At 61.0% G+C, this 57,671-nt stretch carries 48 protein-coding genes and 3 tRNA genes (1 of these 51 only partly in view); 30 read left to right on the forward strand and 21 right to left on the reverse strand.

Going from position 1 to position 57,671, the window contains the following annotated elements:
* The 3 genes in view from dnaN to QP828_RS04125 are tightly spaced (at most 13 nt apart) and all read left to right on the forward strand, a layout consistent with a single transcriptional unit that may run on beyond the window.
* Positions 1 to 730, forward strand: partial view of a DNA polymerase III subunit beta gene (gene dnaN, locus QP828_RS04115; RefSeq protein ID WP_274732559.1) — the 3' portion only. It extends 401 nt beyond the left edge of the window; only the last 730 of its 1,131 coding nucleotides appear in the window; its start codon lies off the left edge, out of view; the stop codon is at positions 728 to 730.
* Positions 731 to 743: 13 nt separating this feature from the next.
* Positions 744 to 1,952 (forward strand): DNA replication/repair protein RecF, encoded by a 1,209-nt coding sequence (gene recF / locus QP828_RS04120; protein ID WP_274732557.1) that lies wholly within the window; start codon positions 744 to 746, stop codon positions 1,950 to 1,952.
* The gene (locus QP828_RS04125; RefSeq protein ID WP_274732555.1) at positions 1,942 to 2,532 is read left to right on the forward strand and encodes a DciA family protein; all 591 of its coding nucleotides are present in this window, start codon (positions 1,942 to 1,944) and stop codon (positions 2,530 to 2,532) included. Before recF ends, QP828_RS04125 begins: the two co-directional genes overlap by 11 nt.
* Positions 2,533 to 2,541: 9 nt before the next feature.
* Here QP828_RS04125 and QP828_RS04130 read toward each other — a convergent pair whose 3' ends face one another.
* Positions 2,542 to 2,913, reverse strand: a complete 372-nt coding sequence (locus tag QP828_RS04130) for a metallopeptidase family protein (RefSeq protein WP_274732654.1) — start codon at positions 2,911 to 2,913, stop codon at positions 2,542 to 2,544.
* A 148-nt stretch (positions 2,914 to 3,061) separates the two neighbouring features.
* Between QP828_RS04130 and gyrB the strand changes: the two genes are divergently transcribed.
* The 14 genes from gyrB to QP828_RS04200 all read left to right on the forward strand — a co-directional run bounded on the left by gyrB (position 3,062) and on the right by QP828_RS04200 (position 17,991).
* A complete protein-coding gene (gene gyrB / locus QP828_RS04135) occupies positions 3,062 to 5,143 on the forward strand; it encodes a DNA topoisomerase (ATP-hydrolyzing) subunit B (protein ID WP_274732553.1) in 2,082 nt (693 codons plus the stop codon).
* 14 nt (positions 5,144 to 5,157) lie between these two features.
* Complete coding sequence (gyrA, locus tag QP828_RS04140) at positions 5,158 to 7,776, forward strand: DNA gyrase subunit A (RefSeq protein WP_274732551.1); 2,619 nt, start codon at positions 5,158 to 5,160, stop codon at positions 7,774 to 7,776.
* Between the two features lies 1 nt (position 7,777).
* Positions 7,778 to 8,437 carry a DUF3566 domain-containing protein gene (locus QP828_RS04145; protein ID WP_274732549.1) on the forward strand — a complete coding sequence of 220 codons (660 nt, stop codon included), beginning with the start codon at positions 7,778 to 7,780 and terminating at the stop codon, positions 8,435 to 8,437.
* Complete coding sequence (locus QP828_RS04150; protein ID WP_126135084.1) at positions 8,430 to 9,119, forward strand: YczE/YyaS/YitT family protein; 690 nt, start codon at positions 8,430 to 8,432, stop codon at positions 9,117 to 9,119. The genes QP828_RS04145 and QP828_RS04150 overlap by 8 nt, the downstream gene beginning before the upstream one ends.
* Before the next feature lie 203 nt (positions 9,120 to 9,322).
* Positions 9,323 to 9,396 (forward strand) — tRNA-Ile (locus QP828_RS04155).
* 17 nt (positions 9,397 to 9,413) lie between these two features.
* Positions 9,414 to 9,539: a hypothetical protein gene (locus QP828_RS04160; protein WP_274732546.1), complete on the forward strand. Its 126-nt coding sequence runs from the start codon at positions 9,414 to 9,416 to the stop codon at positions 9,537 to 9,539.
* Positions 9,539 to 9,614 (forward strand) — tRNA-Ala (locus tag QP828_RS04165). Before QP828_RS04160 ends, QP828_RS04165 begins: the two co-directional genes overlap by 1 nt.
* 434 nt (positions 9,615 to 10,048) lie before the next feature.
* Positions 10,049 to 11,308, forward strand: coding sequence for an ATP-binding protein (locus tag QP828_RS04170; RefSeq protein ID WP_274732544.1), 1,260 nt, complete (start codon positions 10,049 to 10,051; stop codon positions 11,306 to 11,308).
* Positions 11,309 to 11,456: 148 nt separating this feature from the next.
* On the forward strand, positions 11,457 to 12,224 hold the full coding sequence (locus tag QP828_RS04175; protein WP_274732542.1) for a GntR family transcriptional regulator: 768 nt from the start codon (positions 11,457 to 11,459) through the stop codon (positions 12,222 to 12,224).
* 82 nt (positions 12,225 to 12,306) lie between these two features.
* Positions 12,307 to 13,275: a ribokinase gene (locus QP828_RS04180; RefSeq protein WP_274732540.1), complete on the forward strand. Its 969-nt coding sequence runs from the start codon at positions 12,307 to 12,309 to the stop codon at positions 13,273 to 13,275.
* A gap of 23 nt (positions 13,276 to 13,298) precedes the next feature.
* Positions 13,299 to 14,003, forward strand: coding sequence for a deoxyribose-phosphate aldolase (deoC, locus tag QP828_RS04185; protein WP_274732538.1), 705 nt, complete (start codon positions 13,299 to 13,301; stop codon positions 14,001 to 14,003).
* 8 nt (positions 14,004 to 14,011) lie between these two features.
* Complete coding sequence (locus QP828_RS04190) at positions 14,012 to 14,986, forward strand: nucleoside hydrolase (RefSeq protein WP_274732536.1); 975 nt, start codon at positions 14,012 to 14,014, stop codon at positions 14,984 to 14,986.
* A gap of 39 nt (positions 14,987 to 15,025) precedes the next feature.
* Positions 15,026 to 16,480 (forward strand): MFS transporter, encoded by a 1,455-nt coding sequence (locus QP828_RS04195; RefSeq protein ID WP_274732534.1) that lies wholly within the window; start codon positions 15,026 to 15,028, stop codon positions 16,478 to 16,480.
* Positions 16,481 to 16,650: 170 nt separating this feature from the next.
* Complete coding sequence (locus QP828_RS04200) at positions 16,651 to 17,991, forward strand: MFS transporter (protein ID WP_274732532.1); 1,341 nt, start codon at positions 16,651 to 16,653, stop codon at positions 17,989 to 17,991.
* Positions 17,992 to 18,026: 35 nt separating this feature from the next.
* On the opposite strand, the gene QP828_RS04205 is transcribed toward QP828_RS04200, so the two are convergent.
* The 6 genes from QP828_RS04205 to QP828_RS04230 form a co-directional block, all read right to left on the reverse strand.
* Positions 18,027 to 18,845 (reverse strand): class II aldolase/adducin family protein, encoded by an 819-nt coding sequence (locus QP828_RS04205; RefSeq protein ID WP_274732530.1) that lies wholly within the window; start codon positions 18,843 to 18,845, stop codon positions 18,027 to 18,029.
* Between the two features lie 16 nt (positions 18,846 to 18,861).
* Complete coding sequence (locus tag QP828_RS04210; protein WP_274732528.1) at positions 18,862 to 20,358, reverse strand: rhamnulokinase; 1,497 nt, start codon at positions 20,356 to 20,358, stop codon at positions 18,862 to 18,864.
* 123 nt (positions 20,359 to 20,481) lie between these two features.
* Complete coding sequence (gene rhaI, locus QP828_RS04215; protein WP_274732526.1) at positions 20,482 to 21,660, reverse strand: L-rhamnose isomerase; 1,179 nt, start codon at positions 21,658 to 21,660, stop codon at positions 20,482 to 20,484.
* Positions 21,661 to 21,694: 34 nt separating this feature from the next.
* Complete coding sequence (locus QP828_RS04220; RefSeq protein WP_274732524.1) at positions 21,695 to 22,987, reverse strand: MFS transporter; 1,293 nt, start codon at positions 22,985 to 22,987, stop codon at positions 21,695 to 21,697.
* A gap of 23 nt (positions 22,988 to 23,010) precedes the next feature.
* A complete protein-coding gene (locus QP828_RS04225) occupies positions 23,011 to 23,376 on the reverse strand; it encodes an L-rhamnose mutarotase (RefSeq protein ID WP_016442073.1) in 366 nt (121 codons plus the stop codon).
* A 175-nt stretch (positions 23,377 to 23,551) separates the two neighbouring features.
* Positions 23,552 to 24,562, reverse strand: coding sequence for a LacI family DNA-binding transcriptional regulator (locus QP828_RS04230; RefSeq protein ID WP_274732520.1), 1,011 nt, complete (start codon positions 24,560 to 24,562; stop codon positions 23,552 to 23,554).
* A 209-nt stretch (positions 24,563 to 24,771) separates the two neighbouring features.
* On the opposite strand from QP828_RS04230, the gene QP828_RS04235 reads away from it, so the two are divergent.
* Positions 24,772 to 25,986, forward strand: a complete 1,215-nt coding sequence (locus QP828_RS04235) for a hypothetical protein (protein ID WP_274732518.1) — start codon at positions 24,772 to 24,774, stop codon at positions 25,984 to 25,986.
* Positions 25,987 to 26,046: 60 nt separating this feature from the next.
* Here the strand turns inward: QP828_RS04235 and QP828_RS04240 are convergent, their stop codons facing one another.
* The gene (locus tag QP828_RS04240) at positions 26,047 to 26,721 is read right to left on the reverse strand and encodes an NADPH-dependent F420 reductase (RefSeq protein ID WP_274732516.1); all 675 of its coding nucleotides are present in this window, start codon (positions 26,719 to 26,721) and stop codon (positions 26,047 to 26,049) included.
* A gap of 319 nt (positions 26,722 to 27,040) precedes the next feature.
* Here QP828_RS04240 and QP828_RS04245 point away from each other — a divergent pair, with 319 nt between their 5' ends.
* Positions 27,041 to 27,658, forward strand: coding sequence for a VIT1/CCC1 transporter family protein (locus QP828_RS04245; RefSeq protein WP_274732514.1), 618 nt, complete (start codon positions 27,041 to 27,043; stop codon positions 27,656 to 27,658).
* Positions 27,659 to 27,760: 102 nt separating this feature from the next.
* Positions 27,761 to 28,807 (forward strand): LLM class flavin-dependent oxidoreductase, encoded by a 1,047-nt coding sequence (locus QP828_RS04250; RefSeq protein ID WP_126135069.1) that lies wholly within the window; start codon positions 27,761 to 27,763, stop codon positions 28,805 to 28,807.
* Between the two features lie 101 nt (positions 28,808 to 28,908).
* Here the strand turns inward: QP828_RS04250 and QP828_RS04255 are convergent, their stop codons facing one another.
* Positions 28,909 to 29,847, reverse strand: coding sequence for a hypothetical protein (locus QP828_RS04255; protein ID WP_274732511.1), 939 nt, complete (start codon positions 29,845 to 29,847; stop codon positions 28,909 to 28,911).
* Between the two features lie 144 nt (positions 29,848 to 29,991).
* Between QP828_RS04255 and QP828_RS04260 the strand changes: the two genes are divergently transcribed.
* From QP828_RS04260 to QP828_RS04275, 4 genes are all read left to right on the forward strand, one after another.
* On the forward strand, positions 29,992 to 30,513 hold the full coding sequence (locus QP828_RS04260) for a peptidylprolyl isomerase (RefSeq protein WP_087070133.1): 522 nt from the start codon (positions 29,992 to 29,994) through the stop codon (positions 30,511 to 30,513).
* Positions 30,514 to 30,955: 442 nt separating this feature from the next.
* On the forward strand, positions 30,956 to 32,452 hold the full coding sequence (locus QP828_RS04265; RefSeq protein ID WP_274732507.1) for an ATP-binding protein: 1,497 nt from the start codon (positions 30,956 to 30,958) through the stop codon (positions 32,450 to 32,452).
* Between the two features lie 84 nt (positions 32,453 to 32,536).
* Complete coding sequence (locus QP828_RS04270; RefSeq protein WP_274732505.1) at positions 32,537 to 33,205, forward strand: rhomboid family intramembrane serine protease; 669 nt, start codon at positions 32,537 to 32,539, stop codon at positions 33,203 to 33,205.
* A 255-nt stretch (positions 33,206 to 33,460) separates the two neighbouring features.
* A complete protein-coding gene (locus QP828_RS04275; protein WP_274732503.1) occupies positions 33,461 to 35,620 on the forward strand; it encodes a CAP domain-containing protein in 2,160 nt (719 codons plus the stop codon).
* Between the two features lie 120 nt (positions 35,621 to 35,740).
* Here QP828_RS04275 and QP828_RS04280 read toward each other — a convergent pair whose 3' ends face one another.
* Positions 35,741 to 36,880, reverse strand: coding sequence for a 6-phosphofructokinase (locus QP828_RS04280; RefSeq protein ID WP_026428940.1), 1,140 nt, complete (start codon positions 36,878 to 36,880; stop codon positions 35,741 to 35,743).
* A gap of 3 nt (positions 36,881 to 36,883) precedes the next feature.
* On the reverse strand, positions 36,884 to 37,261 hold the full coding sequence (locus QP828_RS04285) for a cell division protein CrgA (protein WP_126135064.1): 378 nt from the start codon (positions 37,259 to 37,261) through the stop codon (positions 36,884 to 36,886).
* Positions 37,262 to 37,518: 257 nt separating this feature from the next.
* Between QP828_RS04285 and QP828_RS04290 the strand changes: the two genes are divergently transcribed.
* The gene (locus tag QP828_RS04290) at positions 37,519 to 38,424 is read left to right on the forward strand and encodes a class E sortase (protein WP_274732499.1); all 906 of its coding nucleotides are present in this window, start codon (positions 37,519 to 37,521) and stop codon (positions 38,422 to 38,424) included.
* A 69-nt stretch (positions 38,425 to 38,493) separates the two neighbouring features.
* Positions 38,494 to 38,652, forward strand: coding sequence for a hypothetical protein (locus QP828_RS04295; protein WP_164545900.1), 159 nt, complete (start codon positions 38,494 to 38,496; stop codon positions 38,650 to 38,652).
* 432 nt (positions 38,653 to 39,084) lie between these two features.
* On the opposite strand, the gene pknB is transcribed toward QP828_RS04295, so the two are convergent.
* The 6 genes from pknB to QP828_RS04325 are packed head-to-tail and all read right to left on the reverse strand — an operon-like array spanning position 39,085 to position 46,990.
* Positions 39,085 to 41,238: a Stk1 family PASTA domain-containing Ser/Thr kinase gene (gene pknB, locus QP828_RS04300; protein ID WP_274732496.1), complete on the reverse strand. Its 2,154-nt coding sequence runs from the start codon at positions 41,236 to 41,238 to the stop codon at positions 39,085 to 39,087.
* A 29-nt stretch (positions 41,239 to 41,267) separates the two neighbouring features.
* Positions 41,268 to 42,725, reverse strand: coding sequence for a penicillin-binding transpeptidase domain-containing protein (locus QP828_RS04305; protein ID WP_274732494.1), 1,458 nt, complete (start codon positions 42,723 to 42,725; stop codon positions 41,268 to 41,270).
* Positions 42,722 to 44,233 (reverse strand): FtsW/RodA/SpoVE family cell cycle protein, encoded by a 1,512-nt coding sequence (locus QP828_RS04310; protein WP_274732492.1) that lies wholly within the window; start codon positions 44,231 to 44,233, stop codon positions 42,722 to 42,724. The genes QP828_RS04305 and QP828_RS04310 overlap by 4 nt, the downstream gene beginning before the upstream one ends.
* On the reverse strand, positions 44,230 to 45,801 hold the full coding sequence (locus QP828_RS04315; protein WP_274732490.1) for a PP2C family protein-serine/threonine phosphatase: 1,572 nt from the start codon (positions 45,799 to 45,801) through the stop codon (positions 44,230 to 44,232). The genes QP828_RS04310 and QP828_RS04315 overlap by 4 nt, the downstream gene beginning before the upstream one ends.
* Entirely contained in the window at positions 45,798 to 46,295 is a 498-nt protein-coding gene (locus tag QP828_RS04320; protein WP_126135058.1) for an FHA domain-containing protein FhaB/FipA, read from the reverse strand. Before QP828_RS04320 ends, QP828_RS04315 begins: the two co-directional genes overlap by 4 nt.
* Positions 46,292 to 46,990 carry an FHA domain-containing protein gene (locus QP828_RS04325; RefSeq protein ID WP_126135057.1) on the reverse strand — a complete coding sequence of 233 codons (699 nt, stop codon included), beginning with the start codon at positions 46,988 to 46,990 and terminating at the stop codon, positions 46,292 to 46,294. Before QP828_RS04325 ends, QP828_RS04320 begins: the two co-directional genes overlap by 4 nt.
* 342 nt (positions 46,991 to 47,332) lie before the next feature.
* Here QP828_RS04325 and QP828_RS04330 point away from each other — a divergent pair.
* From QP828_RS04330 to QP828_RS04340, 3 genes are all read left to right on the forward strand, one after another.
* Positions 47,333 to 47,419: transfer RNA gene (locus tag QP828_RS04330), tRNA-Leu, on the forward strand.
* 1,069 nt (positions 47,420 to 48,488) lie between these two features.
* Positions 48,489 to 50,396, forward strand: a complete 1,908-nt coding sequence (locus QP828_RS04335; RefSeq protein ID WP_274732487.1) for an ABC transporter transmembrane domain-containing protein — start codon at positions 48,489 to 48,491, stop codon at positions 50,394 to 50,396.
* Complete coding sequence (locus QP828_RS04340; RefSeq protein ID WP_274732486.1) at positions 50,393 to 52,144, forward strand: ABC transporter ATP-binding protein; 1,752 nt, start codon at positions 50,393 to 50,395, stop codon at positions 52,142 to 52,144. Before QP828_RS04335 ends, QP828_RS04340 begins: the two co-directional genes overlap by 4 nt.
* 70 nt (positions 52,145 to 52,214) lie before the next feature.
* On the opposite strand, the gene QP828_RS04345 is transcribed toward QP828_RS04340, so the two are convergent.
* The 4 genes from QP828_RS04345 to QP828_RS04360 all read right to left on the reverse strand — a co-directional run bounded on the left by QP828_RS04345 (position 52,215) and on the right by QP828_RS04360 (position 56,037).
* Positions 52,215 to 52,961: an ABC transporter permease gene (locus QP828_RS04345; protein WP_274732485.1), complete on the reverse strand. Its 747-nt coding sequence runs from the start codon at positions 52,959 to 52,961 to the stop codon at positions 52,215 to 52,217.
* Positions 52,958 to 53,728, reverse strand: a complete 771-nt coding sequence (locus QP828_RS04350; protein ID WP_274732484.1) for an ABC transporter ATP-binding protein — start codon at positions 53,726 to 53,728, stop codon at positions 52,958 to 52,960. The genes QP828_RS04345 and QP828_RS04350 overlap by 4 nt, the downstream gene beginning before the upstream one ends.
* Before the next feature lie 294 nt (positions 53,729 to 54,022).
* On the reverse strand, positions 54,023 to 55,156 hold the full coding sequence (locus QP828_RS04355) for a DsbA family protein (protein ID WP_274732483.1): 1,134 nt from the start codon (positions 55,154 to 55,156) through the stop codon (positions 54,023 to 54,025).
* Positions 55,156 to 56,037 (reverse strand): macro domain-containing protein, encoded by an 882-nt coding sequence (locus tag QP828_RS04360; protein ID WP_274732482.1) that lies wholly within the window; start codon positions 56,035 to 56,037, stop codon positions 55,156 to 55,158. Before QP828_RS04360 ends, QP828_RS04355 begins: the two co-directional genes overlap by 1 nt.
* Before the next feature lie 180 nt (positions 56,038 to 56,217).
* On the opposite strand from QP828_RS04360, the gene QP828_RS04365 reads away from it, so the two are divergent.
* On the forward strand, positions 56,218 to 57,045 hold the full coding sequence (locus QP828_RS04365) for a ribonuclease H family protein (RefSeq protein ID WP_274732481.1): 828 nt from the start codon (positions 56,218 to 56,220) through the stop codon (positions 57,043 to 57,045).
* Positions 57,046 to 57,671: the final 626 nt, after the last annotated feature.

Here is a 57,671-nt window from a genome sequence, read left to right on the forward strand (position 1 = left end):
ACATGCAGTTGCCCAGGCCGTTACCGCCGCCTCCACCGATGACACCCTCCCGCTCCTCGTCTCGGTCTGCATCGAAATCAACGGCGAAAATATTGCCCTCATGGCAACTGACCGCTACCGCCTGGCCATCGCCAACCTCACCTGGGAACCGGAAGATCCGCAGATTTCCGCGCGAATTCTGGTGCGGGCCAGCCGGCTTTCCGATATCGCCAAGTCTCTCGGTTCCGTCGGTAATGTGCGCATGACCCTCGATACCACCGGCCGCACCGGCCTCATTGGTTTCCGCGCTGCGGACCGCCAGAACGTGGCTCGCCTCATTGACGGGGATTATCCGCAGGTCCGGGCACTCTTCCCGGATACCGTCAACGGGTACGCGGTGATTGACCGCCTGATGCTGCTCGATGCCATTAAGCGCGCGCGGCTCGTCGTCGAAAAGAATAGTGCGGTGCGCCTGAGCTTTACCGAAGGTAGCGTGGTACTGGATGCCGGTCAAAATGATTCGGCGCAAACCAGCGAAGCCCTGCCGGCCACCCTCACCGGGGAAGATATTGCGATGGCTTTCAACCCGGCCTACCTGCAAGATGGCCTGACCGCGGTAGATACGCCTTTCGTGCGCCTCTCCTTCACCAGCCCCACGAAACCGGCCGTTATTACCGGCCAACCCGAAGAAAACGGCTCCGATACGGATGAGTTCCGCCTCCTCCTCATGCCGATTCGCACCTACTCCTAAGGCGCGGGTGTGAGTGTACATCTCTGACTTAGCGCTGGCGGATTTTCGTAACTACCGGCGTGAAGTGGCTCGTTTTCGCCCCGGGGTGACTATCCTCGTGGGCGAGAACGGTCAGGGGAAAACCAATCTGGTGGAGGCCATCGCCTACCTCGCCACCCTCACCTCCCATCGAGTTTCCTCCGATAATGCACTGATTCGCCAGGGCGCGACCGCCGGCGTGGTGCAGGCACGGGTGATGCGCGGCGAATCACCGACCACCGTGGACGTAGAAATCTATGCCGGGCGCGCTAACCGAGCCCGCCTCAATCGCGGTAATGTGCGCCCGATAGAGATTCTCGGGACTATCCGCGCGGTGCTTTTCGCACCCGAAGATCTTTCCCTGGTGCGCGGGGAACCGGCGGTGCGGCGTGCTTTCCTGGATGACCTCATGGTGCAGCTTCGCCCGCGTCTCGCTGCGGTGAAAAGTGAGTACGAACGGGTGATCCGCCAGCGTGCCGCCCTCCTGAAAACTGCCGGGGCCGCCCGCCGGCGCGGAAAAAGCGTGGATCACGCCGCTATTGATGTGTGGGATGAGCAGCTGGCCGGGCTGGCCGCCCAGATCGTAGCCGCCCGCGCCGAACTGGTGGCGCGGCTCCGCCCGTACGTCACGGAAATGTACAATATCGTGTCCGGTAACCGCGGGCACGCCCGCCTTGATTACGCGGCGAATGCGTGGCGCGGTACCTTCACCCTCCCCGATGCTGCGGCGCTATTAAACGACGACGACGCCAGCTGCCACGCCGTCACCGCCCAGGAAGATGCACTGCGTGATGTAGAAACCGCTCAGGCCTTGCTGCGTTCCCAACTCGATGAACGCCGGGATCAAGAAATTGAGCGCGGCGTGAATCTGGTGGGCCCGCACCGCGATGACCTGCGTTTGTCTTTAGGAACCCTGCCGGCTAAAGGCTATGCCAGCCACGGGGAAAGCTGGAGTTACGCACTGGCGCTCCGGCTGGCCTGCTGGAAATTACTGAGCGAAGATGGCGAACCCATCCTTCTCCTCGACGATGTTTTTGCCGAACTCGATGCCCGGCGCCGGGAGCGCCTGGCTGAGCTGGTGGCCCAGGCCGACCAGGTGATTGTGACCGCGGCGGTGGGCGATGACCTGCCCGAAACCCTGCGCGGGGACCGCCTCCATATCGCGGCGGGCAGCATTACCGAGGAGGTCCGCGATGGCGCGTGAGGCTGGCGATATCTTCGCACTTCATGCTCTGGACGCCGCTCGGGAAGCAGCTTTCCGGCGCGGAGATGTGCGCACCCGCCGGCCCGCCGCGGCTTCCCGGTACCTCGCGGCAAACGGCACGGGCGCACCCGGCGAAGCCGGCGCGGCTGACCGCATCGGTGATCCGGTGGCCACTCCCGGCCCGGGCTGGGGTGATGTGGGATCTGGGGCTCGGCCCTCCTGGCGCGATCCGCACCCGGTTGGTGAACTCCTGGCCCGAACCATCCGCGACCGCGGCTGGCAAAGCCACCTCGATATTGCCTCTGTTTCCGCGCGCTGGGACGATATCGTGGGACCGAATGTGGCGCGGCACTGCCGTATTGAAGATTTTTCCGACGACGGCGTGCTCACCCTGCGCGCCTCCTCCACCTCGTGGAAAACCCAGATGCGCGCGCTCCTTGCCACCCTGTCCGGGCGGATTGCCGCCGAAATAGGGGAGGGGATTGTCAAGGATATTGTTATTTTGGGCCCGCATCGGCCCAGCTGGAAGCACGGGCTCCTCTCAGTTCCCGGCCGCGGCCCCCGAGATACCTACGGGTAGTTGTGCTAGCTATTCCCAGCCCAGGGCGTGCAGGGCGTCGTCGTCCAAACCGTAAAAATGCCCGACCTCGTGGATAATGGTGACCCCGATTTCCTCCACTAATTCTTCGCGCGTTTCGCACCAGCGCATCAGCGGGCCGCGGAAAATAAAGATGCGGTCGGGCAGCAAGCCGGCGTCGTCACCGCGGTCGGTTAGCGCTATACCGTCGTAAAAACCGAGCACCGCGGGGTGGCCGTTCTCATCGTAATCTTCCGGGCGGAGCATATCGGGCTCAGGCTCTTCTTCCACTAAAAACACCACATTGGGAAGGGACGCGAGAAAAGCCTCGGGCAGCAGATCGATGGCATCGGCCACCGCCTCCTCGAATTCTTGCTCGGACATCTCCAGCACAGCGGTCCTCCGTCTCAGTTTCTTAGCTGCTTATAGGCTAGAATAGACGAGGGACTCTCCAGCGTAGGTACCTACTAGAACGGCGGTCAACGCGGGAGAGGCCCATTTTTGAGAGTTAGCCTGAAGGAGTGTTCCGCGCGTGTCGGAAACAATGAGTCATCCCGAGCCGGAACAGCGCCCGGTTCAGCAGAGCCCTGCGCATCACGTCGGTGAAGTATCCCCCGATCAGTCTTATGATGCATCGAATATTACCGTCCTCGAAGGCCTCGAGGCGGTACGTAAGCGCCCCGGTATGTATATCGGCTCCACCGGGGAACGTGGTTTGCACCATCTGGTCTACGAAGTTGTGGACAATTCGGTTGACGAAGCGCTGGCCGGCTACGCGGATACCATCACGGTAACCCTGCGTGAGGATGGCGGGGTGCGCGTGGAAGATAATGGGCGCGGCATCCCCGTGGATATGCACCCCACCGAGGGGCGCCCCGCGGTGGAAGTGGTTATGACCGTGCTGCACGCCGGCGGTAAATTCGGCCAGGGCGGCTACGCGGTATCCGGTGGCCTGCACGGTGTGGGTGTATCCGTGGTGAACGCGCTATCCACCCGGATGGAAACCATCGTCAAGCGTGATGGTTATGTATGGCGGATCGCTTATGAAAACGGGGTCCCCACCCGGGAACTTGAACGCGGGGAAGAAACCACCGAAACGGGAACCACCCAAACGTTCTGGGCCAATCCGGATATTTTCGAGACCACGGATTATGATTTCGAAACACTGCGCAAGCGTTTCCACCAGATGGCCTTCCTCAATAAGAACCTGCGCATCAACCTCATTGATGAACGTACCTCGGCTACTTCGGAAGGCGATGAAGTTACCGGGGCGGAAAGCGAAACCGCGGCGGAAGTCCCGGCGAAGCGCGAAGTATCGTATTGCTATTCCGGCGGCTTGCTTGACTACGTCAAGTTCCTCAACTCGATGAAAAAGTCGGAGATCATCAATAACGACATTATCTACTTCGAAGCTGAAGACGATGAGAAGCAGATCGAAGTGGAAGTGGCCATGCAGTGGACCTCGGCCTATTCCGAATCGGTCAATACCTTCGCCAATACGATTAACACCACCGAAGGTGGGATGCACGAAGAGGGCTTCCGGTCCGCGCTCACCTCGGTGATTAACAAGTACGCGCGTGAACACGGGCTTCTCAAGGATAAGGACCCGAATCTTTCCGGTGATGATGTGCGTGAAGGTCTCACCGCGGTTATCTCTGTGAAACTGGGTAATCCTCAGTTCGAAGGCCAGACCAAAACAAAGCTCGGGAATACCGAAGCGCGCACCTTCGTGCAGCAGCAGATGTACACCCAGCTCAGCGACTGGCTCGATTCCCACCCGGGCGATGCCAAAGAGATTATTCGCAAGGGCACCCAGGCTTTTGCCGCCCGTGCCGCGGCCCGCAAAGCCCGCGAAGCAACCCGGCGTAAATCCGTGCTGGAATCAGCCTCCATGCCGGGCAAGCTGAAGGATTGCACCTCGAATAAACCCGAAGAATGCGAAATCTTTATCGTGGAGGGTGATTCCGCCGGCGGTAGCGCCGTCAACGGGCGCGATCCGGAACACCAGGCCATCATGCCGATCCGCGGCAAGATCCTCAACGTCGAAAAGGCCCGCCTGGATCGGGCACTTTCCTCAGATACCATCCAATCGCTTATCACCGCTTTCGGTACCGGCATCGGTGATGAATTCGATATCGATAAGCTGCGCTATCACAAGATCATTTTCATGGCCGATGCGGATGTGGACGGCTCGCATATTGCGACCCTTCTGCTCACCCTGGTGTACCGCTACATGCGCCCGCTTATCGAAGCCGGGCATGTTTTCCTAGCTATGCCCCCGCTCTACCGCATCAAATGGACGAATGCCCCGCATTCCTACGTGTTCTCGGATCGGGAACGCGATGAGGTTCTCGAAGAAGGTAAAGGGAACGGCTGGCGGCTACCCCGCGAAGAATCCCAGCGCATCCAGCGCTACAAGGGTCTGGGTGAAATGAACGCGGAAGAACTGTGGGATACCACCATGAATCCGGAATTCCGCACCCTCAAGCAGGTCTCCATCGGGGAGGCCGCCGCAACAGACGAAACCTTCAGCGTTCTCATGGGCGAAGATGTGGATTCCCGCCGCGGCTTCATTCAACGTAATGCGCACGACGTGCGCTTCCTCGATATCTAGGATTTGTCATCATTATGAGCGAAAGCGAAACGACGTCCACGTATAATCACGGCGCGATTATGGAGGTGGATCTCCAGCGTGAAATGGAGAGCTCCTACCTCGATTACGCCATGTCCGTTATTGTGGGCCGCGCGCTGCCGGACGTGCGCGATGGCCTCAAGCCCGTGCATCGGCGCGTTATCTACGCGATGTACGACGGCGGATACCGGCCCGATTCCTCCTTCTCCAAGTCCGCGAAAATCGTGGGCGATGTGATGGGGCACTACCACCCGCACGGTGATGCCGCGATTTATGACACCATGGTGCGCCTGGCCCAACCCTGGTCCATGCGCTATCCGCTGGTGTCCGGGCAGGGCAACTTCGGTACCTCCGGTGATCTCGGGGCGGCCGCCCCGCGTTACACCGAGGCGCGCATGGCGCCCCTCGCCCTGGAAATGGTACGGGATATCAAGGAAAATACGGTTGATTTCGAGCCGAATTACGATGGCTCACTCATGGAACCGTCCATCCTCACTTCCCGTTTCCCCAATCTCCTGGTGAACGGCTCCGAAGGTATTGCGGTGGGTATGGCCACCCGCATTCCGCCGCATAACCTCCGCGAAGTCAATGACGGCGTGCAGTGGTACCTCGCCCACCCGGATACTTCCCGGGAAGAACTCCTCGGTGAGCTCATGCGCCGCATTAAGGGTCCGGACTTCCCCACCGGGGCAACCATTCTGGGCACCCGCGGCATTGAGGATGCCTACCGGACCGGGCGCGGGTCCATCACCCAGCGCGCCGTGGTGGAAGTGGATGAGATCGGCGGGCGCACCTGCCTGGTTATCACCGACCTGCCCTACCAGGTCAATCCGGACCGGCTGCTCGACAAAATGGTGGAGGGCATCAAGGATGGCCGCCTCCCGGGCATTGCCGATATTCGCGATGAAACGTCCGGGCGGGCCGGCCAGCGTATCGTCGTCGTTCTTAAACGCGACGCGGTACCGAAGGTTGTTCTCAACAATCTCTACAAGCACACCCAGCTGCAAAATAATTTCCCGGCAAATATGTTGGCGCTGGTAGACGGGGTGCCGCGTACGCTTTCCCTCGATGGTTTCGTGCGGCACTGGGTCGCGCACCAGATGGATGTGATCCGCCGGCGCACCGAGTACCGCCTCAACGAAGCTCTCAAGCGCATGCATATTCTCGAGGGCTACCTCAAGGCTCTTGATGCCCTGGATGAAGTTATTGCGCTTATTCGGGCTTCGGCCACCGTGGATGTGGCCCGCACCGGCCTTATGGAGCTCCTCGATATTGATGAGGACCAGGCCAATGCGATTCTGGAAATGCAGCTGCGCCGCCTGGCCGCCCTGGAACGCCAGAAGATCCTGGACGAATACGAAGAAAAGCGGGCCCTCGTGGAGGACTACCGCGGTATTTTGGCCTCCGAGGATCGCCAGCGTTCCATTATTTCCGAAGAACTGCAGGCTATTACCGATAAGTACGGCGATGACCGGCGCACCACCATCCTCCCCTACGACGGGGAGATGAGCGTGGAAGACCTCATTCCCGAAGAGGATGTGGTGGTTACGGTCACTCGTTCCGGGTACGTCAAGCGCACCAAGGTGAGTGAATACCGCGCCCAGCATCGCGGCGGTAAGGGTATTCGCGGTGCTTCGCTGCGCGTAGATGATGTGGTTGATCATTTCGGGATTGCTTCCACCCATGATTGGCATTTGTTCTTCACGAACCTCGGGCGGGTTTACCGCCTCAAGGGCTATGAACTTCCCGAGGGTGGGCGCGACGCCAAGGGCCAGCACGTGGCGAATCTGCTGGCTTTCCAGCCTGGCGAAAGCATCGCGGCGGTCCGTTCGATTCGCAGTTACGATGACGCGAAGTACCTGGTGCTCGCCACGAAGTCCGGGCTGGTGAAGAAGACCCCGCTCGCGGATTACGATTCCCCGCGCTCGGGTGGCTTGATCGCGATTAAGCTGCGCGAGCTGGCGGATGGCAGCAGCGATGAGGTGGTGGCCGCTTCTCTCGTGGATGAGGCCGATGACCTGCTGCTTGTTTCCCGCCACGGGATGTCTTTGCGTTTCACCGCGAATGCGGAATCGCTGCGGCCTATGGGCCGGGCGTCTTCCGGGGTGACGGGCATGAAATTCCGCGGGGATGATTCCCTCCTCACCATGGACGTGGTGCATGATGATTCCCAGGTGTTCGTGATGACGGAACAGGGCTTCGCCAAGCGGACCAGCGCGGATGAATACCGGGTGCAGGGGCGTGCCGGCATGGGTATTAAGGTCGCGAAGCTGACCGAGGCCCGCGGGGACCTGGTGGGTGCGCTCATGGTGTCCAGCGGTGACGAGGTGCTCGCTATTATGGAATCGGGCAAGGTGATGCGTGCCGCGGTTGATGAAGTGTCGCTCACCGGCCGCAACACCCAGGGTGTTACTTTCGTGCGCCCCGATAAGGGTGACAGAATTATTGCCGTCGCGCGTAATGCTGAGGTGGAGATCGAAGAAGATGAGGTCCCCGCCGCCGGTGCGCAAGCGGCAGCGGAGGAACCGGCTACCGAATCGGAGCCGGCGCAATCCACGCAAGCTGCGGAATCTGCGGAATCGACGCAACCGGCCGCTGAAACCTTGGAGAACTGAGATGACAGAAACACAACACACTCCGGAACATCAGCCCGGCCGCGGGCGTGATCGTGCGGGACTGGAGGCAACCCGGGTGCGTGGCGCCATGCCCGCGGCTGCGGAGGGTCATAGCGGTCCGGCCGTTGCTTCCGCGCCCGCGCATTCTTCTTCGCGGCCGGGCGGCGCAGCTGGCGCGGCGGTGCGGGGCGCCAGCGGGTCAGCCGCCGCGGCGGGGCACACGGCGGTTAGCGGGCAGCGGGCGAGCGCCTACCCGCGGGTATCCGCCCCGGAAGGTGCTGCTCCCGCGAAGCAAACGGTGGGAATCCGCCGAATCCGCATGACCATCGCCAAGGTGGAGCCGATGTCCGCCATGAAAATCGGTTTCCTGCTCTCCGTGGCGATTGGCATCATGATCGTGATCGCGATGATGCTTATCTGGTTCGTGCTGGACGGCATGCACGTGTTCTCCCAAATGTCGGATCTTTTTGACACCCTCGGCAATGAAGAATTGCTACGGGTGGGGGAATACATGGAATTTGGCCGCTGGATGGCTTTCGCCGTGTTGGTGGGGATTATTCATATTGTGCTTTTGACCGCGCTTTCCGCGATCGCGGCTCTTATCTACAATCTCTTTGCGGCCCTGGTGGGAGGACTGCGCTTGACAGTCACCGATGAGTAGGGCGCATGCCCCGTGGTGGCTGTGGGTTATCCGCTACCTTGTGTTGGCCCTGGGCCTATTCATTATGGGCTTTGGTATCCAGCTGGCTATCGCTTCTGACCTGGGTACCTCCCCGATTTCCTCGCTCCCCTACGTAGTGTCGCGCATGACGCCCATCTCGGTGGGTACCCTCACCGGGTGCATGCACGTGGTGTTCATTGCGATCCAGTTGGTGCTGCTGCGCCGGGAATTCCCGCCGCTGGAATTCCTGCAACTACCCATGGCTTTCCTTATGGCCACGGGAATCGACGCGGCTGGCGCCATCCTCGGGCCGATCACCTATTCGAGCTACACCCAGCAGTGGCTACTCTGCCTGGGCGGGGTGGCGGTGCTCGCGGTGGGAATCTGCGTGGAAGTGAGCTCCGGGGCGGTTGTTAACGCCGGCGAAGGTGTGGTGATCGCCATCTACCGGAAAACAGTGCGCCGCTTCGGCGTGCATCGCTGGACTAATTTCGGCGCCATCAAGGTCTATAACGACGCCGCCCTGGTTGTTCTGGCCAGCGCATTGTCACTCGCGGTACTCGGGGAGCTTGTGGGCGTGCGAGAAGGCACCCTGGCGGCAGCGGTGCTGACCGGCCCCGCCATCCGCCTGGTGACTCCTTGGATAGGGGTGCCGCTCCGCCGGCTGCTGCGGCTGAGTTAGCCAGGCGGGGAGCGCGCGCCGGCTTCGCCGGCGCCGGCGTCGTCGTAACAAATACGCGCGAGAGTGCGGGAAAACGCGAGTTGGGGTGCGGTTTCCCGGGCGTGAAAAGGGTGTGTGCGCACGCCATCGAGTCGGTGTGACGCGAAACGCAAGCGAAACGATTTGGAAACAGCGGCTCGCCGGTGTAAACTCATGTGGTCACCGGGCCTATAGCTCAGTTGGTTAGAGCGCAGTCCTGATAAGACTGAGGTCGATGGTTCGAGTCCATCTAGGCCCACGGTTACGAGGAGGGTTATGAAACGGATTGTTTTCTTCCTCGGCTCACTTGCTGCTGGATGTTGTGCTGTCGCTGCCCTGGTGCACGTGATGGATGAGCATTCTCGTTGGCACCACGTTCCGGATCCTGCACCGGAATCTTAGGGGCTATGGCGCAATTGGTAGCGCACCTGCTTTGCAAGCAGGGGGTTAGGGGTTCGAGTCCCCTTAGCTCCACCAGATTTTCTTTTGATGCTCAGCCTTTAGTTTCCTTTGGCTTCCTCCCGTAAAATGCAGCCTCCCGGCGCTGGTACCGACAAATAGCAACAGCACAACGCGCGGGCTTGCAGGATGCAACTTCTCGACGCGGACGGTCTCAAAAAGCAACGCCACAGCACGGAGGCTCTGCAGAATGCAACGCCTTGAGTGAGAAGCTCATAGAAAGCAACGCCAGCACCTGATTTAGAAAAGTTAATGTAGTTGTGGTTGCTTTTTGTGGACCAGTCCGCGCTCCGGGGCCGGCTGTCACAAGGATATCCTCATTGAAATTGCCCGTGCGCTATAAACTGACGACTGGAATTCCCACAAACTGACGACTGGAATTCCGATAAACTGACGACTGTACGGTTCACAAACTGACGACTCCGCCCTAAAAGCGCGAAATACAAGGAAAAATGAAAGCAGGCGATATGGTTCAGGAAAGCATTTCCTACCGGCCCAGGCTCGCAGATCGTGAGCTTGAGGATGCGCTGGCGCGTGCAGGCGGTGTGCTCGTGACCGGGCCCAAGGGATGCGGGAAAACGGAAACGGCTCGCCGGTATGCCAAAAGTGCGATCCAGGCGGATATCGATCCTCAACTCGAACAACAATTAGCGGTGCTCCCCCAGCTTGTCCTTGAAGGTGATACCCCGCGGCTCGTAGACGAATGGCAGGTCTTCCCGGTGCTATGGGATTTAGCCCGGCATGAAATTGATCGGCGTCACCGCCCGGGTCAGTTTATTTTCACCGGTTCCACCGCTCCCGGTGAGGGCGCTGCTCGGCATAGCGGCGCGGGAAGGTTCGCGCGAATCGTCATGGGAACCATGACGTTCGCGGAAACCGGGCATAGTGACAGCGCTGTCTCCCTGAGTGAACTCGCGCAATTACCTTCGGGAACTGCGCTAACACCAACGTCCTCCGCTCTCACCGTTCCGGATATCGCGCAGCGGATTGTGCACGGTGGGTGGCCTGGAAACCTTGAGCTCAGCACGGAACAAGCTCGTGCTAATAATCGTGATTATCTGGAGACCGTGTGCGCCGTCGATATTAGAATTCCGGATAATACATATCGCGACCCGCAGCGCGTCGCGGCCCTCCTCACCTCCCTCGCGCGTGGTGTGGCAACGGAAATGTCCATGAGCGCGCTGGCGCGCGATACCGGTTTGGCACGTGATTCAGTACGTGAATACCTCGATTCTTTGCAGCGTATTTTCATTACGACGCCTCAGCAAGCCTGGCGTGCGCATCTGCGCTCTCCAGCGCCGTTACGAGAAGCGCCCAAGCACCACCTGGCCGATCCGGCGCTTGCCGTCGCCGCATTGCACGCGAGCGAGCGCGAGCTCTTGGATGATCTGGAGTTTTTCGGGCAGCTTTTCGAATCCCAGGTTGTGCACGATTTACGTTACCTGGCGCGTACCGATATTTATCACGGACGCAGCGCCGATGGGCTGGAAGTGGATGCCATTCTGGATATTGCTGGGCGAACGGTGCTGGTAGAAGTGAAACTTGGATCTGTTCCGAGCATTATTGACAGTGCCGCCGCGAATTTACAGCGTTTCGCGCAGCGGTATGTAAAAAGCCTGGATCCGCTCCTCGTGGTGGTGACCGGATCGGGCTTGAGTTATACCCGCCCTGATGGTGTGCACGTGGTGGCGTTCGGAAATCTCGGCGCCTGAGCCGTGCTGGTCGGGCCCACTCCCGCGCCCGCCAGCCCACCATCAGGAGTTTTCCAGCGCCCTTCCAGGCCGCGCGGTACCCTAGAGCTACCGGGCAAGGCAGCCCGAGCTAAGAACAGTGAAGTCCAGGAAGCGATGGTGAGGAACCATGCATAATGAGTCCCCGACTCTCGACCGCAGCGCCCCCACTCCCATTTTTCGGCAGCTCGCTACCTGGATGCGTGAACAAGTAAGTACCGGCGCGTGGCGGCGCGGCGATCAGCTTCCCATGGAAATCACCCTCGCGGAACAGCTCAATGTGGCCCGGGGAACTCTACGCAAAGCCGTGGATCAGCTCATTGACGAAGGTCTGCTGGTGCGAGTGCGCGGGCGCGGCACTTTTATCGCCCACGATATTGTGCGTTCGCCGCTCACCTCCTCCCTCACCACCCTCGCTGAGGAGCTTGAGCAGCGCGGAATTGACTACACCACCCGCGTCCTCACCCAGGAAGTCATTCCTGCCCCGCCGCCGATTGCTGTCGCGCTGGGAGTTGAAGGCAGTATTTTCCACCTGCGCCGCATGCGTGGCGACGGCGAAGGTTCCATCACCCTCCTTGATAATTGGGTGGTTCTGCCTCCGCTCTGCGCGGAACGTGCCATCCTCGTCAAACAGGATTACGCGGAAAATTCCCTCTTCGGCACCCTGGAAAGCGATCTGGGCATCGCCCTCTCGCACGGCAGCCGCACTATTTCCGCCATCGGTGCTGATCGCAATCTCGCGCGGATCCTCGGAGTTCCGCACGGATTCCCGCTCATCGATATGAAGCAGGTAACCTACGATGCTTCCGACCGCCCGGTCGAAACCTCGCGGATCTGGATTCGCCCGGATCGCTTGCGTATTCACTCCATCGTGCATCGCGCCCCGCTACCTTCCTAAACTTGTTCACTAGCTGTACCTACTTGTATGTGCTTGTTCACACTGCTACCCTCGCCTTAACGCACGAGTTCGAGGGGGAGCAATGCGAATACTTGTTGTCGGCGGCTATGGCGTCGGCCTGTCATTTTTCACCGAGCGCCCGCCCGTGGATGGCGAAACCATTTCCGGGGCCCGCTTCAGCCAGGAACACGGTGGCAAAGCATCGAACCAGGCTGTTGGGGTAGCTCGCTTAGGTATCCCGGTCAGCTTACTCACCGCTGTCGGTTCAGATTGGTACGCGCATGCCGCGCGTGAGATGTGGGCGGCCGAAGGGGTGGACGCCTCCGCCGCGATCACCAAAGAAGGCGTCACTATGGTCGGTGCGATTATTACGGACGCCACCGGAGAGAATCGCATTATCCTCGCCAACGGGGTTTTGGACCAGCTCAGCCCGGCGGATATCGGCGCGCACGCCGCCATTTTCGAAAGCGTGGATACCGTCCTTATTTCCTGCGAAATTCCCGCGGCGAGCGTGGCTCGCGCCATCACGTTCGGGCGCGCGGCTGGGGCGCGCGTTATTCTCAACCCGGCTCCGGTGCCACTCCTGCCCGAGCACGTCTTGCGGCAGGTTGACGTTATCACCCCGAACGAAACAGAAGCGCTTGCGCTCCTGCGCATGCTAGGGAGCGACGACGACGCCACCGCGCTCGCGGCCCTCTCACCCCAAGAAAAGGCCGCACGCATCGCTCAAGCTCTGGACTGCACCGTGGTGCTCACCCACGGGGCGGAGGGCTGCTATGTGTGCGAAAGCGGCGGCGAGCCGGAGAAAATCCCCGCGGAGAAACCGCGGGCTGTCGTGGATACCACCGGGGCGGGGGATGCCACGAATGCGGCGCTCGCGGCGGCGCTCACCTGCGGGGCCGGACCGGTGGAGGCGGCTCGCTTCGCGAATTGTGCTGGCGCACTCACCGTAGAAAAGGAAGGAGTGCTGCCGGGTATACCCAGCATTGATGATCTTCACACCCGCTTCGGTGCTGAACGCTGCGCCGTCGTGCTTTCACGTAACTCATAACAATCCGAACGGAAGGATAAATAATGGAAAAAACCACGCGTATTGCGCCGGAAGATATTACGAACCCGCGCGATTTAGCCCCGTATATTCAACATACCCTCATTAAGACCGGAACCACGCGGGCCGAATCGATCCGGCACGCGGAGCAGGCTATTGAATACGGATTCAACGCGGCGATGGTAGCCGGATCCCAGGTGCCCATTACCGCGAAGGTCTTGGAAGGTACCGGGATTGAGGTGGCTTCGGCTCTTGATTTCCCGACCACCGGGGTGATGACCTCGGCCGGAAAAGCGGCGGAAGCCGAAGCGCTGGTGAAAGCCGGCGCCACCCAAATCGATATCGGGGTGCAGATCGGGTGGCTCAAAGACGGCGAATACGACAAGTTCCGTGATGATATTGCCGGCGTCGTCGCCGCGGGTGTGCCCGTTAAAGTGATGCTGGAACTGCCGCTCCTCACCGAGGACGAACGCCGCGCCGCGGTGGAGCTTTCCGTGGAAGCAGGTGTGAAGTACCTCAAAAATGCGTCGTCCGGTTCGGTGGAAAAGGCGAGCGTCGAATCCATTAAGTTCTTGAAGAGCTTGGCACCCGCGGGCGTTCTCATCAAGGGATCAGGTGGCATCTCCACCTTTGACCATGCACTATCTTTGATCCGGGCCGGAGCGGCCCTGGTGGGATCGTCGAACTCGGTTGCCATTGTGACCGGGGAAAACGGCCACGAGAGTTACTAGGAGCACTCATGACGAAGGTACCTTTTATCCTCGATACTGATACCGCGCAGGATGATTGCGTGGCGATTCTTTTCGGCCTTCTCGATGAGCGGGCTGATTTGCGGGCCATCACCATGGTGGCCGGAAATGTTGGTTTTGAGCGGCAGATCAAAAATGCGCAGATGACGCTTAATGCTGCCGGTAAGCTCGGCGAAGTTCCCATTCACGTGGGTTGTTCGCAGCCGATGCTGCGCGAGTGGGTATCCGCGGAGGACGTGCACGGTGACGGCACCGGCGGGCTGAGCATCGATTTTACGACGACGCACGTGGAGGATGAGCACGCCGTTGATGCTCTTCTTCGTATCACCGCTGCCCAACCGGGTGAGGTGAGCGTGGTAGCGATCGGGCCACTGACGAATATTGCGACCGCGGTGGTCAAGGACCGCAATTTCGTGAAGAATGTTAAGAGTCTCTACATTATGGGTGGATCCAATAACGGCCGTGGAAATACGATTTCCGCGGCCGAATTTAATTTCTATGTGGATCCCGAAGCGGCCCAGATCGTGTTTACGGCTGGATTTGAGGATATTCACGTGGTGACCTGGGATCCCATTACCTTGCGGGATGCCACCATTACTCGCGCGGAATACAATGCGCTGGCCGATAAGGACACCACGCTCGCGAAGTTCTTTAAGAAGGTGTGCGATACCACCCTGGACTTCAATGAATCGGTGGGCGTGGATGGGTCCACGCATCCTGACTCCATGACCCTTGCCACCCTCCTGCACCCGGAACTCATCCTGAGTGAAAACCGCTACCGGGTGGATATTGAAACCGGTTCGGAGCTCACGCGCGGATATTCGGCGATGGCCTGGGAGAAATTCCCGCTGCCCGCCAATGCCTATGTGGTGGAGGAAGCGGATAAGGAGGCTTTCTTCGCGCGCCTGGATGCGCTGCTCGCGCTAGAGACCACCCCGAATCAGCCTTTCGCGGGCCTGGCTTAGTTCTGCCGGATATCGGTTCCTAATGTGAAGGAGAATTCCATGGCTGAACTTTCGAGGGAGCTCCCCTCCGAATTTATTGAGGGGACCACGGTGCGCGCCGCCGGGAATCGCGCGATCAACCCGAAACTGGTGCTCACTGCCCTCATGCTGGTGATCGCGAGTTTCCAGCTCAATGCCACGATGCTGGCACCGGCCATCGGCGATATGGCCAGCGCCCTCAATACCAATGCGGGCGTGATCGGCTGGAGTTCCACGGTCTTCCTCGCGGTGGCCGCGGCGCTCGCGATTTTCTTCCCGCCGCTGGCCGATAAAATCGGGCGGCGAGTAACTCTCCTTATTTCAGTGAGCTTTATGGTGGTCGGAACAGTGCTGGTGCTGGTAACCAGTAGCGTGGCCATGCTCATGGTGGGGCGTTTCCTGCAAGGTTTCTGCGGGGCTACTTTCGCGCTGGGCAATCTCACCCTGCGCGCCATCCTCCACCCGAAGAAATACGGTTTCTATATTGGTTTAGTTGCCGCGATTAATTCCGGGGTGGCCGGCATCGACACTCTGCTGGGCGGAGTGATTGTGGACCACGCCGGCTACAAGGGTATTTTCTGGACCATTCTGGCGCTGGAAGTACTCGCCCTCATCTGTGTGGTGGCCTGGGTGCCGGAAACCCGAGTTCCTGCCGCCAGCCGCATGGACTGGGGTGGGGCGATGACCCTGACCGGTTCGCTATGGTCGGCGAATATGGCACTTACTTTCGGCTTTGGTTCGCTGGGCTGGGGGAATACGTGGACTATCGCTGCGATTGTCGCGGCGGTGGTGCTAGCCATAGCTTTCGTGCTGGTGGAGCGCAGGGTTGCGGATCCGTTGGTTCCGCTGCCCGAACTGGTCAAACGTCAAACCTGGGGTGTGACCGGTACCGCGTTCTTCACCCTGGCTTCCGCTTTCTCGGTACTCATGTACCTTATCCCGGCGGTATCTCAGGATGTGGAGAACGGCTTGGGTATGGGCGGTACCGAATCCGCACTGCTCTACCTCACCCCCTTCTCGCTACTGGGCTGGCTGCTGGCGCCCTTCGTGGGTAAGTACGCCCCGCGCTTGGGCTACCGCGCGATTCTGCGCGCCGGGCTGCTGGGCAGCATCGTGCTCATTACCGGTGTGGTGGTTTTCGGATTCGAGAACCGCTGGGTGCTCTTCACCCTGGCCTTCCTTATGGGTGCTACCTATACCGCGATGTCCAATACCACGCTTAATGCCATGGGTGTGCTTTATGCCTCGCCTACCCGGCCGGGAGTGCTCCCGGGCCTAACCTCCGCAGCCTTCAATTTGGGTGCGGGCGTGGGTACCGGGGTGATGGCTTCCTTCGTGGCCCGTAATGCGGTGGCCGGCGATATTACCGCCGGGTACTCGCAGGCCGCGATTGTTGGTTTGGTATGCGCAGTTATCGCCTTCGCAATTTCCCTAGCGCTGCCGGCGCAGGAAACGACCGGAGGTGAGAAGATCTAATCCCCGGTTGCAACCGGCTAGTAAACCCGCGGGTGGCGTTTTTCGGGAGCGCTACCCGCGGGTTTTCTTTGCCGGTAGGCGCGTGCGTGGGTATTCTCGCGGCTGCGCTTTTCTCGGTAGGGTGGAGGCGTTAACACCGCATGCACAAGAACCGCACGCAAAGGATCGTTGTGACTGAGCAGTCCTATGTTTCGCGGCGCCGCCGCCCGCCGAGTTCGCGCCACTACAGCGCTACCCAATTGCGCCATGCCCGCCTGGCTGTGAGCGCGCTCTTCTTCACCAACGGCGCGATTTTCGCCAATATTGTGCCGCGTTTCCCCGAACTCAAGCGTATCCACGAGCTCGACAACGCCGTGTACGGCCTCGCGCTCGCGGCTTTCCCAGCCGGCGGCATTATCGCGGGGATTTTCGCCGCGCCACTTATTCGTAAATTCGGTTCTGCGCCGGTGGCGGTCGCGGGCACGCTTCTCACCGCGCTCGGGCTTATTGTGGCGGGTGTGGGCCCCACCGGAATCTTCTTCGCGGCCGGCATGTTCCTCGGGGGCGCCTGCGATGCGGCCACCGACGTGGGGCAAAATGCGCACGGCTTGCGGGTGCAGCGCCACTACGGCCGCTCGATTATTAATACTTTCCACGCGACCTGGTCCGTGGGCGCGATGAGTGGTGGACTCATGTCCGCCGGCGCGATCTGGATCGGATTGCCGGTGCCCGCGCATATGGTTATGTCCGGGATAGTGTGGGCTGCGGTTGCGCTGGTGGCCCGGTGCTTCTGTTTGCCGGGGAACGACGCCGCAGATCCCGGCCCGGGCGGTGATGCGGCAGGGCACGCCGGTGCCGGGGCAGGCGCGCTGGGAGATGGGTCGGCGTCGTCGAACCTATCCGAGGCTAAGCACGGAGCCGCGCCGCTGAGTTTCCGTACCGCGGCAATGCTCGGTGCCCTTGTTCTCATTGCCACGATGGGTGGGCTTATCGAGGATGCCGGATCCAGCTGGGCGACCCTGTATGTGGGGCAGCTCGGCGCCGTGGGCGGGCTGGCCGCGGCAGGGTACGTGGGTCTGGTCGGTTCGCAATTTGTGGGGCGGCTGCTGGGCGATGGGCTGGTGGATCGCTTCGGGCGGCGCACCGTGGCCCAGGGCGGGGCAGCCCTCATTACCGTGGGGATGGGCCTGGCTTTGCTGTTCCCGAGCGTGCCGGGCACGATTGCCGGTTTCGCGGTGGCCGGTTTCGGTTCGGCCACGCTGGTTCCCGCGGCGATTCAGCAGGCCGATGAGCTGCCCGGCCTCAAGCCGGGCACGGGCCTGACGGTCATTTCGTGGCTCATGCGCATCGGTTTCCTTGTTTCCCCGCCTATTGTGGGTATGGTTGCCGATACTTTCGGGCTGCGCACCGGCCTGTGCGTGGTGCCTTTCGCCGGTATCACGGTGCTCCTCCTCAGCTGGACGCTGAGCCAGGGCGAGCGGGAGATCCCCGCGCCGCCGCGGCCCAGCGTCCAGGAGGGCAAAGAGAGCTAATAGCTCTCGGATATTGTGTCTATTAATTGTGTCTATTAGTACATATCGGTCGTCACATTGAATGCGGATACGACCCGGCGGATTTCGTCATCGCTCAGGCCGGTACCTTTTCCTCCACTTGCTGCGTTCATGTGTTCGTACATGGCGCCGGTCTCAAGGTACTCGATGGTATCGACTGCGGAAAGCGCGGAGGAATCAGAACGAACCATAATTCCGTGCTTCGCCCACAATGCGATGCGATGATCGCGAAGGCCGATGACATTGTTCTCCATGAGCTCATCACTACCGGGAACCATGAATTCGAGAACGGCGATACCTTCTGGGACTTGAACAATGGTTTCCGGCTCCCACCGGAAGATCATTCGATTGAAATCCTTGTTATTGAGAGTCTCGGGAATATGGGAGAGGGCGACAAGGTACGGAGGCTGCGCGTGCACAATAGCTTGGAAACTCACGCCGCGCTGAGCTACCTGGTCGTTATGCACCGCGAGGTGTGAATTGAATTCGCTCGTGGGGCGTTGATACAGCCTATCTGGATGTGTGTACCAGGTACCGGTTTCGCCGCCCTCATCCACAATAAAGGCAGAAACATTCTTTTCAGGCGCATCTGCCACTTCGCGCAAACGGCACCCTGATCCTGTCACAAATACCGTCCTTCCCGCCAAGGCGGGTACCTTCCAGGGAAGCTTGACACCAGCCTGCTTCTCTGGGAAAACTGATTCGAGATCGGTATTCCAATCAACGGAAATGGAAATATTTCCAGCGCCAGCTTCCGCGGCGTGCAGGTGGTCGAGGCGACGCCCCGTTACTCCCATTTGTTCCAGGAGCGCGTCAACAGTTAATTGAGAAGTCATGGTCTCTCCATCCTTATTAGAAAATGCGACGTCGGGCTTCTTGCCAAACGCTCTGATTGTTCTGCGGTGTATAGCGGGTAAGTTCGGTCGATGCACGTACAACCTCACGCAGTGAGGTAAGTGAATCCGATATCGAACCAGCTGCTCGTGCCTGGAGTAAAAGATTTCCAAGCGCCGTTGCTTCCGTAGGGCCTGCGACGACGGGAAGTCCGCACGCATCGGCAGTTAGTTGACACAATAATTTGTTCTGAGATCCCCCTCCGACGATATGAATGACATCAATATCTACCTGTGCAAGATGTGCAGCCTGTTCAATTGTTTGGGCATGTGCGAGAGCCAAAGAATCGGTGATACAACGGGCATATTCCCCAATGTCTCGGGGTCGCGATTGCCCGCTTGCCTCGGCTAGAGAATCGATCCGTGCGATCATGTCTCCGGGTGTTGCAAAGACCGGGTCATTAACATCGATAACCGTGCGAAGGGAGGGTGCTGCTGCCGCAAGAGAAATGACCTTATCAATCGACAGGCAAGGATCTTGCTCTCTCCATTGAGCCACGCACCCATTGAAGATCCACATTCCCATAATGTTCTTCAAGTACCGGGTGGTTCCATCAACACCGAGTTCATTAGTGAAGTTTGCCTGCCTCGACTCTTCGCTGAGGATCGGCGCCGCTAATTCGAGTCCGGCCAATGACCACGTTCCACACGAAATGAAGGCGAAGTTCTGGCTCGTGGCCGGGATAGCCGCAACCGCGGACGCGGTATCGTGACTACCTACTGCAACCACCGGAGTGGTTTCTCCACTCTGCGTACGTAGATCGCAGATCTCACGCTGAACAGTACCAATTCGATTTCCCGGCTCAATGAGTTCGGGTAATTTCGCGTAGATATCAATACCGGAAATTTCTTCATACACGCTGGTCATCTCGCGTGACCAAGATCTGGTGCGGGGGTTGACGAAGCCGGTCGAGGAAGCATTTGTTATCTCGGCATACTTCTTTCCGGTAAGCCAATAATTGACGAGATCTGGCAGTAGAAGAAGTGATTCCGCCTGTTTGAGGGCCGGTCGATAGTCTGCACTGTTAGCGGCAGCTAGCAATTGGAAAACCGTATTGATATCGATGTTTTGCAGGCCGTTATGGGTGTAAATATCGGTTGCTGAGTAGCGGGAATACAGTTTTTTAGGAACCCCGTGAGTTCTACTGTCACGATAACTAAAGGGTGGACTGATGAGTCCCCCTTCCGGACCGAGGAGGCCGTAATCAACCGCCCAGGTATCTACGCCAATTGATTCGATAGGCGTTTCGCGCAAGGTCCTGAGAGACGCGCGAATATGCTCCCACACCTGAATCATTGGCCAGAAAAGATTATTCTTTTCGGTGCCTGGAACACAGATAGGTCCGTTTGGGAATCTAGTGATTTCACTTGTCGACTTTAGTTTTCCTTCGGTAATAGAGCCGGTCATGACTCTGCCGGAAGAAGCTCCCAAATCGATAGCAACAAAAGTTTTCATTACTCGAATTCCTCATGTGGGGCTTCGGGCCGGGCCCGTAAGAGCTCGGCCCGAAGCGTGTCGAGCGCTCAATACTTCAGCGCGGGATGGTCAGCGAGGTTCCCACAGAGAAGTGAGGAAGCTTTAGGCTCCCCAGCTTGCCTGTGTTCCACCGATCCGTTCCTTCCGGATCTTTTCCAGATAGCCTGATTCCATAAAGGCCCGCATGGGATCTGGATCAAGGCCCTGTGCCTCACGCAATTCGCCCAAGAGTCCGCGGACATCCGTGTAGAAGGCATCCATGAGAATGTCGTTTGCCCCGAGAACATCTCCGGCTACTTGCTTTTCCTTAAGAGCGTCTCGATCAACGAGTAGCGCCTTTGCCGTCATTTCCTGCACGTTAGTCACGGACCGAATTTCAGCCGGGATCTTTTCTTCCAAGTTATGGCATTGATCAAGCATGAAATTCACTGGCGATCCTTCGTCCAATGCGCCAGCCGCAACAATCTCATTGAGAATTCGGAACAGCTGGAACGGATCAGCAGCCCCCACAATGAGATCATCGTCAGCGTAGAACCGAGAATTGAAGTCAAATGCACCAAGGCGCCCTACTCGAAGGAGTTGAGCCACGATAAATTCGATATTGGTTCCGGGTGCATGGTGTCCGGTATCAAGGACTACCATGGCTCGTTCACCCAGCGCCTGGCACTGAACAAGGGACGTGCCCCAGTCTGGAACATCGGTGTGGTAGAACGCAGGCTCGAAGAACTTGTACTCCAGAACCAGCCGCATATCGTCGTCAAGTTCCGCGTAGATTTCTGCTAGCGATTCTGCCAGGCGATCCTGGCGTTCTCGGATGGAATCCTGCCCGGGATAGTTGGTGCCATCAGCCAGCCAAATCTTCAGATCCTTCGATCCGGTTTTACGCATGATATCGATACACTGCTTATGGTGATCGATGGCCTTCTGGCGGATCTTTGGGTTGACGTTGCATAGGGAGCCGAACTTGTAATCCTCATCCTGGAAAACATTGGAATTGATCGTCCCGATTGTGACACCCAGATCCTCGGCATGCTTGCGTAGCGCATTGTAATCATCAGTGAGGTCCCACGGGATGTGGAGGGAAACTTTGGAGGCGGCATGAGTATAGGCATTTACCTGTGCCGCATCAGAAACTTTCTCGAAGGGGTCGCGCGGGACGCCAGGTGTCGTGAATACCCGGAAACGCGTGCCGGAATTTCCAAAGGCCCACGAAGGGAGTTCAACATCTTGCCGTTCTAGGATCTCGCGATTCTTTGCGCTGAGATCACCGAGTTTCACCATGTTTCTGTTCCTTTCTCAATATTTCTTTGCGGTTCTATTTCGACGACGCAGCTGAAACAACCCGCCCGTACCGCTCGACCTCGATTTGCTCGAGCGACTTCCCTTGGGTCTTCGGTGCGCCAAGAGTGCCAACAATGAGAGAAATCGAGAGGAATCCGATAAGGATTAGTCCGTCGATCATGAGTCCGTTCTCCCACTGGAGAATGACCGGGAAGATGAGGGAAATGAGGCCGGATGCGACTCGCACCAGGAAGAAGATGATTCCCTGAGCGCCGGCACGGTACGGGGTTGCGAAGAGCTCCGGTGCCCACACCGAGTAGAAGGCCTGGGCGGAAGGCCCGGCTGAAATACCCCAGATGATCGCGTAGCCGAAAGCGGTGAATGCGGAATCGGAAGGTCCGAAGATGAGGATGAGCCAGGCGACGATGGCCAGAACAGCACCGATGAAGAAGTGGGTGCGGTACGGCATCGTATCCACGAAGTACATGAAGAAGACCGTGCCGATAATGACGACGCCCCACGACAGCATGGAGAAGAGGTTCGACGCCAGTTGGTCGTAGCCAACGCTATTGAGGATGGTCGGGAGGAAAATACCGTTTTGCGAGGCGGCTTGGTTCCAGCAAGTGTAGATAACCGCAAGGAATACCAATGCGCGGATATTGCACTTCCAGGAGAAAAGTGCCTTGAAGGACTGGAACATCGACGGTGGTTTGGTTTCGGAACCACCCTTGGCCTGCTCCCAAGCCTCTGATTCTTCCAGGTTGCGGCGGATATACCAGGTAATCAAAGCGATAACCACGAGGTGGGCAAAGACGAGTCGGGATCCGAGCAGGCCCAGAGGTGTAACGGCGCTCGCGAGACCAAAACCGATAAACGGTCCGAATGACCAGGCCAACTGGGTTGCTCCAATGTGTCTGCCGCGACTTTCAGTCGGTGCGAATTCTGCAATATATGTCCATCCGGCTGGAACTGATGCACCAACTGCGAGTCCGATAATGACAAAACCTATGAAGAGCATGGGGAGGTTACCGGCGAAGACCACAATGAGTCCACCCAGTGCGTAAACGAGGAGGTCGTACGTGTAGATGACTTTTCGTCCGTATTTGTCACATAGAGGTCCGCCAATAAGGGCACCGATAGCGGCACCGAAAGCATTGGAACTAAAAGCGGCAAGCAGTCCCGCGATTCTGCCGTTGTCGTCGGGGAAGTACGCGGCACCCCAAAAACCAAGCGAGGTGGCAATCGCAATAATAGACCCTGAGTCGATGTAGTTGGACATGGAAACGGCAATCGTTGCCTTCCATCCGGTTAATGGCTTTTTTGACATGTTCTCTCCGTTGAAATCAGATGTCACTGAAGATAGAAATACTGAGATAAGAAGTAGTTTGTGCCGCCGTCAGGCTGTACAAAGTACTGAGCCATCTCGGCCTGCCACTTGGTGTTAATCTCCTCGTTTTCCATGCAGTTCATTGCTTGCCATACGTCGTCAGCTTCGAAATAGCCAAAAACAACGGCGGTTTCCGGATCGACGAAGAGTGAGTAGTTCCGCCATCCGGAACGTGACAAGGCATCGCGCATCTCTTCCCATACATGGCAGTGCGCTTGGAGATATTCATCCAACTTGTCTTCACGGACTCGTAAAACAAAGCCACATCTTGAATCAGACTTCTGCGTCGTGTCATTCAAAATCTGGTCAACAGTCGGGGTGCTAACCATAAGTCAACTCCTTCGTTGAAGGATTGAAAGGTTTCAATCCGTACTGAAATACTACGTTTGATACGTTTCAACGTCAAGCGGCAAATAAATTTGCCCATAGGAAAACGTAGGTCAGCTATTTATACGCTTTGCCGTATTACTCGATTAAAAGGTGTAGGAATGCGATTCCTGAGCATCAATGAGTCTGCGGTCGTGGGGGTGCTGTCGATTCCCGAACTACAAGCTCGGGAATAAAAGCAATGTCTTGCGCTTCCGAAGGTTGCTCCAAAAGAAGGTGAGCAGCGGTTTCTCCGAGTTGCTCCATAGGCTGACGAATAGTTGTCAGCGGGGTGATGAGTTCGCGGGCAACGTCAATATCGTCAAAGCCAATGATGGACATATCACGGGGAATAGCTAGATGATGTCGTCTGGCAGCTCGCATTGCTCCGATCGCGAGGGAGTCGTTAGCGCAAAAAACAGCAGTAACTTCCGGGTGGGTGGCGAGGAGCTTCGTCATGGCTCGTTCACCGCTGGCCGCATCAAAACGCTCAGCGCTAATTTCCACCAACGTCAGAAAGTCATCGGATTTCATAACGGTTTGGCGTACCCCTATTCTTCGTGCTTGCGCCTGCCGTACCTTAGCTGAGCCATTGATGAATCCAATGTGGTGATGACCAAGCTCTCGAAGATGCTCAATGGCGATTTCCGCGCCTCTGGTGTCATCAACGGAAACGGCATTCATCCCGGCTTTGAGTGCGGGATGATCAAGCAGGACGAGGGGAATTCTCCGAGTTTCGAGGAGTTCCAGACTTTTTTCGGCGCCGGCGGACGGTGTTAGAATTATTCCGCGTACTTCCTGGCCGAGTAACAGGCGAAGCAAACCGGCTTCGCGCTCGGGATCTCCTCCTGTTGAGCCGATAACAGGAAAACACGACTCTTCTGCTAAACGGGCTTCGATTGCACTCGCGGCAGCAGCGAAAAACGGATTGGCAACATCGAAGACGAGAACGCCAACCAATTTGGAATCGACTCTACGTAACCGGCGCCCGGCTTCGGAGGGAATAAAGCCGAGTTTCTCGATAGCTGCTTCGACTTTTTTACGCGTGTGGTCGGAAACCCGTTCCGGATGATTGAGAACATTGGAGGCAGTTCCTAATGACACCCCGGCTAGCTGTGACACTTCGCGGATACTGGGACGTCGAGTCACGTCTCCTCCTCGGAATTGGAACGGTTGTAGTTGCCATCCTAGGCGAGTTTATGCAAGGGAGGAGCGCTTCAGCTCATTACCGAGCTCATTGTCCGCAGCACAACCGCACCTGCTCCTGAACTTATGTAATTACGGAGTTTGCGGTGGCCCATGTGTAGGCAACCATTACCGCCAAAAATCGTGTCGTAGCCACCGGGTAAACTGATGGCATGAGCGACAACGGAGCCCCAACTCAGCAAGAACCGCGCGGTCGTGCCACCCGCACGTCCCTGATCGCGGCGCTTCTCGTCCTTGCGCTTGGCCTGGCCGGAGGGCTCTGGTGGTGGTTCAACGGGAGAACTTCCTCAACTCCGGCAGCCGGCCCCTCGGCTAGCGTAACGGCATCGTCTGAGGCGGGCGGAGCAGCAGCTGCGTCGTCGTACCCAAGCGCGGAACCAAGTCCCACGCCGGTGCCCGGTCCCACGGATAAAGAAATGCGCAACGGAACCTATATCCTTCCGGACGTGTGTTACAGCAAACGCAACCCGCCCGCGCCCGTCACGGTAGCGCACGGGAAGATTCTTCCAGACCGTCAAACGGGGATGCAGCCAGGCACCATTTACCTCACTGAGCCGCTGGTGCTGGGAGGTGTGGAATATCGCGCGGTCGCGATGTCCTGCGGGGTGGGCGATCCTGCCATCGGTGCCATCGGGATTTATGACGCGAACCTCAGGCTCGTTTCCTCTATTGGCAACCACCAGTGGGGTGCGGAACAGGGTATCCGCGGCACCCATATCACCCAAGATTATGACGGCCTATGGTCCTTCAACGTGAGCTCCATGGATTTTGATGCCGGTCAGGCGCGGATTACGTACACGTCCTATACGCCCGTCGGTGGCGTGACGCGAACCATGGAACGCGCGTATCCGCCGCATTCCACCACCGTGAACTTCGTGTGGAACGGCAGTCAGTTCGTGCAAACGGGGGAGGTGTCCTTCCAGTTCGAGGACGGACATTCCGTCACCGCACCCTCCGAAGAACGCGCCCAGGCCGACCGGCACACCCTCGCCACGGCGGGCTCAGAATGGGAAAATCTGTTCCCCGAACTCACTAGCGATCCGCGCCTTGCGGACGAAGAACAACGCACCGCCTCCGCTGCCGCGCACCCCGTCTTCCGTGGATGCAACGCGCGCGAACCCCTGAGCACCGCGGTCAGCGGCGGGCATGTGAAAGACACCGGCGGGTACGTGAGAGAAACCGACCGCTATGATGGAAAAGTGCCCGGTGAAGGCGATATCAAACCGCGCCCCACCGATATTCTCTGCGTCTTTTCCGTGGATAACCCGACAGTTGAGCACGGTCTAGCGGACTACACCTACTACCTTGTGTACGACGGCGCCACCTCCGGCACCCCGCCTCTTATCAACGTAGGGATGCGTCCCTAGCTGCGCGCATATATAGGGGCACCCCAGCAGCGTGCCGCTCAGGATTTTCCACAGCCGATCCTAACCGCGGCGCTCGCGAGGCACCGCCACAATATCCACCGGCCAATCGGCCAACTCCAGGCGCTGCCCGAAAGCAACGCCGCCCGGCTCCAACAGCGGGGCATGCTCGGCGCTAAGCTCCACCGGATCAAAACCAATCGCATCGATAAAAGCAGCCACCCGGGAACGCGCGGCGGCGTCGTCCCCCACAACGCCCACCGTGCGCCGTGCCGGCGCTCCATGCGGGCGTGCCTCCGCACTCAACTCCGTATACCCCGCGTGATTAAGACTCTTGACGATAGCCAGCTCCGTATAACGCGCTTGCAGCGCGGCGGTGGTGTGCCGGGCAGGCGCGGCGCTGGTATTCGACGTGCCGTTGGCCGCGGCGCCATCGGTCGCCTCCCACGCATTCGTGGCATCAACAACAACGCCGCGCACCCCGCTCAAATCAATCGAGGCAAGCGCAGGCTGCGGTAGCGCCAAAATCAAAATATCCGCCGTGCGGGCCAGCTCCTCGAAAGGCACCAGGCGAGCCGTTGGCAGCAAAGTGGGCAAAGTGAGATCGTAGAGCGGATTACCCGCGCGCACACTCACCGCCAGCGGGAAACCCGCCTCCGCGGCCAAGCGCCCGATAGCGGTGCCAAGCTTGCCCGCCCCCAGCAGGCCGATCAGATCTTTATCCGCAGTGGTGTTCATAAAGGAAGAACGGAAAGGCTGCGGCGAAGTATTCCCGTGGCTGCGGGCTCTCTTGTGTGGCCACGGCAAGCAGCGATACGCGCCACTCCGCAACCACTCCGCAACCGATCCGCCAGTGCCCCACCAACGCCCCGCCAGCACTCCACCAACGCCCCGCCAGCGCTCCAAAAATAAAAGCCATTATATCTAAGTGAGCGTAGCCTGACCTTCCTATCTTTTCCGCAACTCCCGCATGACAATAGGGGTAGAAGCGCAATCAATGGAGGGCGTAGTTGTGGAGAAGTGTGCAATTGAAGCATGTCAATTCAAGCATGGGGACATGGGTCTCCTAAAGTCTCCCGGTGTCACGCCGGGTATCCCGGGTGTGTTGGGTGCCGAAGCGATGAACCGGCTGCGGGCCGGGGTACTCGGCGCGAACGACGGAATCGTCTCCGTGGCCGCGGTGGTGATCGCCATGGGTGGCGCGCGGGCCTCGAGCACCGCGATTCTGCTGGCCGGGCTCGCCGCCCTCATCGGTGGCGCAGTATCCATGGCGCTCGGTGAATACATTTCCGTTTCCTCCCAGCGCGATGCAGAACTTGACGCACTGCGGCGCCGGGCGGGTGTAGCGCGTTGGCGCCCCGGGGTAGGCACACCAGGCACGGAACATGACGCGGAACATGACATCGTCTCCCCCGTCGGTGCGGCCTTCTCTTCTTTCTTCTCCTTCCTTGCCGGTGGTGCGGTTCCCTTCGCCGCCAGCTTGCTCGCCCCGCTCGGTGTCATTGCCCCGCTCTGCTTCGTGGTCACCATTGCCGCGCTGGCGCTCACCGGTTGGATCGCCGCGTGGATCGGCCAAGTCCCGCCGCTGCGCCCCGCCATCCGCACCGCCGTGGGCGGTACCCTCGGTCTCGCCCTCACTTTTGGTATGGGAGCGCTTTTCGGTCAAGTAGTGTAGAATTCAATCAGTGGGTGGCTCCGGCTGGTTCTGCGGCGAAGCGCAGCCCGGCCGCGTGGCCCCGACCCACCGGATCTCACCCGGCCCTCGAAAGGACCTGATATGACCTACACCTTCGGAATCGATACTTTTGGCGATGTCACTGCCGATCCCTCCGGCACCAAGCTCAGCCACGCTCAGGTGGTGCGCAATGTGGTGGCCGAAGCGGTGCGCGCCGAAGAAGTCGGCGTCGACATTTTCAATATCGGTGAACATCATCGCGACGATTACGCAATCCCCGCCCCCGATGTGGTCCTCGCCGCGATCGCCACACGCACGCAACGCATCCGCCTCTCCTCCGCGGTGACCGTCCTCAGTTCAGACGATCCGGTCCGGGTGGTCGAACGTTTTGCCACCGTGGATGCCCTTTCCAACGGCCGCGCCGAACTCATGGTGGGCCGCGGTTCCTTCACCGAATCTTTCCCGCTGTACGGCTACAACCTGGCCGATTACGAGGATCTCTTCAACGAAAAACTCTCCCTGCTCACGGAGCTCCTCGCCCGCAACGGCCAACCCGTCACCTGGAAGGGCGGGCATCACACCCAAGCGCTGAACGCCGTGACGCTCTACCCGCCACTCGAACACGGTCCACTGCCCACCTGGGTCGCCGTGGGCGGCAGCCCGGAATCGGTGGTGCGCGCGGCACATTACAAGCTGCCGCTCATGCTCGCCATTATTGGCGGCCCCACCTCGCGTTTTGTTCCGTTCACGGATTTGTATCGGCGTGCCTGGGAACAGTTCGGGAACGACGGCGCAGCTGAAGTCGGCTACCACTCGTACGGGTATGTTGCTCGCACCGATGAAGAAGCCGTGGCTGACTTCTTCGACTATTACGTGGAAACGAATTCCCGGATCGGGCGGGAGCGCGGCTGGCGCCCGCCCTCGCGGGAGGCTTTCCTCTACGAGGTACAGAACGGGGCGATGGCGGTGGGATCCCCGGAAACGGTGGCCCGTAAAATCGCCACCGGGATGCGTGAACTGGGAGCCACCCGCTATGACCTGAAGGTCTCCTACGGCTCGCAGCCCCATGAGCAGAATCTTTCCTCTATTGAACTCTTCGGTACCGAGGTGATCCCGCGGGTCAAGGAACTGCTGGCCGCGGCCGAGTAGCAGGACGGCGCGGCCCGGGCCGTTATGCCCGAGCCGCGCCGCCGTTCACGCTAGTGCTGCCCTTATTAATTTCGCGAAAGTGTGAGCCTGTTGCGGAAGCTCTACTTCTCCGCGATATCTTCGACGATATCCTTGGCCTGGTCAGCCGCGTGCTGTGCGGCTTCCTTGGCCTTATCAGCTACGTCCTCAGCAGCATCCTTGGCTTCGTGGGCGCCCTCCTTGACGGCGTCCTCCGCCCGGGAGCCAGCACGCTTGGCCTTATCGGCAACGTCCTCAGCTGCGCTTGCGGCGTCGTCCATAACATGTTCCGCAGTTTCCGCAACTTCCTCGGCACCGGCCTTGGCGGTATCTTCCGCGGGAGCCTTCACGCCGTCCACATCCTCCCAATAGGCTTCCGCCCAAGGATCTTCCGTGGGCTGGGAGCGCTTCCACAGGTAGTAGACCGCAACCCCGAGGCCGCCAACCAGTGCGATAGTGCCGATAACCCGGCCCTTCCGGCGGGACTTCTTCACCGGTTCGGGAGTCTGAATCTCACGCGAAGCCACCCGCGCGATCTTCTGACCGCGTTCGGCCACCGTGCCTTCCCCCTTTGCTGCCTCGGCGGCAGCATGCAGGGCGCGCTGGGCGCGCGGGAGGTAATCGTTACGGACGTTCTCCACGAATTCCGACGCATTATCGCGAGCCTGCTCCACGTAGGGCTTGGCCTTCTCCGCAAGATCGCTGCCCACCGACTTCGCCTGCTCCACGTAAGGCTTCGCCTTCTCGGCCAGTTCCTGGGCGCGTGGTGCCGCCCATTCGTAACCTTGATTTGCGTAATCGCTCAGGCGTTCACCAGCCTGCTTCGCGTAATCCTGGAAATCAGAAGCGGCGCTCTTCGCCTTATGTTCCCACTTCTTTTGGTGCCGCTTCCCCTTGAGCTGGGCTTTCTTTGCGGTGCGTTCGGCCTGGCCGCGCAGGTCATCGATCTTCGCCATAATGGCGTCAACCTCCCGCTGCGCTTTCTTGGCCCGCTTGTCCGCGCGGCTTCGTCCACAAGCCATCGTTGACCTCCTACCGTTGAACCACAGAATTTTCCTGCGATTGAGTACCCCTCTATTGTTTCACTTTTCGCACCCTATTTGTCACTTGAATCACGTTTGCTTTTCGCGTGGCATAAAACCATGAGGTGTGCGAGACTTGAGCGCATGGAAGCAATTTTTCACACAAGCGAAGGCGATATTCGCGTCGAACTCTTCCCGAACGAAGCGCCCGAAACGGTCGCTAATTTCACCGGACTAGCTCGCGGTGAACGCGAATGGACCAATCCCGCCACCGGTCAGGCTTCGACCGATCCGCTGTACAACGGAACGATCTTCCACCGCGTGATCTCCGGTTTCATGATTCAGGGCGGGGATCCGCTCGGTAACGGCACCGGTGGTCCCGGTTACACGTTCGACGACGAAATCGCCCCCGGCCTCAACTTTGACGCCCCCTACGTGCTGGCCATGGCCAATGCCGGCACTCGCTTCGGCAAGGGCACCAACGGGTCGCAGTTCTTCATCACGGTGGCCCCCACCCCGTGGCTGCTCGGCAAGCACACCATCTTCGGGAAGGTAGCCGATGAGGAATCCGTCAAGGTTGTGGATAAGATCGCCGCGGTTCCCACCGGCGGGAATGATCGCCCGCTCAATGACGTGGTGATTTCCTCTGTCGAGGTTATCGACTAAGCAATAAGCGAAGTTTCCGCATACGTGATGAGCGGGGTGGTGCCCAGGTACCGCCCCGCTTTTGTATGTCCGCGCCGCCGCCCGCTCCATTGCTGCCCGCTCCGCTGGCCCTTCTGTTACACGCGCCGCTGCCCACCGCGCCGGAACACTCAACTCAACACTCATCCGAACACTCAACTCAACACTCACACACATGAGTGTTGAGTTGAGTGTTAAGTTGAGAGCTTGCGGGTGCGCCCATATTTTTACTTGGGTTAGGAATGGATGAGAGGGTGGATAAGGCGCTAAATAACCTGGTCAAATCGCCTATAGCTAGATTTCGCGCGCTCGCGAGCCGGGTTACGTAATACGTGCCGGTAACACTCATCCCAACACTCAACTTAACACTCACATACATGAGTGTTGAGTTGAGTGTTAAGTTGAGAGTTCGTAGGATGGCAGTATGCACATCCCCACAACAAGCGAGGAAACGGATCGCCTTGTTGAAGATTTTCGCCAACAGGGGCGCGACTCTCAGCACATCGAGGTGAAAGCAGCCGCGCACGGTTTGCCGAAAAGCATCGTGGAGACACTCTCAGCCTTCAGCAATGGTTCGGGCGGTTTGATTGTTCTTGGGCTTGATGAGGCGCATGGTTTCACACCGGTTCCTCATTTCTCGGCAACGCGAATCTATGATGCGCTCGCGGGTGTGTGTAGCGATAACCTCACGCCTCCGGTGCGCGCGGATATTTCCATGGTTCCGTACGGGGACATCACGCTGGTCATGGCCGCTATCCCACCGCTCCAGCCACGCGATAAACCCTGCTACGTCACCGCCCGCAATGTATACGGTGGTTCCTTCATCCGCACCGGCGACGGTGATCGCAAATTATCCGCCTACGAAATTGACCGCCTCCTGGAAAACAAAACACAACCGCATTGGGATACCGACCTGGTGGAAGAAGCCGGCCTCGACTCCCTCGATGATGATTTAGTCCACGCGGTTCTGGAACGCGAACGTCTCAACCATCCGCGCATTTTCGGGAAACTACCGGACGAAACCGCGATGGCACAGTTGCGTATTGTCGGCACGGGCGTGGACGGGAAGCTCCATCCCACCCTTGCCGGCCTCCTCTGCCTCGGTACCTATCCCCAGGAATTCTTCCCGCGCCTCACGGTCACCTACGCGGTATATCCGGGATCAACGAAAGCTTCCTCGCTTTCCGGGCAGCGGCATCTGGACTCGGGGACTCTGGCGGGTCCCATTCCTAGCCTGGTGGCCGACGGTGTCGGCGTCGTCGCAAAAAATATGCGCGTGGGTGGCGTGGTGCGCGGTGCTTTTCGGCATGACCTTGTGGATTATCCGCTCGTTGCGGTGCGTGAGGCGCTCACGAATGCGCTGATGCATCGCGATTATTCTCCGGTGGCGCGCGGTACGCAGGTGCAGTTGAACCTCTACGCGGATCGTTTGGAGGTAATCAATCCGGGTGGGCTATTCGGCACGGTCACCATTGATTCCCTGGGTACAACCGGACTCTCCTCCACACGAAATCAATTCCTGGCTCGGCTGCTGGAATCTACGCCCTTCGAAGAAGGTGGTTTTGTGGCGGAAAACCGGGGGAGTGGCTATCAGGAAATTATGACTCAGCTGGAGCGGGAAATGCTTCCCCCCGCGCGGCCTGTCGACCGCCTGGATAGTTTTAGTCTGACTTTCGAGCGCCGCCGCATGACACCCGCGGAGCAGGGTGCCGCTGCGGGGACCTCCTCGCGTGAACGTATTCTCGACTATTTGCGCACGCATGCCAGCGCCACCAGCCGTGAACTGGCCGGAGCTGCCGGAATTAGCCTGGGCGGCACCCGAGCGGTTCTTAATACGCTGGTTACCGAGGGCGAGGTGCAGCGCACCGAACCGAAGACGAGCCCGAAGCAGCGTTACCGCCTCGCCAAGCCCGGCGCTTAGCTGCCTTATCGCTCACACCCGCGCGCTGTCCGGTACGCTTAATGCAGAGTTGTCGAGCGGGATGACCGCGCAGAGAGGCCGAAAGTGCACAACGTTCCCAAGAAGCGCCGTCTTCAGATCCGCAAACCCGTTCCCTACGTCACCATCACGCTTATTGTGGTAAACGTGGCGGTTTTGCTGGCCCAATGGCTCGACGCGCGCGTGGGGCAAGTCCTCATTTTCGCCCCCGGTATCGCCCACGAAGAGCCCTACCGTTTCATCTCCTCCACTTTCATGCACGCCGGCTTCACGCATTTACTTTTCAATATGTACGCGCTGTGGCTGATCGGTTCGGTGCTCGAGCGCATGATCGGCTGGTGGCGTTTCCTGGGGTTGTACCTGCTCAGCGCGGTGGCCGGGAACGTCATGGTCCTTTACACGGTCTCCACCGACATCGACTACTACACCGGCACCGTCGGCGCATCCGGCGCGGTTTTCGGCATTTTCGCGGCGATGTTCGTGGTGCTGCGGCGTTTCGGCGGCAGCTTCACCCAAATGGCCGTGGTCATCGCGATCAACCTGGCGATCAGCTTCCTGCCCGGCACCAATATTTCCTGGCAGTCTCACGTGGGCGGGCTTCTTATGGGCGCGCTGCTCATGGCTTTTATTTCCCGCCGGCGTCACGTCTCTCGCGCGCTCACCGCCCGCGACATCGCGATTTTGCTGCTCGGCGCGGCATTCCTGGTGGCCGCGGTTTTCTTCGGGTACCGGTAGGGGGGCGGCACGCTGCGCCGTCGTTCTTTTTCTTGGTACGACGCCGCCGCCACCTCGCAATTCGCACCCAAATAACATCGATGTAATTATCCACAGGGTTATCCCCGGTTGGGGATAACGGGGCCCTGAGCTGGGTATGTGCTCCGGGCGGTTTCGCGGACTTCGTGATAGTGCGCAGGGTCACTTATTTTTCAATGTGTATGCCTATATTCTGAAAATTACCTGGGAGTATAGCGCTGATCGAAGGAGACACATATGCGCACAACAGCACTCATGTTGGCGGGAACGCTTCTCGCCCCGCTGGCAGTCCAGGCCCTGCCCGCCGCCCCTGCGCAAGAGCCAGCCCGGCTGGTGTGCGGCGCGGGAAAAATGACCCCGGATCAGATGCGGGCCTGCCTGGCCAAAGCTATTAAAGATCGCGACGCCATCGTCGCTGAGCTGGAAGCCAAAGGGATTGATGTGGCCGAAGCGCGCAAACTCGCGCAGGAATGGGCCAAGGCAGCTAAGGACCGCAGCACCTGGGAAGCGCGGTATAACCAGGAAAAGTACTACGTCGATAACTTCGATCAGGTGAAGAAGACGTACGACGATGCCGCAACCCAGCTTGCGGCGGCTCAGCGTGAATTCGATCAGGCTCAGGCGGAATACAACGCCGCCACCCAGCCTGATCCGGCGGCCGTAGCAGCGGCGCAACGCCAGATGGATAGCGCGAATGCTGCGCTCGAGGCCTCCAAGCGGGAAGCCCAGGCCCGTTGGAATCGCGGCTCGCTCGGATTCTTCGAGGCGATGGGGGATACGGCCGCGGTTGAGGCTTTCTCTGAGACGGGTACCGTGAACGATGTTCCGATTCCGCAATACACCCGTTTCGGGCAGCCTGGCGACGCCACTAATCTGGATCTCATGCGCGACTCAATTCAGCGCGTGGATAAGCTCAATGAGCTGCGGGCGCGCCACGGGCTTGCCCCGCTGAAGATTTCTTCCGCTCTTATGGCTCGTGCCCAGGTCAATGCCAATGTGAATGTGCACGGCGGCTTCTTCGATCACGTGGGTGGTTTCAATTACGGGGAGAATATTGCCGCCATGCCCAGCCGCAATGGGGATCCCTTCACCCTGTGGTATGACAAGGAAAAAGCAGAGTATGACCGGGGCGTGCGCGACTACCCAAAAATTGGCCACTACCTCAATATTATTAAGCCGGAGTACGTGGTTACCGGCTTCGCCATCGCAGATTATGATGCGCATCCCACGTACTTCTTTGGCAATACTTTCGGGCGCGGGGATAGATTTAGCCAGAGCTACCTACCCGGCTACACCACCGCTGAGTACCTGGCCCGCCTGGATGGATATATCGGGAGTGCGCGGGAAAATATGACCCACGGGACTCCCGAGGCGCGCCGCGCGGTGGTGGAAGCACAGGATGCCTTCCAGCGCGCGAATGCGGGTAAGGAAGATCCGGCCGCGCGGGCGAAACTCGATCAGGCCAGGGATACTTTGAAGAGCGCTCGCAGCGTCCACTTCGTTGCCAAACACTCCTACGACGAAGCGCTCAAGGCCCAAAAGAGCTTCCCGGAAACCAAGAAGTCCCGCGCCGAGGCCCTGGCGCATTTCAAGGACATTGATGCCAAACTTTCCGAAGCTAGCGATCTTATCGCGAAGCTCGCCAAGGCCGAAGCTGAGGTGCTGCGCGCCCAAGAGTGGGTGGACCGGATCGATACCCCGGGGCGCCCGGCAGATACCGGCAACGTGTTCTACGTGTCGAATGACTGGACATCCACCCAGGCATCCTCGGTGTTCTCCTATGGCCGAGCCCGCGATGAAGTGCTTGTCGGTGACTGGAATGGCGACGGTACGGATACTTTCGCGGTGCGCCGCGGCAATATGATCTACGTGAAGAACTCCGTGGACGGGGGTGCCGCCGATATTGCCTTCAGCTACGGACGGGTGGGCGATGAGATCCTCGTCGGTGATTTCGACGGCGATGGCCGCGATACTTTCGCGGTCCGGCGCGGCAATACCTTCTATGTTCTCAACTCGCTCCACAGCGGGAACGCCGACCAGGTCATTAACTACGGCCGCTACGGGGACACCGTGTACGCCGGTGACTTCAACGGAGACGGTATCGATACTTTCGCGGTGCGCCGCGGTAGCACCTACTTCGTGAAGAACCACATCTCCTCGGGAATCGCGGATCATGTATTCGCTTACGGGCGCGCTGGAGATGCCACCATCCTGGGTGATTTCGACGGCGATGGCCGCGATACTTTCGCGGTCCGGCGGGCCAACAACATCTACGTCAAGAACTCGCTGGGTGCTGGTGATGCTGATTCTGTGCTCACCTACGGGCGCGTGAGCGACGAGCTCTACGTGGGCGATTGGGACGGAAACGGAACCGATACCCCGGCGGTGCGCCGCTAGCGATCAGCCGCCGTGGCACATATACAGCGCGGGCCGGTTGTTTGGATCAGTTCCAAACTTCCGGCCCGCGGTTGTGTCTACATGCGCCACTTCTCGGTCAGTGACGCGAGGGTTTGTCGCTTAGAGCGCCTCACCCAGGCTGGTGCCGACGGCGCGCGCCGCGGCCACCCAGGGGTGATCCACCGGGACCAACTTGTCCTTCCCGGCCACATCCTCGAGCGGCACCGGCACGGCCTGCCCGTTCTGGGAGGCGATCATCACGCCGGATTTCCCGTGCGCCACCACATCGGCGGCCGCGCTCCCCAGCACGGTTCCCAGCAGCCGGTCCGCGGCGTCGGGAATTCCCCCGCGCTGCACGTAGCCAAGGATGGTTACGCGTGCCTCCAAGCCGGTGGCCTCCTCCAGCTGCTGCGCCACCAGGAAAGTAGATTCGCGCTCGTTTTCCTCAATGGAACGCCGGTGGCTCTTCGCCGCCTCTTTCGCCTCCGGGGTGGGGGCGTGGCGTACTAGGTCATTGGCGGCGGCCAGCTGGGCTGCCACCGGAATAGAATGCGCGCCTTCGGCCACGGCCACCACGGAGAAAGGCCGCCCATTTTCCGCCCGCCGCCGGATCGACGCCGCACACGACTCAATCGAATACGGGATCTCCGGGATGAGAATAATATCGGCACCTCCGGCAATCCCGGCACCCAGCGTAAGCCACCCGGCCCGATGCCCCATCAGCTCCACCACGATAATGCGGTGATGGGAATGGGCGGTGGAATGGAGCCGGTCAATAGCATCGGTGGCGATAGACAGCGCCGTCGAAAAACCGAAGCTGGTGTCCGTGTGCATGATGTCGTTATCGATGGTTTTGGGCAGGTGGATAACGGGCAGCCCGGCCTGCGCCAGCCGATTCGCGTTCTTCGCGGTCCCGCCCCCGCCGATGCACACCAGCGCATCGATATGCTCATCTTCGAGGTTCTGGGCGATCTGCGGAATCATATCCACGTACCCGCCGTTGCCGTCCGGGAACTTATGAACCTTATCGCGCGAGGTGCCCAGCATCGTGCCACCCTGCGTCAAAATCCCGGCCAGCGAATCCGAATCCAGCGGCATATAGCGGTTATTGACGAGCCCGGTAATACCGTTGCGGTACCCCACCAGCTCCATGCCGTACTTGCCCATCGCGGCTTTACCAAACCCGCGGATGGCGGCATTGAGGCCAGGGGCATCACCGCCGGCAGTGAGGATACCGACCCGCTTCACTGCTTTCCCCATCGGCTACTTCCACCCCATCGTCATGAGGAAGCCCACGATCATGAAGCCGAAGCCGAGGAACAGATTGCCGTTATTCCACCCCGGAATGGGGAAACGGCCACCCGTCACGTAAGCGAGCACCACCACGATAAGGCCGATAATCATGAGCGTACACATGACCGGCGCCCACCAGCTCGGCGAGCGGCGATCCTTCTGCGCGACCTTACGGGAGCGCTTCGCCTCATCCTTTTCCCGAGTGGCCTGCGCCGCAATATCGCGCTTGGTGCCGGGGCGGCGCACGTCCTTCGCCGAGGGAGCAGAGCTCTTGCGCGACTTCCGAGCCGGGGCAGCGTTGCCGGTGGCTTCCGAAAGTTCGGGTTCGTCAAACTGTTGATCTGTCATGTTCTACCTTCCGCGGTTCCTTCCGCCCCTAAGCCTAACGAAGTAACGCGCCCGGTGGCGCGCTCAATCGCGCGATTCCTCTGGTATTTTTTCACAAAAGCCGGCGCGGGGCCATGTGCACGGCCGCTGGCGGGTGGCGCGCGGGCGTAGCGGCGTCGTCGTTCCTAAAAGTGAGGGGAGTTATCTCACCGCATTTTTCGAGCCGAAACCACTATTCTGTTTCTAGTACGAATCCGGTGGCAGTGGAAGGTGAGACTATGCGCGAACAGCAGCCCGAACGAGGGCGCCGTGCGGGAAGGCGCGCGGCGGAAGGAAACGCGGCTCGCGCTCCGCGGCACGAAGCTGTGGGGCGGTACCGCCCGGCTACCGCCAGTGCAGGTACGACGCCGCAGCAGCCTGCCGCGCCGGCCGCCACCGCCACCGTCAGCACAACCCGGGCAGGCGCACCCGCCCGGCGCCGCGGCGGCATCCTCAACGCAATTATCGGCGTGATCGGGGAGCTGCTCATTACCGCGGGAATCGTGGTGGGCCTCTTTATCGTGTGGCAGGTCTACTGGACTGACCTGGGCGCGAACCGCGATCAGGCCCAGCAGATCGAAACCGTCAATAAGCAATGGGGCGATCCGCGCGGCACCACCAAGGTGGGGACCCCGCGCACCGACGCCCCGCCGGCCCCGGATCACGTAAATCGCACGGGTGACCTGGAAGGCATTATTTACATCCCGCGCTTCGGTGCCGATTGGCGCTACACCGTCAAATACGGGGTGGACCTGGAAGCCGTGGTGGATACCGGGAGTTTTGGGCATTACCCGGATACCCAGTACGTTGGGGAGATCGGTAATTACGCGATCACCGCGCACCGCCAGACGTACGGCGCGGCCATGCGCGATGTGCCTGAGCTCCAACCAGGCGACCCGATTATTGTGCAAACCAAGAACGCCTACTACGTCTACAAGGTCACCGAGCATGAGGTTGTGCCGCCCACACAGGTAGGCGTGCTGGCGCCGGTACCGAATAAGCCGGAGGAGGCGCCCACCCAGCGCATCCTCACCATTACCACCTGCCATCCGCCCTTTGTGTCCAGCGACCGCTGGATTACCTACGCCACCCTCGATCATTGGGTCGACGCCGCCGAGGGCGCCCCGGCGGAGCTGGTGAAGTAAAAAGTAGGCGGTCGGCTCGCCCCGGGGTGGGCACTAGCAGATATACGTGAAGAAGAAACGGAGCATGCAATGTACGGATTTATTTGGCGGCACCTGCCCGGCCCGACGTGGTTGAAGGTCATCGAGGCCCTTATCATTATCGCCGCGATTGTTTTCGCGCTCTTTGAGTGGGTTTTCCCCTGGATAAATACCGTTTTCCGCCCGCAGGATACCACCATCACGCAGTAGCTGGGCCACGGGGTTAGCCGGACCACAGCTAGCACACGGTAGCACGGTACCAGCCCCTGCGGGGGCGGTACGTGTTGTCAGAGCTGTACTTAGTATGTAAGACACGTGCAGTACACTCCGGAAAAGACACCCCTGCCCGCCGGCTAGAAAATAGGAAAGCGGAAAGCCGGCGGGCGGGGTGCTCGGATAATGCAACCTCTCGGCATGAGCGCCGGCAAATAGCAACACCACAACGCGATAGCTTGTAAAATGCAACTTCTCGACGCGGAAGGTCTCAGAAAGCAACGCCTCAGCACACAGGCGCTGCAGAAAGCAACACTCTGGGCTAGGAGCTCACAAAAAGCAACGCCAGCGCACGATTTGGAAAAGTTAATGTAGTTGTGGTTGCATTTTGCGGACCGATCCGCGAGCGACCCGGTTCCCGGTAGCTACTTACCCGTTCCCCTGCCCGGTAGGTGCGGGGTTGGGGTGCGCGCCGCCCGCGCCACCGTTACCTCCCGATCCGCCAGAGCCGGAACCACCAGAACCGGAGCCGGCGGGCGGAGTGCTCGGGGTGGGAGTGGGTGCCGGGGCGATGCCCACGGTAATACGCATCTCGGTATCGCGCTGAACCACGGTGCCCGGAGCAATGCTCGCATCCACGACTTTGCCGACCTTCGCCGGGTCGGTGACCTCCTGCTCGCTTTGGCCCACGACCGTGAGGCGAGCATCGCGCAGCGCCGCCCGCGCTTCATCTACGCTCATTCCGCGTACATCCGGAACTGCCACATTGCCGCTGGCTACCTGCAGCTTCACGGTACTGCCCGGCTTCACGCTTTCGCCCACATTCGGGCTGGTAGACACCACCCGGTCGCGGTCCTCGCTCGGGTCATTAACCTGCTCCATACCGCCCACGGTCAGCCCCGCCGCGCGTAGCGCCTGGGAGGCCTGATCCGTGCTCATCCCCACCACATCGGGAACCTGCACGGCGGACGGACCGGAGGAGAAATGCAAGGTCACGCGACTGCCCACATCCACGGTGCTCCGCATCGCCGGATTGGAGGACACAACCAGCCCCTTGTCCACGGTATCGCTGGACACATCCGTGCCGCGCACGAATTCCAGGCCCAAGCTGGTGAGCTGTTGGCTGGCCTGCACCTCGGTCCACCCCACCATATCGGGGATCGCCACCTGCGCCACCGCGGTTTCGGTGGGTTGCGGTTCGGCGGAGTCGCCCCGCCCGGACAGGAAGAACCAGCCCAGGATCCCCAGGGCAATAACAAGCAGAGCCACCCCGCCCCAAATGAAGGGCGCACTGGACTTCTTCTTTACCGGCGGTTGCGCTCCGGTTGCCGTGGGGTCATAACCGGGATAGCTCCCGGTGGGGTAGCTGCCCGTGGGGTAGGCCCCGGGGTAGGCGCCCGTCGGGTACCCACCCGGGTAGGTGGGCGCGCCGCCCGGCTGCGCCGTCGTACTAGAAATCGCACCTGCACCGGCACCGCCCGCACCGGCACCGCCCGCGGCACCTGCACCGGCACCGCCGGCGCCCCCAGCGGTCGCGGTGGGATAAGCGGTGGTGGAGGCGGGGCGGGCGTTAGTGGCCGAATAGGCTTGCGTAGCGGCCGTCGCGGCATTCGCCCCGGCCGCGCCAATACCGGCACCGGCAACACCAGCCGCGCCAACACCAGCCGCGCCAATCGCCCCCGCCCCGTAAGCATTCCAGGAGGAAACCGCCGGGGCGTCCACGCCTTCCCCACGCGCCGCAGCCAACAGGTCCGCGCGGAATTCGGCGGCGTCCTGGTAGCGGTCCTCGCGGCTCTTCGCCAGGGATTTCATGACCACGCGGTCAATGGCGTCCGGGATATCGGAAGCGATCTGGGAAGCCGGCTTGGGAGTTTCAGAAACATGCTGGTAGGCCACCGCCACCGCGCTATCACCCACGAAGGGCGGGCGCCCGGTGAGCAGCTCATACAGCACGCAGCCGGTGGAATACAGGTCGGAGCGCGCATCCACCACTTCCCCGCGCGCCTGCTCGGGGGAGAGGTACTGGGCGGTGCCCACCACGGAGTTCGTTTGCGTCATCGTGGCAGCGGAATCGGCAATCGCGCGGGCGATCCCGAAGTCCATGACCTTCACCTTGCCGCCGGTGGTGAGCATAATATTGCCCGGCTTGATATCGCGGTGAATGATGCCTTCGTGATGGGAGTATTCCAGCGCGGAAAGCACCCCCACCACGATCTGCACGGCCTCCCCGATGGGTACCGGGTCCCCGCCGTGCAGCAGGGAGGCCACGGTGCGGCCCTTGACGTATTCCATGACGATATAGGGCAGCGCCAGCTCGGTGCCGCTCGCGGAAGTCACGGTTTCTTCCCCGGTGTCATACACGGACACAATGGAGGGGTGGTTGAGCGCGGCCGCCGATTGCGCCTCACGCCGGAAACGGGCCAGGAAGGTGGCATCCTGCGCCAGGTCGGTGCGCAGGATTTTAATCGCTACCGTGCGTGAGAGCCGGGTGTCGTAGCCGAGATGTACTTCGGCCATACCGCCTCGACCGATGATCTCGCCCACCTGGTAGCGGTTGCCGAGTACGCGGGGGATATCATTCACGTCGCGTCACCTTTCTGCTGAGCATCTGCTTAGTTCACCTTAGCTTCAAGTACTGTGCGGGCAAGGGGGGCGGCAACGGAGCCACCGTCGCCATTCCACACGGCATTGCCCGAATTTTCGACCACCACGGCCACGGTATAGGCCGTGTCCCCGATGGTCGCATTCCCCACGAACCACGCGTGCGGGGGGATATCGTTCGTGATTTCCGCGGTCCCGGTTTTCCCGGAGGTTTCAATCCCGGGGAGGGTGAAGAGGTACCCGGTGCCGTTCTTGACCTCATTGACCATCATCTGGTGCATATAGCCCGCGGTTTGCTGGCTCATCGCGCGGGAGAGCACTTCCGGTTCGCTTTCGCTCACGGGTTCGAGATCCGCGGTGAGAGTGCGGCGCACCAGATTCGGTTTCATCACCACGCCGTCATTGGCAATCGCCGCACCGACCATCGCCATCTGCATCGGGGTGACCCGAATATCGCGTTGGCCGATGGAATCCATGGCGAGCGCCGCGGCGTCCGCGGGGGCGGGGAAACGCGAAGCGGAAACGGGTAGCGGCGTGGAAAGCTCGCTATTGAAACCGAATTTTTCGGCTTGCGCCACCATTTTTTCCGGGCCCACCGCGATCCCGCCGATCGCGAACGGCGTATTGCACGATTGCGCGAACGCCTCGGTAAGCGTAACTTTCCCGGAGCCGTCTCCGCAGGCGGCCTGCCCCGGATTCCACATATCGTGCGTGGTCCCCGGCGGCACGAAGGTGCGGGGGGCCTCCACCAGCGAATCTGGGCTCAGCCCGAGGTTCTCAATCATCGCGGTGGCGGTAAGCAGCTTGAACGACGAGCCGGGCGCGTACTGGTCCCCGCCGGTCGCCCGGTCGATGAGCGGCGTGGTGGGATCGGTTTCGAGAGCCTGATAGTTGTCGCGCGCGGCCGCGGTATCGTGCGTGGCCACGCCGTTCGGGTCGAATCCGGGGGTGGAGACCTGCGCCAGAATATCTCCGGTGCGGGAATTAAGTACGACGACGGCGCCGCGCTGGTTACCCAGCGCGGCGGCTGCGGCCTCCTGGAGCTGGGGATCGATAGTGAGCTCAACGCCCCCGCCCTGGGGTTGGGAGCCGGTAATGAGCTCTTCGATACGTTGACCGGCCAGGGAGGAATCCGAGCCGCCCAGGACCGGGTTCATGGCGCGTTCCAAGCCCGTCATCGAGTTATGGGCGATGGAGTAGTAGCCGGTGAGATTCGAATAAATCTCCGGGCGCTCGTAAACGCGCAGGTAGTTGTAGGCATCGTCGATGGGCTGGGAGGAAACAATGGATTCCCCGGCCACGATAATGGGACCACGCTGGGTGCCGTATTCGCGGTAGAGCGTCCGCACATTCCACGCATTGGCGTTGAGGCTGGCGGCCTGGAAGAACTGGATCGCGGTGGTGGAGCCGGCCAAACCTAAGAACATGACCGCGAGGACCGCGACGAGCTGGCGGATAGGGCGATTCACGGGCGCACCACCTCTGTGTGGGCGTCGCCGCCCGCGGGTCGGGAACCCGCGGCCGCCGTGTGAGCCCCGCCGGTGGAGCTTTCCGCGCCGCGCGGGGCGCGGCGCGCGTCGTCGTCGCCCTCACTAACGCCCTCATCGGCGTTCCCGCGCAGGATCGCGAGTTCATCGGTGGTGGGCAGCGGGCGTGCTTCTTCCGGGCGGCGGGCGGTGTGCGACATGCGGATCAGCAGCGCGATAATGATCCAGTTCGTCAGCAGTGCCGAGCCGCCGTGCGCGAGGAAAGGCAGGGCCAGGCCGGTCAGCGGGATAATGCGCGTCACCCCGCCGATAACGATGAAGCATTGCAGCCCGAGCACGAAAGACAGCCCGGAAGCGAGGAGTTTGCCGAAGCCATCGCGCGATTCCAGGGCAACCCGCATGCCGCGACTGATGAGAAGCAGGTAGATGCACAGGATGGCACCCACGCCCACCAGGCCGAGTTCCTCGGCGAAAGAGGCGTAAATGAAATCGGAATGCGCCGCGTAAACCAGGTTCGGGTAGCCGCGCCCCAGCCCCGCCCCGAAGAGCCCCCCGGAGGCCATGCCGAAGAGCCCCTGAACCACCTGGTAGGAGCCGCCGACGGCGTCGTACAGTTCCGGGTCGAAGGGGTCGAGCCAAATCGCGAAACGGGCCTGCACATGGGACACGGTTGTTGAAATGAACCACACCCCGCCCACGGTGAGGAGCGCGCCGATGGCCAGCCAGGAGACCTGCTCGGTCGCCACCCACAGCATCGCCACGAAAAGCCCGAAGAAGAGCAGCGCGGTGCCGAAATCGCGTTCAAAAACGAGGACTCCCATGCACAGCGCCCAGGCGATGAGAACCGGGAGGATATGGCGGGCCTTAGGGAGGCGAATTCCCAGGATTTTCGGGCCGGCGAGCGCCAGGTTATCGCGTTCGGTCACGAGGTAGGCCGCGAAGAACACCGCGAAACAGATTTTCGCGACTTCGGCCGGCTGGAAGGACATCCCACCCACCGCGATCCACAGGCGCGAACCGTTGAGGGTGCGGCCCAGCGGGCTGAGCGGGAGGAGGAGCAGCACCACCCCGGCGATGAGCGAGGTCCACATGTAATTTTGCAGTACCCGATAATTGCGCACGAGCAGCACCGTGACGGCGAAAAATACCAGCGCGCCGGCGGTGAGGATGAGCTGGCTGCGGGCGTGATCGGTATCCGCCGCGGCATCCACCCGGTAGATCATGGCCAGGCCCAGCCCGTTGAGGGCGATCGCGCAGGGGAAAAGCACCGGATCCGCGTAGGGGCACAGTGCGCGAATAAGCAGGTGGCAGGCGAATACCAGGGCGGCGCCGGCACCCACCACCAGCGCGAAGCTGGGCGGCAGCCCGGTATTATCCAGCCCGGTCCACACCAGGTAATAGGCGCCCACCCCGATGGCTCCGGCCAGGAGCAGCAGGGTGATTTCCGGCCAGCGGCCGCGGCGCGTGCGCGGGGGAACCACCGTACTCATCGGTTCTCTCCCGGGTTCGCGGGGGTGGGTGCGGCCGGTGCTGGCGCGGGTGCAGCCGGGGCCTCGGGTGCGGGGCTCGCGCTCGCGGGCGTGGGCGTTGCCGAGGCTCCGGGCGTAGCGGGCGCGGGCGTAGGTTCGTTGTTCTGTGCTTTTTGCTCACGCAGGGCGGCGACGACGGCGCGCGCTTCGCGCAGCGAAGCGCGCGTGATGGGCGTGGCCAGCCGATCTTGGGCCACCGGGGTGAGGTCGCGGACCTGGAGATCAGTGGCTTCCGCCGCGTGGGAGAACTCCAGTGGGCCGAGGCGCTGCGGGATTCCCTGATAAATCGTAACGGTGCCATTGTTATTGGCCACGTAGTAGCGGCTCTGGGTCCAGCGGTAAGCGCCGACAAGGCCGGCCACCGCCAGGGCCACGACGGTCAGAATAACCGCCAAACGCGCTCCCCAGCGCGCGCGAGGAGCGCCCTCCGCGCCCGAATCCCCGCGGCCCACACCGGATGTGCCGCGGCCCACACTGGACGCGCCGCCGGTGGCCCCGCTCGCCGGGCTAGTTTTTGCGGATTTATTCTTGGGGCCGGTGCCCGAAGGTGTGCCAGCGCCGGACGGGGCGCAGCTTCCCGACCTATCTTTTCCAGCCGGAGCCACTGATCCGTTTGTGCCCGCGCCACCATCAGCCGCAGTCGCAGCCGTAGCTCCCACGCCAGCGCCGGCCCCGGTACTAGCATTTTGCGTCAGCGTCGCCGCCTTGGCCGCGGCGGAATTACCCCCGCGGGTGGGCCGGCGGTAATCACGCGCCGCCGAACCGACCACAATGGGTTGGGAGGGCAGCGGGCTGGTGAGTGTGGCGTCGTCCACAACATCCGCAAGAATCACGGTGACGTTATCGGGGGCGCCGGCCGCCAACGCTAAATCGATGAGGTGTTCGCCCAGCTGGTGCAGGTCGGGGATCGCGGACATGGCGTGTTCGATGGTGTCGTGCGCAACCACGCCAAATAGGCCGTCCGAGCACAGTAGCCAGCGGTCGCCCACCCGGGCTTCCCGCACGGATTCATCCAGCTCGACCTCGCCGGGGGTATCTCCGAGCGCCCGCATAATCACATTGCGCTGCGGGTGGTGTTCAGCTTCCTCCGGGGTGAGCCGGCCGTGATCCACGAGGTACTGAACTAGAGTGTGGTCATGCGTGACCTGGCCGAGCTTGCCATCCCGCAAAAGGTAGGCGCGCGAATCACCGATATGAACCATCGCGAGCTTATTCGAGGCCCGCAGCATGGCGATGCAAGTGGTGCCCATGCCCGCCATTTTCGGGTTCTCCGCAACGAGCTCGAGCATATCGTCATGCGCGGCTTCCACCGCGCGGCGCAGCACCGGCAGCAAATCATCGGCGGCGTGCACATCATCGACAGCCACCAGATGCCCCACCGTGACCGATGACGCGATATCTCCGGCGGCCGCCCCGCCCATTCCATCTGCCACAACGAGCAAATGAGGCGAGGCGTAGCCACCGTCCTGGTTATTGGAACGAACCAGGCCGACATCGGAAAACGCCGCGTAGCGTAGCTGAATACTCAAACTTGTAGCTCCATCGTGGTTTCCCCCACCTGAATGACAACGCCGGGGTCCAGCGCGGCCGTGCCGTTAATGCGGATCCCCCCTACCAGGGTACCGTTTGTTGAGCCCAGATCCTCCACCCAGCGCCGGCCCTCCGCCGCGAAAATACGGGCGTGATGCCCGGAGGCGTAGGTGTCATCCAGGACGAGAGTGTTATCCGGGGCGCGCCCGATATATACCGGTTGCGAGCTGAGCGGCACCGCGGTTCCCAGCAGCGGACCGCCGGTTACCACCAGGTAAACGGGCCGTTCAACCGGCGCGGCAGGCGGCGCGGGGGAGTCGTTTTCCGCGGGGGCGGGCGCGTGCATGCTGCGGCGTCGTGCCGAAAGAAGAGAAGAACGACGCCGCACGTCCGTTCCCAGCACATCGCGGCGCACCGTTAGCACGACGGCGAAAATAAACAGCCACAGCAGCGCTAGAAAACCGAAGCGCAATAAGGTTATTGCGAGATTCATGAGGCGGAAGCCGTTCCAGTCCAGAACATAATGTGGGTGCGGCCGATGGTGATGGTATTGCCGTCCACCAGGGTGGCCGCGCTAATGCGGTGACCTTCCACGAAGGTGCCGTTGGTGGAGTTGAGGTCCGTGGCGATCACGCCATTCGGGGTGACTTGCAGCTCGAGGTGGTGCCGGGAGATGCCCGAGTCGTCCACGCTGATATCGCAATCGGAACCGCGGCCGATAATCGCGGTGGTGCCGGTGAGGAGGTAGCGGTCCCGCCCCACCTGGATGAGCGGGTTCTCCTCCGTGCCGGCGCTGCGAGTGGCCGGGGCGATGGCTCCGCGCTGCGTGGTTGTCCGGGTGCGTGCTGTTCCTTCGCGCAACTGGGGATCCTCCTCGAATGTGATCTCAATGGGGCCGACGAATAGATAGTCCTGTTCGGTGGCGTATTCCACCGCGGAGCGGGCGAGTTCCTCGCGGAGCGCCTCCTGGCCCCAGGAATCCACCCGGGCCAGATCCGCCGGGGCGAGCGCGACCGTGAAAATATTGGGGGCAACGGTGCGCTCGCGGGAGAGTTCGGCAGCGTCACGTGTCATGGCCTTTTTAATATCGGTGAGGATCTCCACCGGTTTTAGCTCGGACTGGAAAACACGAAACGCCCCGGCGACGGCGTTCTCCACTCCCTTTTCAAACTTCCCGAGGGCACCCATGGCCCTGCCCCTTCCCTCTGCAATGTCGGTTCTGCGGTTCTATAGGCGACTGTAATCGCCCGCGCCGGTGCGCCGCTACCTTCCGCGCCGTGAGCGGAGCGGAAGGTGGGGGTGGTGGGGGTGAGGACCGTGTGGAGCGCGCGGACCGTGCGGGGGTGCTGGTGGAGGCGCGACGGCGCAGCGCTGGCGGGGCGGTGCTACGTACCCGCAGGTGCTCTGGCTGTGAACGACTGCTGGCGCTGGGATGGCGGAAACTGCCGCGCTGCGACGCGTCTCACGTAAATTCGTGCTGCAAAAACTTGGACTAATCGCGGATGAGACGATAAGCTCATACGTGCACTTGCTCAAGTGGCGGAATAGGCAGACGCGCACGGTTCAGGTCCGTGTGCCCGTGAGGGCGTGGGGGTTCAACTCCCCCCTTGAGCACCACAGTTGGTCATGGCAATAGATTTCCGTGATATCGCGCCACAAATCGGTAGCATCACACCGTGGTAGTAATCCCTCAGTTATTTTGGTTTACCCATTTCAACTCTGGACGGCAGCACCGCCGGACTGCGATACTCAATACGTAGTTGGCCTCGGACTAAACCGGCACCCAGCTACCCGCCCGCGGAAGCGGTAGCGGTTAAGGCGACACTGATTTTCGCCTTTACAAATAACGAGCCGCTCGGGTGCGGCTCTGTGCTTTTCGCATGCCGGCTCCGGGTCGTGTTGCTGAGGGTTCAACAGCGATCCCACAACAGGGTGCAAATCTACGCACCATTTTGGCCTGATTTCTGCTCTGAGTTTGCACTACGCGACCCTGACCGTCCGGAATTTGCACTATGTTTACCCCGGACTCGGTGACGAGCCTTCATCGCGAACAAGTGTGCGTGTGAGTACCGTTTTCACCTGATTCCATGTTCCTCACGCACACTTTGCGGGCTGCGAGGTTCGTGACGCACACTTTGCGGGGCCTGCTGGATTTTGGCACGCGCGCGGGCAATATCGCGAGCGCGTAGGCCGCCGAACCCGGTATGTGTTTTCCGGAGTGTACTGCGGATGTCGTACATACGAAGTACAGCTCTGACAACACATAGTCCCTCCGCAGGTACAGGTGTGACTCCTGAGATTGGAGTTATAGGGCACCCGGTTTATGGTTCTTTGGCTTATCGGGCACTCGGTATACGGAACGCTCGGCTTTCGGGCGCGTGGCTACCGAACAGAGTTGCGCGCGGCCCCCGAAATTTCTGTGCTACGATTTCGCCCATGGGCATTCAACTATTCCTCTAGATCGGCGTGGCGCCTCGCGTTGAAGCGCGGCAGTCACGCCAGGTCACGCACGCAGCACTCACCGGTAGGTACATCGGCGCCCTCGCGCCAGCTCCTCGTACCGCCGCAACTTTTGCGTGCTCCGCTCAGCTCCAGCCCCGAACCCGCTCGGCTCTAGCTCGGCTTCGGATCCACATCCTGATCCAGCTCCACGGAATATTCGAATCACAGCATCTTGAGGAATCCCATGACCCAGCCCTCGGCCGCCTCCACATCCACCCCGCATATCTCCCGCTTCGCCGGCTTCCGCCCGCGTTCGCTGCGCTTCTCCGAAGAACATATTCACGCCTACCCGAATCGCCCCCTCGCGTTCCTCCTCGCCGTTGGCCGCGAAAATGCCGGGGTGATCGCACTGACCACGCTCATTGCCTGCCTGACCTCGGTAGCAAGTGTCAGCCAAATTCACTTCGTCGGGAAAATGCTAGATTCCGGGCTGGAGCACGGCATCACGTCCGAGCTCCTCGCTCCGGCGGGGGCCTTCGTCGTCGCCACCCTTGTTCTTGCCCTGACACTCTGCACGGAAATCCCCGAAAATGTGATCTGGATGCGCACGATGATTAATCCGCAGCGCACCCTCGCCGCCCGGCTTTTCCCGCGCCGCACCAATCTGGAGATGCAAACGGGCGACGTCGTCTCCGTGCTCAACTCGGATACCTATATGGTCGGCTCGATGTTCATCAATACGCCGGCAACGCTCGCGTCGTTCCTATCCTTTGGGCTGGTGGCCGTGCTCATGATGCGGATGAGCGTGCCGCTCGGCCTCGCGGTGATTATCGGCCTGCCGCTCGTTATGGCGGTCATCTCCTGGATTTCGCGCGTCATGGCCAAATGGCGTGAACCGCTGCGCGAAGAACAGGGCAAACTCACCACCCTGGCAACGGATGGCGTGGTCGGGCTGCGGGTCATGCGCGGCGTCGGCGGGGAAGATTACTACAATGCGCGCTACCGCGAACAATCGGAAGCGGTCAAAAAGGCCGGTTTCGACGCCGCACCCTCGCGCGCTCTCATGTCCACGGTTACGAACGGCGGTCCGCTTATTTTCCAGGCGGTCATCGTCACCGTGGGAGTGAGCATGCTGCTGAGCGGCCACCTCACCGCCGGCGAACTCTTCGCGTTCGCCGGCTATTGTGCCATCCTCTCCATGCCGATCGTCATGTTCGCGAGCTTCGCGGCGACCGCGGTGGGCGCCTGGGTGAGCGCCAAAAAAATCACCCGCGCGCTCGCGGCAGAACCGCTGCTGCCCGATACCGGTACCGTGATTCCCCCGGCCTGGAGCACCGTGTCGCTGTACGACGCCGCGGCGGACTTGCACATCGAAGCCGGGCGTTTCACCGCCGTGGTGGGCGCGAACGTGGAGGAGGGCACCGCCATTGCGGCAAGGCTCGCGCGGATGAACGACGACGCCGACATTCACCTGCGCTGGCCCACTACGCCAGCTGACGGTGAGGCGGGCGAGGCGCTCACCCCGGGCGACGCCCGCGCCGTCGATATTCCCCTGGATGAACTGCGCGCCCATATCCGCTATTCCGGGCCGGTTGCTGATCTTTTCGCCGGTACCCTGCGCGAGAACCTGCAGGGCGAGCACGCCCCGGAGGTTCCGGCCCGCACCCTCGCTCAGCTTTTCGAGGATTATTCGAGCGGGCAGGCCGGCCACCAGCACGCCCCCGCGGATACCAGCGCCGATGATCGCCTCACCGCCGCGCTGGCCGCAGCCCAGGCCCGCGATGCCGTGGATTCGCTGGGCGGCCTGGACGGCGCGGTGACCGAGCGCGGCCGCAATGTGTCGGGTGGGCAGCGCCAGCGCCTGGTGCTGGCCCGCTTGCTGGCCAGCGACCCGGATATCGCCATCCTCGTGGATCCCACCTCCGCGGTGGATTCCCACACCGAGGCTCGTATCGCGGCTGCTCTAGCCAGGGCTCGGAAGGGGCGCACCACCGTGGTTGTTTCGGCATCGCCGCTGGTGCTGGGGGCGGCTGACGTCGTCGTTCTTATTCGTGACGGTAAAGAAATCGCGCGCGGCACGCACGCGCACCTACTCGACCACCCGGACTACCGCCGCATCGTGGTGCGGGAAACCGGAGAGGAGCTGGCATGATCCTTCCTATCGCATCGCGCCGTTTTTCCGTGCGCGCCCTGCTGCGCATTGTCCGCGGGCGCCTGGGTGAATTCAGCCTGGTCGTGGGCCTGCAACTAGTGGCGGCGATCGCGGCCGTCATCTCGCCTATCGTGATCGGTCGGGCCATAGATATCGCCGGCCACCCGGAAGCAGCCGCCCGCGCGGCCGGGCTCATCGCCCTGATGCTCGGAGCGGTCGCGGTCCATACGCTGTTCACGTTCCTCGCGGACTTGCGCGCGGAATATTTCGGCAACCGCATCTTCGCCCAGCTGCGTGATGGCGTTGTGCACGGCATCACCCACCTGCCCCTTGACCTGGTGGAAAGCGCCGGTTCCGGGGATCTCCTGGGCCGCACCACGGACGATATCACCCGCGTGCAATTCTTCATCCAACGCGGAATTTCCAGTCTCGTGGTGCTGGTGACCACCGTCTGTGTTTCGCTGGGCGCGGCGCTGCTGGCGGCCCCGGCCCTCGGCTGGACGCTTTTCTTCACGGCACTGGTGGTCGCGGTGGTGCGCTGGTTCCTGCGCCGCATCGTCCCGGTGTTTCAATCCGGGAGCGCGGTGCGCGCTGCTTTCGCGGGTTCCGTTTCCGAAACCGTGACTCAAAAAACCACGGTGGATGCCCTCAACCTGGGCCGGGTGCGCCTCGGGCGCCTGGGCACCTTCATCGAGGAACACGTGCGGGTGGAAACGTACGGCGCGGGGATTGTGTGGCTGTTCCGCGCCGGCGTGGCGCTGTCCGTGTGGCTGCCGGTCTTGGTGACGCCGCTGGTGGGTGCGTTGCTCATCCCGCGCGGCGCCGCCACCCTTGGGGAAGTCATCACGGTCACGATGCTCGCGATCCAATTGGCGGGCCCGCTCGAAGAGCTTGGCTGGTTCATCACCGAATTGCAGTATTCCCTGGTGTCTTTCGCCCGCATTTTCGGCGTGGATACGGTTCCGCCGGAGTCGCGCCCCGAGGTGCCGCGCGGAACGGACGTCGAATTGCGCGGGGTGCGTTTCCGTTACGGCCGCACCCAGCACGACGACGCCGGGCCGAGCGAGCCACGCGCCTACGCGCTCAAGGGCGTGGATCTGGAGGTGCGCAGCGGGGAGCATCTGGCTATCGTGGGGCCCTCCGGGGCGGGTAAATCAACGCTGGCCCGGTTGATTGCCGGTATTAACCGGCCCGAATCCGGAACCGTGCGGATTGGCGGGGCGGATGCTGTTCGGATCCGTGAGGATCACCTGCATTCCACGGTGTCGCTGGTGACGCAGGAACATCATGTATTCGTGGGAACGGTGGCCGATAACCTACGCATGGCCCGCGCGGATGCCAGCGAGGAGGAGATGCGGGCCGCGCTCGCGGCCGTGGAACTGGATCTGCCGCTGGAGGAGCGCCTGGCCGGTGGGGCGCGGGAGCTTTCTCCCGCGCAGGCCCAGCAGCTAGCGCTGGCGCGCATTATTGTGCTCGACCCGCAGATCCTTATTTTGGATGAGGCCACCGCAATGTTGGATCCGAATGCGGCGCGTTCAGCAGAGCGCGCCCTGGCACGGGTGCTGGAAGGGCGCACCGTTATTTCCATCGCGCATCGCCTCTACAGTGCCCATTCCGCGGACCGGGTGGCCGTCATGATCGACGGGCGGGTTGCTGAACTGGGCAGCCACGATGAGCTGGTGGCGCGCGGCGGGGAATACGCCCGGCTGTGGGAGATGTGGCAGGCCGTCGATGCGCCGGAGGTGTGAGGCGAGGCTACGAGTTTTGCACATACCCTGTGGAGTATTCGTGAATACCCCGGGCCGCCGGGCCGGGGAGTTACCGCTCGGAGCTGAGCCTATCTGCGCGGCTGAGGGCGTAGCGGGCTAGCGCCGTCGTCGTTCCAACCCAGAGTAGCGCGTACACGAAATCCGCAGCTACCGGGGCACGCATCCACTGCACGTGATACGTGAGCGGGTTGCAGCGCGCGATGACCTGAAGGTATGTGGGCGCGGAGCTGAGCTCGTAAAAAAGCGGGGCGGAGAGCACCACCGGCAGCGTGGTGAAAGTGGAGAGCATATCGCGCGCCTCGTAACTATTGACCAGGGCGCCTACCGCGGCGCCCAGGCCCACCCAGCCCCACACAACCAGAAACGCAATAAGCAGCCCCGCCACAAGAGCGGCACCGTCCACGCCGGAGCCGCTCGCAACAGATAAGCCCAGGTAGGCGAGGGCTACCGCTGCGAATTGGACAAGGAAAACAAGGGATGCCACCGCGATAATCGATACGAGATAGCCCCACACCTTCCCGCCCTGCATCATGAAAATCGCGTACACCCCCCACTTGCGGTCATTGGAGATATCGGAGGTGGCGTAGCCGAAAGCGCGGAACGTGAGAAGGCAGACGATGCCGGTGAAGGCGTAGCTGAGGTAGTTACGGCTCTGCGCGCTGTCGAGCATCCCGGAAATACCGACAACTAGGAATACGAAATATGCCAGCGGTTCGACGATGCGGCCGAGGTAGACGCCGCGCCAATTCCATAGGGAAGCAATATGGTACTTAGTGAGAATAAGTGATTTTTTCATGGGAGCGGGGTTCCTTCTTCTGCTTCTGTGGCTGCAGCGGCTTCCGGATTCTTGGGTGGTTCGAGGGCCTCGAACGCCTGGAGGGCTTCCCACAGGTCGGTGCTGCCAGGGCAATGGGCCATAAACTGCCCTGCGGGCATATCGGCGATAATGCGCCCGCCGCGCAGAGCAATAACCCGGGTGCAATACTCGGAAAACTTAGAGGTCTCGTGCGTGCTGACCAGCACGGTGCGCCCTTCTTCCACCCGGGAGCGCAAGTAGCTGAACACGGTGTCAATGCCGGTGGGATCCAGACCGGTGGTTGGCTCGTCCAGAATCATGAGGCGAGGGTCACCGATAATCGCGCGGGCGATTTGGGTGCGGCGTAATTCCCCGCCGGAAAGGGTTTCCGCGGTGCGGTCAAGGAAACGCGAAAGGCCCAGAACTGCGGCGATGCTTTCAATTTCAGCACGGCGATGCCAACGGTTACCCCGCAGATCAAGGCCCACGAGGATGTTTTGTGCCACGGTCAGGGACCAGTCGATAATCTCGCGCTGCGGGCACCAGCCGATAGCGCTTGCGGCTACGGAATTAGTGACCGTGCCGCGGGTGGGTTTCATGAGCCCACCAAGGATATCGAAGAGCGTGGATTTTCCCGCTCCGTTATGGCCGATAACGGCAACCAATTCTCCCGGATGTAGGGCAAGATTGACGCCGGTCAGGGCCGGTGTTGATTTCTTCGGGTGGATTTTTTCTACCGCGATAGCTTCGAGGATAGGGGTATCCATGAACGCTTACCTCCAAAATATGCAAAGAATGCCATAGGGGATGTGCATACCGGAGAGGCCAAGCTCGCAGGACATGAAAAGCGATACTCGGAAATAGGGCGTTGGAATAACAGGACTACCCGAAATATCTGTATATAAGGTGCCCAAAAGAGTGCCTCGGTTATGCACCGAGACACCTCAAGTGTTTCTGGGGCGCAGCCTCACCGGATGGGGAGGTTTTAGCGTCGGGCACGTACCACGGATACTCTGCTCTCTATCTGTTGATTTTCGTTGAGTGTAGCTTGCCTAGAATCTTTAACCCGCCGAGTCCACGAGCGCCTTTTCCAGCTCAATCGTATTGGTGATCGCGGAGAGTGGCTGGTAGCCGGTGCTCGCGGTGCCGTTGATAATAATCGCCGGGGTACCGCGCAGCCCCAGGGTTTCTAGGCCTAAAGATTCCTGGGCGGCAATAAAGCTGGTGGTTTCGGAGCTGTCACGCGCAGCCCGGAAAGCCTCCACATCCAAGCCTGCCTGGCTGGCGAAAGCATCGAGGTTTTCATCGGAGAACATTGACGCGGCCTTGTCAGGGTCGTGGCCGGCGGCAGCTGCGCCGTCGAAAAGAAGAGCCGAGTATTCCCAGAACTTGCCCTGCAATCCGGCCGCGTGCGCGGCGGCGGCTGCGCGATCACTGGACACGGTGTCCTTGAAAATCGGGACCTGCACGTAAGCCAAGTAAATATCGCCCTTCTTGGCCAGTTCCAGGAGCTGCGGGACGGATTCCGCGTGGAGTTTATTGCAGAAACTGCATGCGTAATCAGAGTAGATCGTGACGTGCACGGGGGCCTTGGGATCCCCGGCGGTTTGCCCGGAGGACGGCTCCAGCTGCGGCAGGGCCTGGAGCTGGGTGCGAATCTCATCGGGCTGAGTGGGAATGTAATCCTGACCGGCCACCCAACCGCGATCCGTGGCGAGCTGGGTATAGCGCGTTTCGACGGGGCCGGGCGCGGTATTCGGGATGGTTCCCGGCGCGCCCTGGGCCGATCCGCCCTGGCCCGGCGCGCCTGCTCCAGGCGTGGCCGGTGCGGTGGCGGTAGTGGTGGGGTGCGGCGCTGCGCTGCCCCCGAAACGCCCGTTGGACGAGCCGAGGGTGAGCAGCACCGCGAAAACCACCAGGGCAATAATCGCCAGCACGGTGATCATCACCCAGAAGCCGCGGCTGCTGGGGTGCTGTTCTTGTTCCCCAGCAGGAACCGCGGGAGGCGCGGAAGGCGGCCACGCCGGGCCGGCTGGGTCAGCACCGGTGCCCGCACTGGGAGCAGCGCCCCCGGCCGCACCGACGCTCGGATCAGGGCCCACGCCCGCATCCGAACCCGCCGCTGCGGGCGCACCGTACTGACCCTGGAACCCAGATTGGCCGCGATCCACGGAGTCAGGAGTTCCCTGGCTCATTATTCCTCCACCCAGCGCTCAATCGTGCGCACGAAATGTTCCGCATCTTCATCAGCGAAGATATCAAAGACCACCAGATTCACATTCGAGCGCGGATTCTGGTGCAGCCACTGCGCCACGGTATCCAACGCAATCCGGGTGGCTTCCGCGAAGGGGAAATGCGAATGGCCGGTGGCCAACGAGCAGAAGGACACCGAGGTAATATCACCCTTGTCCGAAGCCAGATCCAGGCAGCGGGTGTAGCAGCTGGCCAGCGCCGCGCGATCCGCATCCGTCACCTCACCTTCCACCGTGGGCGGCAGGGTGTGGAGCACGTAGCGTGCCGGCAGGCGATACCCGCGGGTCAGCGCCGCTTCGCCCGGTTCCAGTTCGCGATTCGACATCGAGTACAGGGTGGCGCAATCATTGCGCAGCCACGGGCCGGCCTGGCCGTGAATCGCCTGGTCAATAGAGGGCTTATTGTAATCACGATAGCCCAGCAGGTTCGGGCGCGCCCCATTGACCACCGCGTCCACCACGAGTTCCCGCGCATCCCCGCGCCAGATCACGGTTTTATCCCGAGCGGGGTATTCCGATTCCGGCATCATGTCAGAAATACGAGCCAGGTGGCGTGCCTCGGTGCGGCCGAGGTAGCCGGAAAGCCGGTAGAGCAGCACGTCAATCGCGCGTGACACATCCTCATTAACTTCTTCAGGATCACGCTGGATGAGGCGGTGGTTGAGTTCGGTGAAGAGCTCCCGGTCGGTCATTTTCGCCAGGTCGCCATCCAGACCGCCGAAGGCAATCTCAAAAAGTTCCCGGTCGGTGCGCTTCGAGGGGGCGGGCGCGGGCCACTCGTCGTCGAGCTTCAGGGCGTCGCGATATTCAGCTAGGTTGAGCATTATTCTCCTTATTCTGGGTCCGAACAGGGTTCCCTAGTACAAGGGTACCGGGCAGGAACGGTTTTCGTGCGCGTATGCACAGGGCCGGTGGCCTTGCGCGCCCGCCGCCACGCCCTGTGGATAACTGCGCGGAATCCCCGGGATGCGTGGTCGCACCGCCCGGCACGCTACCCTAAAGCTATGACAACCTGGTTAACAACCGCTGAATTGGCTGAACGTTGCGGCACGGATACTTTCACTACCCTCGCCGCCCTCGAACGTTTAGGTTTGGCCGACGGCGCCGCGCCGTCCCCGCTCGCTTCCCGCCACGGTTTAGCTGATGAGGGACGCGAAAGCGGGGTGTTGTGGCACGCGGATTCCGAGCGCTTGCTGCGCGCGGTTGTGGATACTGATGCGGGCGGCACAGCCACCGCGGAGGCCGTGACTAACGAGGTGCAGGGTCTGCTGCCGCTCGCGGGCATGGATGAAGATGAGGGGTACGACGCCGCCGCAGCCAGCCCCGCTCCAGCCTTGGCGCCCGGGAGCGGTAGCCCGGTCGGCAGCCCGCGCCCGGGCTTTGCCGCGGTGCTTGCCACCGATGGGGCGTGCTCGGGGAATCCGGGACCGGGTGGTTGGGCCTGGGTTGAGCAGCTCAGCGGGGCGCGGGATAGCGGAGGAGCGGCCCGCACCACGAATAATATTATGGAGCTGACGGCGCTCATCGAGGGTTTGGAATATGTGGCGGCTCAGCACGGTACCCAAGCGCCGTTGCTTATCCGCGCGGATTCGCAGTACGTCATTAATGTCATGACGAAATGGGCGCGCGGTTGGCGCGCGAAGGGCTGGAAGAAAGCGGACGGGAAGCCGGTGAAGAATCGTGATCTCGTCGAGCGCCTCCTCACGCTGTACGAGTCTCGCACCGGCCGCACCGAAGTAGAATGGGTCAAAGGCCACGCTGGTGATGCCGCCAACGAGCTGGTCGATTCCCTCGCCGTCGCGCGTTCCCGTGAATTCTCCCGCCGCGGCTGACCGCGCGTAGTTCCGTTCGGAAGCCGGAAAACCGGCAGCGAAGAAAGCCATTCAACGGCCCGCGACCTGCTCAAAGCCGCCCTGGCGTGAGTAGATTCTGACTAGAATCCAAGCAGGCTCGCGTTTTCTTGATGATCCGGTAAAGTTATCTCACCAAGACCGGTACCGCTGCTCCTTGGAGTAGTCCAGGGCCGGTCCTCATTTTTTGGCCTATAGGCCCCGGTTGTGGGCCCTATAGGTCTGTAAACCTCAACTGGCCCGCAACAGGATGCAAATCTACACACCATTGTGGCCCGTTTTCTGTTCTGGGCTTGCACTACAAGATCCCGATGTTCCCCAATTTGCATCCTGTGGCCCATCCCCTCGGTACCCAGGTGCCCTAGCCGGCGGGGCGGGGTGTTTTTCCGGGCTGTACTGCAAATGTCGTACACGCGAAGTACAGCCCGGACAACACATGCTCCATCCCCAGATGTTGGTGTGACTGCTGAGGTTTGTGAGATTCTCGCTCCCTTCCGCCCGCTCCCTTCTGCCCGCTAACGTGACGACGTCCGCGCTAGCCGGCGGCTGCGCCGTCGTACCACACGCCCGCGCGCACGGTGCCGCGCAACAGCGCACGCCCACGCGCA

The sequence above is a fragment of the Actinotignum sanguinis genome, from assembly GCF_030230305.1.
In the GTDB taxonomy this organism is placed as follows: Bacteria; Actinomycetota; Actinomycetes; order Actinomycetales; family Actinomycetaceae; genus Actinotignum; species Actinotignum sanguinis.

Coding starts and splice junctions, on each gene's coding strand:
- QP828_RS04125 (WP_274732555.1), top strand. CDS start 1,942: ATGGCGCGTGAGGCTGGCGATATCTTCGCACTTCATGCTCTGGACGCC.
- QP828_RS04130 (WP_274732654.1), bottom strand. CDS start 2,913: ATGTCCGAGCAAGAATTCGAGGAGGCGGTGGCCGATGCCATCGATCTG.
- gyrA (WP_274732551.1), top strand. CDS start 5,158: ATGAGCGAAAGCGAAACGACGTCCACGTATAATCACGGCGCGATTATG.
- QP828_RS04145 (WP_274732549.1), top strand. CDS start 7,778: ATGACAGAAACACAACACACTCCGGAACATCAGCCCGGCCGCGGGCGT.
- QP828_RS04150 (WP_126135084.1), top strand. CDS start 8,430: ATGAGTAGGGCGCATGCCCCGTGGTGGCTGTGGGTTATCCGCTACCTT.
- QP828_RS04160 (WP_274732546.1), top strand. CDS start 9,414: ATGAAACGGATTGTTTTCTTCCTCGGCTCACTTGCTGCTGGATGTTGT.
- QP828_RS04170 (WP_274732544.1), top strand. CDS start 10,049: ATGAAAGCAGGCGATATGGTTCAGGAAAGCATTTCCTACCGGCCCAGG.
- QP828_RS04175 (WP_274732542.1), top strand. CDS start 11,457: ATGCATAATGAGTCCCCGACTCTCGACCGCAGCGCCCCCACTCCCATT.
- QP828_RS04180 (WP_274732540.1), top strand. CDS start 12,307: ATGCGAATACTTGTTGTCGGCGGCTATGGCGTCGGCCTGTCATTTTTC.
- deoC (WP_274732538.1), top strand. CDS start 13,299: ATGGAAAAAACCACGCGTATTGCGCCGGAAGATATTACGAACCCGCGC.
- QP828_RS04190 (WP_274732536.1), top strand. CDS start 14,012: ATGACGAAGGTACCTTTTATCCTCGATACTGATACCGCGCAGGATGAT.
- QP828_RS04195 (WP_274732534.1), top strand. CDS start 15,026: ATGGCTGAACTTTCGAGGGAGCTCCCCTCCGAATTTATTGAGGGGACC.
- QP828_RS04205 (WP_274732530.1), bottom strand. CDS start 18,845: ATGACTTCTCAATTAACTGTTGACGCGCTCCTGGAACAAATGGGAGTA.
- QP828_RS04210 (WP_274732528.1), bottom strand. CDS start 20,358: ATGAAAACTTTTGTTGCTATCGATTTGGGAGCTTCTTCCGGCAGAGTC.
- rhaI (WP_274732526.1), bottom strand. CDS start 21,660: ATGGTGAAACTCGGTGATCTCAGCGCAAAGAATCGCGAGATCCTAGAA.
- QP828_RS04220 (WP_274732524.1), bottom strand. CDS start 22,987: ATGTCAAAAAAGCCATTAACCGGATGGAAGGCAACGATTGCCGTTTCC.
- QP828_RS04225 (WP_016442073.1), bottom strand. CDS start 23,376: ATGGTTAGCACCCCGACTGTTGACCAGATTTTGAATGACACGACGCAG.
- QP828_RS04235 (WP_274732518.1), top strand. CDS start 24,772: ATGAGCGACAACGGAGCCCCAACTCAGCAAGAACCGCGCGGTCGTGCC.
- QP828_RS04240 (WP_274732516.1), bottom strand. CDS start 26,721: ATGAACACCACTGCGGATAAAGATCTGATCGGCCTGCTGGGGGCGGGC.
- QP828_RS04245 (WP_274732514.1), top strand. CDS start 27,041: ATGGGTCTCCTAAAGTCTCCCGGTGTCACGCCGGGTATCCCGGGTGTG.
- QP828_RS04250 (WP_126135069.1), top strand. CDS start 27,761: ATGACCTACACCTTCGGAATCGATACTTTTGGCGATGTCACTGCCGAT.
- QP828_RS04255 (WP_274732511.1), bottom strand. CDS start 29,847: ATGGCTTGTGGACGAAGCCGCGCGGACAAGCGGGCCAAGAAAGCGCAG.
- QP828_RS04260 (WP_087070133.1), top strand. CDS start 29,992: ATGGAAGCAATTTTTCACACAAGCGAAGGCGATATTCGCGTCGAACTC.
- QP828_RS04265 (WP_274732507.1), top strand. CDS start 30,956: ATGCACATCCCCACAACAAGCGAGGAAACGGATCGCCTTGTTGAAGAT.
- QP828_RS04275 (WP_274732503.1), top strand. CDS start 33,461: ATGCGCACAACAGCACTCATGTTGGCGGGAACGCTTCTCGCCCCGCTG.
- QP828_RS04280 (WP_026428940.1), bottom strand. CDS start 36,880: ATGGGGAAAGCAGTGAAGCGGGTCGGTATCCTCACTGCCGGCGGTGAT.
- QP828_RS04285 (WP_126135064.1), bottom strand. CDS start 37,261: ATGACAGATCAACAGTTTGACGAACCCGAACTTTCGGAAGCCACCGGC.
- QP828_RS04290 (WP_274732499.1), top strand. CDS start 37,519: ATGCGCGAACAGCAGCCCGAACGAGGGCGCCGTGCGGGAAGGCGCGCG.
- QP828_RS04295 (WP_164545900.1), top strand. CDS start 38,494: ATGTACGGATTTATTTGGCGGCACCTGCCCGGCCCGACGTGGTTGAAG.
- QP828_RS04310 (WP_274732492.1), bottom strand. CDS start 44,233: ATGAGTACGGTGGTTCCCCCGCGCACGCGCCGCGGCCGCTGGCCGGAA.
- QP828_RS04320 (WP_126135058.1), bottom strand. CDS start 46,295: ATGAATCTCGCAATAACCTTATTGCGCTTCGGTTTTCTAGCGCTGCTG.
- QP828_RS04325 (WP_126135057.1), bottom strand. CDS start 46,990: ATGGGTGCCCTCGGGAAGTTTGAAAAGGGAGTGGAGAACGCCGTCGCC.
- QP828_RS04335 (WP_274732487.1), top strand. CDS start 48,489: ATGACCCAGCCCTCGGCCGCCTCCACATCCACCCCGCATATCTCCCGC.
- QP828_RS04340 (WP_274732486.1), top strand. CDS start 50,393: ATGATCCTTCCTATCGCATCGCGCCGTTTTTCCGTGCGCGCCCTGCTG.
- QP828_RS04345 (WP_274732485.1), bottom strand. CDS start 52,961: ATGAAAAAATCACTTATTCTCACTAAGTACCATATTGCTTCCCTATGG.
- QP828_RS04350 (WP_274732484.1), bottom strand. CDS start 53,728: ATGGATACCCCTATCCTCGAAGCTATCGCGGTAGAAAAAATCCACCCG.
- QP828_RS04355 (WP_274732483.1), bottom strand. CDS start 55,156: ATGAGCCAGGGAACTCCTGACTCCGTGGATCGCGGCCAATCTGGGTTC.
- QP828_RS04360 (WP_274732482.1), bottom strand. CDS start 56,037: ATGCTCAACCTAGCTGAATATCGCGACGCCCTGAAGCTCGACGACGAG.
- QP828_RS04365 (WP_274732481.1), top strand. CDS start 56,218: ATGACAACCTGGTTAACAACCGCTGAATTGGCTGAACGTTGCGGCACG.